This window comes from Sphingobacterium puteale, assembly GCF_050986225.1.
Classification (GTDB): Bacteria; Bacteroidota; Bacteroidia; order Sphingobacteriales; family Sphingobacteriaceae; genus Sphingobacterium; species Sphingobacterium puteale.
On record NZ_CP158959.1, the window covers coordinates 1,730,140 to 1,787,810 of the forward strand.

Here is a 57,671-nt window from a genome sequence, read left to right on the forward strand (position 1 = left end):
GCCGTTATGTGGCGGGTATCGATAATTCAGATCCGAGTTTGTTCCAAAAGGTTATAGACAGTCAGTGTCCTGATTTCAGCAAAGCAAAATTATTTGCGGCATCAGGCTTATTTCAGCACATGTATTATGCCGTAGGTAACAAAATCTATCTATACAATATCGTGGCTAATACCGCCGAGTTATTGCATAGTTTTCCGAATACTCAAACGATTACAGACCTAGAGATAAACCGAAAAACGAGTAGAACGCTCGCCGTTGCGACTGTGGATGGTACTTCTGGTGCCCTTAACCTTTTTGATATAAACGATTTAGGTCAATTTGTTGATGCAAACCCCAATAAGGTTTTTGGCAATCTTGGCCATATTGTCCATATAAATTATAAATAAAACCATGAAAAAAATCAGCGTTATATTAGGCTTGGTAGCTCTGTTATGTACAGCAAAGGCACAGGATAAAAGAGTATCCACCATACAAGAGCGCCTGAGCGCTCTAACGGAGATAAAGGATACAAAAGTACTGCAATCAGCTTTAAAAAAATTGGAACGAAGTAAAGAAGAAACCGATAGAATGTTGGCGTACTGGTATTACTATGGACAGAAAAATGAAGAAAAGATAAACTTGATTCATCGGGCAGTTATACGAGATTTTCCGAACGGTCAACTGGCCATTCAGGAGAAGTTAAAAGAAATCAGTACCATTAAATCGCTCGCCGAACGCGATTTTCAATTTCAAGCGCTTTTGAAAGAACATCCCAATGCTCCCGTAAGTTTTGATATGTACAATATGGCCAATTCATATGCCGCCGAAGGGAATATTGAAAAGATGATCGAGTATGCTACTTCTTATGCGAATAGAGCTTTGGATCGAAACGGCAACCATTTGAATAAAGCATGGGTTTTATCTAATTGTGCCCAAATCTTGAGCAGGAATAACCCAAAGGCCGCACTGCCATTCCTGGAGGGGGGACTTGCCTACCATAGATCCGATCTTTCCAAACCGGAGGGAGGAGATACAGAACAGGTTCGAAAGGAACGACGTCGTCGCGGAGAGCAGGCGTATTATATTTTGCTCAGCAGCTATGCCGATGCTTTAGGAAGAGCAGAAAGAGCGCCCGAAAGCTTGCAGCTGGTTGCAGCGGTTAGACAGGAGTTAATGCAAAAATTGCCTATGGAGCAGGCTAATAAAGAGATTATAGATGGCGCTTATTTAAATGCCCTGCTGGCAAATAAGAAATATGCGGACGCTCTTCCGTATCTCGAAGAGGATTACGTCAAAGGTTCTGCGGGTGTCGTAACTGTTGATCTGCTTCAAAAGGGATACGCCGAGAGCAGAGGATCGTTGGATGGGTATGAGACTTATAAAACGGCACTTGATCAGTCAAAAATAACGCATGATGAGGCCGAAATGAGAAAGAAGCTGGTGTCCAAAGATGCACCGGACTTTGAGTTGAAGGATGTGAATGGTAATACTGTACGACTGGCTGATCTGCGCGGAAAAGTCGTCGTGCTCGATTTTTGGGCTACTTGGTGCGGTCCATGCAAGGCGTCCTTTCCAGCTATGCAGAAAGCGGTAGATCAATACAAAGACGACAAAGGTGTTCGCTTTTTGTTCTTACACACCTGGGAACGAGGAGGGGGAGATGCTACTGCAAATGCCAAGAAGTATGTCACTGACAATAAATACAGTTTCGAGGTGTTGATGGATCTGCGTGATCCATCAACGAAGGAGAGTGGGGTAGCGCAAGCCTACAAAGTAGACGGAATTCCAACAAAAATAATCATCGATCCACAGGGACGTATCCGGTTCGAGACTTCGGGCTTTTCAGGTGATGAGGCGACCGCTGTGAAGGAACTTTCTGCCATGATTGAGTTTGCCCGAAAGAGTTAAATAAATAGAGTCTCCTAAAAATCCTTTAGGGGACTCTGTTTTGGATTAACTATTGACAGTTCTTGCCCTTCCGATTAGGAGAAGAGACTACTTTAGGCACTGGCTATTCGATATAGTATGTTGTCGGCTGGCAATATTTTTTTCGAAAATTGAGCCAGCGACTGAAAATTGGAAGTAAAAATAATAATAGATATCATCAGTAATAATACATATATGAAAATAAAAATAATGTTAATCCAGATCGTACTTTTGCTACCCTTTTGGGGTTTTGCTCAAAAGGAAAAAAAAGATCGTTATGTCATTCATGGACAAATTGATCGTATGCCTCAGGGAAAGCAATATGTTTATCTTTCTTCTGTAGTCAGAGATCAGGAATTGCATACTGATTCAGTACTCATGAATGACGGGAAGTTTACATTCAGAGGCAGGGTAGACGAGCCTTGTATGGTAAATATATTTATCAATGTACCAGGACGTAAATATCCAGCTACCATGAAATTATTTTTAGAGAATGCTAAGATTAACTTGCGTGCAACTTGGGACAAGTCTGCCCGTGAGTATGTGAAAAATTTAAAAATTACAGGTTCTAAGGTACATGAAGAAAATGAGGATCTGTTTGAAGGTGCTATGAAGCGATCCGGAAGAGATCAAATTAGAGAAGCCTATTTAGAAGCCGAAAAACGTCGTGATACCGCTCAGATGCGGGTTTTAACAAGTGCAAATAGGAGTGCGCTGGAACTTTATACAAAAGAGATCAACGATTGGATAGCAGCAAATCCGAATAGTTTTGCGACGTTACGATATAAGAGCATGATTATTCCTCTGGACGAAGCTGGATTGGATAAGTTTGAAGCTGAACTGGACCGAATGGATCCTGTTCTACGTTCATCTTTCCTTGCACAGACCATCTATGACCAAATTAATGAGCAACGTAGCCGGTTGAAAATAGCCCCGGGAACCATGGCCATTGATTTCGTACAGCCTGACAAGGATGGAAAACTAGTACGCCTTTCCGATTACCGGGGAAAGTACGTATTTGTTGATTTTTGGGCAAGTTGGTGTGTACCATGTCGCGCCGAAAATCCACACGTCGTAAAAGCATACAATGATTTTCATAAAAAGGGCCTGGAGGTGTTGTCTGTCTCTGTTGATGATAAGCGAGAAGCCTGGCTAAAAGCGGTAGAACAAGACCAGCTCCCTTGGACGCAAGTTTCGGATTTAAAAGGCTGGGAGAATTCTGCCAGTCGATCGTATTTGATCAAGGCAATACCTGCGAATTTCTTGATCGATCCTTCTGGGAAAATAATAGCATCCGGGCTTCGAGGTGACAATCTTCATAAAGAACTGGAGCGTGTATTCGGAAACATCAAATAATTTTTCTAATTAATTGTTTAGTGGTGACGAAGGCCTTTTGAACTTCGTTACCGGCTTCAAAACTCTGCTCATGCAGAGTTTTGGATAACTTTTATGACAAGATAAACTTGTCATAAATTGCCTAAAAAAATCTCCTTTAGCTGCGCCGGTCATTTCATTTCTCAACATAATTCCAGCGAGACCGATACCGCTGGTAGAAAAAAACAACCGCATCAACCAGATCTTTCTTTTCTCTATGCTTTTAGCACTATGAAACGGCCTACCGGCACCATAAGTGCTAAAGCTATCCCTTGGCAATACGCGCTATGACGAAGGATGTTACGTTTAGATTTAGTCCACAAGCGGTTTAATAAAGTCAAAATCCTATAATACTGCATTGAAAACTTTTTGCCCCGTGGCGGTCGGCAATCCAACCGCTGATTGATGAAAAGCGTCGCCCTCAAGATGTACGAAGTAATCCCAGCACTGAGATATACGACTTTACTCTGAAAATCATGTGCCATTTTGGGTAAGGCTGTTGATACCGCTGTGGTGTCTAGCATCTCCATTGGGCAAGGTGTTATCTACAATGAGCGATATGATGCGTGATTCTTTCTTTTGCTCTTTTTGAATCCTTATTGGAAAGGTTTGCGACAAGAGTAAGCATAGAAACAAAAAGAACAGTCATTTAAAGGCTATTTTTTGTATATAAGGTTTTATATACAAAACTTATTACAACATTTTATACATTTGTTACCTGTCTATCACCGAGCAGCTGTATTAAATTGCTCAAAAAAATAGTAGATTTGAAAGAGAGTTTTATCTACTTAAACTGAAAAGCAAAAAGTCGCATATTTATAAATGAACTCCGATCAACAGATTTGGCAAATGTTTCAAGTTGGACATGAACCGTCGTTTAAAATACTTTTTGAACGATATGATCGACTATTGTTCAATTATGGTTTCAAGTTTACACAGAATGAGGCGATCATTGAGGATAGTATTCAGGAGCTATTTGTCAAGTTATGGTGCAATAGGGATAATATAAGTGCACATGTTGCTGTTAAAAATTATTTGTTAAAAGCCTTTCGACGCACTTTGGTGAAGAAAATCGAACAGTCTGTTCGGCGAACAGATGTTACCAATTCTTCCATAGATTATTTGCCATTTACAATTGAGCTTCCACATGATCTTAGTATGATCCGTCAGGAAAGAGCCACGGAGATCACGAATAAACTCGAGCAGGCACTGCATCAGATGACAGCACGTCAACGAGAAATAATACACCTACGTTTTTTTGAAGAATTGCCTTATACCGAAATAGCCGAGATAATGGGGCTTTCTACCAAAGATACCTATAAACTGTATTACCGTGCGCTCGATCGCTTAAAAAAACACTTTGGTAGATTTGGTCTTTTGGTCTTGTTCTATCTGCTTAACCAGCTACGCTAACATCAGCTCTTGCATCCAACTGCAGATTTTCCTCCATATACAATAATTCGTGATGATACCATCCTTTTGGCCACTTGTGGTAATCGGTATGATTGGACTGATATTCCAGATTTAAAAAAAAAGATAAAATTTATTGGGGTAAAATTTTGTTGAAGGGTGTAATCTATATAAAACAGTATGAATTCTCGGTTATCAAAATATAAAGGTTTTAAAGCGGTAGATTTTTTTGCGGATGATTATTTTATTCGGACAGCACTCCAGCACAATGAAGTAGCAGACAGTTTTTGGTCTGAATTAGGCAATCAATATCCCTCTTTGGTAGCCGAGATGGAACTTGCCCGTATATGGATTCAGTTGATCAGGGGGCAGGCTACTACTGAAAGCAGCATGAGCAGTGCTCAACGTTGGGCAAATATCCAGACCCAGATTCAAGTTTATGAAAAGAAACAAAAACAAAGACTGCTGATTCGGAAAATGTTACGATGGACAGCTTCTGCGGCGGCGCTTTTACTTTTCGGGATGCTAAGTTATGAGATTAGCCAGTTTGGCCCAAAAGCAGCCAACGCGGCATTTGGAGAGAGACGCGAGATAACTCTCCCAGATTCCTCCATCATTACGTTAAATAGCAATTCCAGATTATCCTACCAGCGCAACTGGAAGACGGATAAACCACGGGAGGTTTGGTTTGAAGGGGAAGGCATGTTTGAGGTAAAACACACCGCAATAAAAAATCGTTTGCGCGAGAACGATTTTTTTGTAGTGCATGTAGGCAAACTATCATTGACTGTTTTAGGGACCAAATTTAATATAAAAGATCGCCGTGGACGTATTGAAGTAGCGCTCCTTGAAGGCAGCTTACGTGTGCAGGGCGAGAAGGGAGAAGATCGTGTACTTGCGCCCGGCGAAACGTTTATCTATGATGAATCTGCCGAAACTAACCAAATTGCTAAAAATGATACAGATAAAGTGCTGTCATGGACCCGCGGTGAACTTAGTATTGAACATAGCAGCTTAGCCAATATTATCAGCGTATTGGAAGATAATTATGGCTACCAAGTGGTCGTTCAAGATCCAGCATTACTTAACAAGCGGTTTACAGGGGTAATTCCGGTAAAAGGAATTGATGATATCCTGTTCGTGATCAAACATACCATGAATGTGAACATCGAAGTGAAAAACAAACAAATCGTAATAAAACCTAACTAGAAACAGATTTAATCAATCGAAATTTATGAAAACTAAATTACTTGTGCCTATAGTCTGCCTGATGAGTACCACAGGGAGCTTTGCGCAAAAAAGGGCCAGCCTCAGCCAAGCTCTTAGCGAAGTAACTCGTATCTATGGAACCAAATTTTCTTATGAAGAGGGATTAATACGGGATTCATTCGTCAATAGTGACCTTATCCCAAAAAACAAAAGGCTTCCGGTGGAGACTGTATTGAAAGAACTTCTCTATCCAAACAATTATTTATTTCTGTATGTACAAAACAATTATTTCACGATTATAAGAGATACGCGGGGTAAACTCGATAATGATGGGGATGACAGATTCTGGAAAGTCATCACCGGCAAAGTTAGAGATAATAGTGGAGCAGCACTTGCTGGTGTTACCGTCATTCCTGATGGCTATGCTGTACGTACTGGCGTAACAACAAGTAGTGACGGCAGTTTTATTTTGCGTCTGAAGGATCCGGCAGAGGCGCTGATTTTTTCTTATGTCGGTATGGAACCCACCCGACGAGTCATAGGTAGTGATTTACAGATCAATGTGACCATGGGCGTCGTAAACAACCAATTGGAAGAAGTTGAAGTTGTATCGACGGGATACCAGAAAATCTCTAAAGAGCGAGCGACAGGGGCATTTGGGCAGATTACCGCTAAACAGTTAAAGGAAGTACCTTCCATTAATATCTTGGACCGTATCGCAGGAATGATACCAGGAGTGCAGGTTGACCCGGTGAAGAATTCGATCACCGTTAGAGGAATCAACAGCTTCAATACAGACGGCGATTCCAAACGCCCACTAATTGTTATCGATGGCTTTCCCGCAATCGATCAGGATATGGTGAAAAACACTACGCAATTTGCTAATAATTCTATACTAAGTCGATTTAATCCCGCAGATATTGAAAGTATTACGGTACTTAAAGACGCTGCTGCAGCTTCCATTTGGGGAGCACAGGCTGCAAATGGTGTCATTGTCATAGAGACCAAAAAAGGCCGTATTAGCGAACCGGTCATTTCCTATAACACGAGTCTTAGTATTTCATCACCTGCTGATCTTGGTAAGCTCGACCGGATGACAACTGCACAGTATATTGATTTCGAAAAGGAGATGTTTGATTATGGCTGGATCGCGGATCCGGAAGTATGGGATTCGGGATGGCAACCTTTCAATACCAATAAGCCTACCAGTGAAGCCATACAGTGGTTGTATAAAAATAAAAAAGGGTTGATCAGTAATGACGAATTATCCCGACAGCTCAATCGTTTAGGTCAAATTGACAATACCGCCCAAATCAGGAAGTACCTTCTACAGCATGCAGTGACCCAACAGCACAACCTTTCACTATCAGGGGGCAATGGAAGGACAACCTATGCGGTTTCGGGCAATTACTCAAAGGATGTTCCTGTGTTTAGATCCAATCAGGCGCAGTCCTTTTTTGTAAATACAAATTTATCGACAAATTTTTTAAATCAAAAATTGCGTCTGACAACTGGATTGAATTATACCTATACAAACAGCGTGTCCAACCAAGTCACAGCTAATTCAATTGGAAATACAACAGAAGGCTTAAGGCCATATGAACTCTTAGTGGACGCAGAGGGCAATAGAATACATCGCTCACTACGATTTACAGAACCCGTAGCCTCGAGTTTAAAGGATATTGGATTATATGACTGGACCTATAATCCGATCGATGAGCTCGAATATAACAAGTATACCTTGGCCGACAATAGGGTGCGGATAAATGCAGCGCTCGATGCAAAAGTAAATAGCTGGGCTAATATCAGCCTTTCAGGTATGCTTCAGCGCACATTTGCGGACAATAAAAGTCTCGACGAATTAAAAAGCTATACCATGCGTGACTTTTTGAATTACTATTCGACTGCCGACCTCGAAAATAATACATTTACACGAAATTTTATACAAGGTGGAAAAATGGTTTTGCGCAACCAAAATGCTACGCAGTACAATGTCCGCTTGCAGGGAAACGTTGACAAATCATGGGAAGATATCGTCAATTTGAATATGGTGCTTGGGGCGGAAATTAGTTCGCAGACCGGTATTAACTATGCGCAGACGAGATATGGCTTTAATGAGGATACATACTCATCTTCACCTTATAATCAGCTTGGCAGTTTTATGGGGATTGAAGGCTGGGAACAGTCCCTGTCTATCGCAGATGGCTCTGTCGGTAGACCTAACCTGCGCAAGATGTCTTATTATACCAATGGTGCGCTATCCTTTCTGAGAGGTAAATATGTCGTTTCTGCTAGTGCTCGCTTTGATGACCTTACCCTCGTAGGCTTTTCCAGGTCCAAGCGTGCCAAACCGATCTGGTCAGCCGGTGCTAAATGGAATGTGAAGTCCGAAAGTTTTATGCAAGGGGCTGAATGGCTCAATGCTCTGGATCTTCGTATTACCTATGGTGTCGGTGGTACAGTTCCTCAAGGGGGATCCAATGCAACAATTATTAGCATCGAAGGCCCTGATTATCAAACCGGCGATATACCTGCTTCAATAGCTATGCCCAGAAACCCTGAGGTGGGATGGGAAAAAGTGTACACGCAAAATTATGGTCTCGATGTTAGTTTGCTAAATAATAGATTGAATATTGCGTTCGATCTCTATAAAAAACATACACGTGATATCCTTTATAGTTTTCCTTACAATTCAACTTATGGATGGACAGAGCTCCAATTTAATGGTGGTACCATGGAGGGCAACGGCGTTGATCTGGGTATAAATGGTGTCCTCATCCGCAAGAAGGGCTTTTCGTGGAACTCGATGTTGAATTTTTCTTACAACACCAATAAAGTTACCGATTCGCGATTTGTGAACACAGAGATAAATAACTACATCAACGGTACCTTACAGGAAGGAATGCCGCTAGATTACCTATACGCGTATAAGTGGGCGGGGCTTGACGATAAAGGTCAATCCCAAATAAAAAAAGCAAATGGAGAAATTATAACGAGCTCACAAAGTGGACGTAACCTATTTGCTCGTGAGGACCTGGTCTATATGGGACGTACCACAGCACCTTACTTTGGTGGCTTTATGAATACGCTAACCTACAAAGGGATAAGTCTAGGGGTTCGTATATCGTATGACCTTGGAAATGTTAGGCGTCTGGAGACATTTCGGAATTATCCGCAATACCAAGGCACATTCTACGGAGTGCTTAATACAAACAAGATGCAGGCAGCGCGCTGGCGCAATCCTGGTGATGAAGTAAATACCAATGTTCCGGGCTTAAAAAATATCAATACAAATAGCTTTAACAGGTTTAGGGATTCTGAACCTATGGTGATCGATGCTAGTCATATACGCCTGCAGCAGATTTCTTTAGGATATGTTGTGCCTGCTTCGCATCTCAAACGGACACCATTCAAAACTCTTGGAGTAAATGCTACGGTACGGAATTTAGGTATTCTATGGAAAGCAAACAAACTGGGTATTGATCCGCTCTATTTGCGTACGAATACTTATAATAATCTGCCACCCACAAAGAATTTCTTCTTAACCATTGACGCCACCTTTTAAAAAAATAAACAGCATGAAAGCCAAATACATTTTTTTTGCATCGATTTTTGCTTTAACAGCCGGCACGCAGGGCTGCCGAAAATATGTGGAGGTTGATCAGTATGATCGCCGGGAACTTAAATACACCAACGACTACGCTTACCTCCTAAACAATTCAACCGTATTTACACCCACTTTTGGTCTTCCGGTATTATCGGGTGACGATTTCATTTTTGCTAACCTGGCTTATCAACAACAACAGCCCGAAACAGTGGCCTGGCCATACACTTGGGCGTCTCAAATGGTGCCCGATAATACAGAGGATCTAAATTGGTCTAGACCTTATAAACAAATTTATACCGCCAATGAAGTCATTGCAGGCGTCTTGCAGAGTGAGGATGGTTCCGAACAGCAAAAGCGGGCGCTCCTGGCAGAAGCAAAAATCCAAAGGGCCTATGCTTATTTTGTCTTGGTCAATCTTTATGGTGATATTTATGACCCCAAGACCGCCGAAAGTGCGATGGGTGTACCACTACTTTTACAACCTGACTTATTTGCATCACTGAAACGCGCTCCGCTCGCTAAAGTTTATGCACAGATTCTTCAGGATTTAGAAACGGCACTAGTCGATATTCCAACAACGGTCACCAATAAGAGACATCCAAACAAAGCCGCAGGTGAAGCCTTGCTTGCCATTGTACATCTTCATATGCGAAACTTTGATTTAGCAGCTAACTATGCCGATGCAGCACTTAAAGACAACGCTGAACTGCTGGATCTTCAAAAATATTCGACATCGGCATCGGGATATCCACTTGCATTCAATCATCCCGAAATATACCTATCCAAGCAGGTGGGCCAGCCTTTTGACGAACAATTAAATCCCGAACTTGTTGCACTTTTTGATACCAAGGACCTTCGCCGTACAGTTTATATGCAAGGCGGAACCAGTCAGATGCCTAGCGGTACCCTGCGTTCAAAAAAAGCAAATGTGATGCAGGCTAGACCCGATGCAGGGCCTTCTGTTCCCGAGATGCTGCTCATTAAAGCAGAAGTGGAAGCACGTAATGGAAATGCCGCAGCAGCAATGGAATTTGTCAACAGGCTCCGGTCAAAGCGATTCAAATCACAGGATTTTACACCCTTATCGGCGACCACGGCAGACCAGGCGCTACAGCTTATTGTCGATGAACGTCGACGAGAATTTTTTGCCACAGGACTCCGATGGCTCGATATGCGCCGCTTTAATCTGGATTCAAAATTGGCAAAAGAATTTGAAAGACAGTTTATAAACCAAGATTACACACTTCCTGTAAATAGTCCACGATATATATATCCTGTAGCAAATAAATACTTACAACTTAATCCTGAGATTGGCCAAAACCCAAGATAATTTATATAGCATGAAGAAACAGATCATTTTTTTAGTTCTGTTGTTTTTCCAGGCTGTGTCATATGCACAGCCTCGATTTGACAGCAGCATTTTTAAGCCGCTAAAGCCCAAATTAACAGACCAGTTGCAGGTCATGTATGATGCCAAAGGCAGGGATCTCGAATTTAGCGATGCCATACATGCAGCATTCTTTTTATTCGAAGATTTTGAATGGAAGCAGATAAGCCTTGCCATGAAGAAAAATGCGGCAGGAATATGGACAGTAACGGTACCGGTTAAACCGACGACGGCTTTTATAGCTGTAGAATTCTTCCAGGGAGAGTATGATCATCCGGATGCAATGGACAACAATCAGGACCGGGGGTATGCTGTTGCGCTGAGCGATGCAAAAGGAAAACCGGTACCAGGTGCGTATCTGGGGGAAGCTGCTTTTCAGGTACCGACAGTCGCTGGTGGTGGCATCTTTTCGTATTATACGAATCAGCCTGCTGCGATGCCAATGGACTATCTGAAAGGATTGGCTGAAAAAGAATTTGCTTTGTCAGGTAAACAGTATCTGCGCTATTTTCAGTCGTATATGAACTTGCAAAGATTGGCTTTGGGCGACGCATTTCCCGAATACGCCAAGAAGCTGTTAACAGATGAACTTAAACGGAAGGATATCTCTGATCAAACCCTTAACCAACTTTATAGTTTTGCAAGTGCTCGCCTACAGGACAAAGCCTTGACGCAATTGATCGAGCAACGTGTAAACGCCGATTTTCCAAGTGGTGCGACAGCCCGGTTTATTGCCTATAGCAATACCATGGGAAGCAGTTTGGACAAAGCGGAGGTGATCGCTTCGTATGAGTATTTTTTACGACGTTTTCCTATTCAGCAATGGCGTCAGCATCCCAACGGTCAGGGATTTATCTACTATGCCGTATACCGAGGCCTCGGGTCGGCGTATTTCGAGTCAAAACAACTTGATAAGTTTGCGAAACTGTATGATGAAATCGATTTCCGTACGGGAAATGAATTGATGCGCTGGAATATCATGCGTGCATATATGTTTAAAATGGTCGGTAAAGATAGCCTTTATCAAGTATCAGAAGCAATTCTGCCCAAATTAATCGCGCGTAAGGGAGACAACTCTTATAAGGAAGATTTTGACCGTCAGGCTCAGGCAGATTCCAATGTGGTCAAAAATTTGGATGACCGGTTGTTCACCCACATTTCTTTATTAAATGATCTTAAAAAATATGAGGAAGCCAGAAAATATTTCTTATTGCTATCTGAAGACGGTAAATATAATAATGCCGAACTCAATGAAATTAATCTTCAGGTGCTGGAGGGGTTAGGCGATGACAAACAAATCTTACCCTTACTTGAGATGAGCGCAAGATACAACGCAATGACACCGCGTATGTTTGATAAGCTCAAAGTAATTTACTTAAAAGGACATGCTGGCGATGAGGGTGGTTATCAGGCTTACTTGGCGGGATTAAAATCCAACGAGGAAAAAGCTGCAATGCAGGCCTATGTGGATCACAATTGGGTCAATCATCCTATGCCTGATTTTCGATTGGAAACTGCCGAAGGTCTATTTATTACGCCAGAAGATTGGAAAGATAAAATTGTTGTCGTGGATTTTTGGGCTACCTGGTGTCGTCCATGTATTATGGCCTTTCCAGGCATGCAGCTTTTGGTCGATAAATATGCGCAGGATAAACATGTTGCCATTTATATGCTAGGTACCATGCAGACTGGAAATTATAAAGATAAATCAGTGAACTATGTTCGTAGTGAAGGTTTTCGATTCAATTTGTTGCATGATTCGGTCAATCCAAAGAGCAATGAGCAGGACTTGGTGTTCAAACAATTGGTTCCATTGTTTGGAGATTCGTCTATACCGCGCAAGATTATCGTTAAAAACGGTCGTGTGCGCTATTGTTCAGGAGGTTATTCCGGAAGCCCAAGTAAACTGATGGACGAATTGTCCCTTGCTATAGAAATCTTAAAAAACGAAAAATAACAAGTTAAACCATTTACAGTATATGAATAGGAAAGCAACGGGCTTGCTCGTGGGTATGGTTGGTCTGAGCCTATCCCTACAGGCGCAGATGAATCCAAAGTATAAATTTGAAGAAGCACTAAAACTTATCCAACAAAACTATGTGGATCAAGTAAACGAAGAACATTTGGTGGATGCTGCGATCAAGGCGATGATATCGGATCTAGATCCCCATTCACGCTATACAAGTCGTGAGGAGGCTGAACAGATGCGTGTTGCCATGAGCGGAAGTTTTGCAGGGATAGGCATTCAGTTTCTAAAAAGCGATGATAAAACCTTTATCACCAAGGTCAATCCCGATGGTCCCGCCATGCGTGCGGGAATACGTGTCGGTGATCAGATCCTTAGGATTGATGGCGATAGTATCCTTGGAAGAAAATGGGGTAATCGGGAGATTATGGAAAAATTACGCGGTGAAAAAGACGTACCTGTTGTCCTTACCATTGCGTCGCCTGGAAGTAAGGACAGCAAGAATATCAACATTGTCCGCGAAAATATATTGGAGAAATCCGTTCGGGAAAGTTATATGGTAGATCAGGAGATCGGTTATATTGCGCTTTCAATTTTCAATAGGACCACACGTCAGGAGATGGATGCTGCTTTAAAAAGTCTGAAAGAACAAGGAATGAAAAAGCTGATCCTTGATTTGCAGAGCAATGGTGGAGGCTATGTCGAATCTGCGATTGGTGTTGCCGATGAGTTTTTGCCCAAGGAGAAAATTGTCTTTTATTCAGTGCCCAATGAAGGGGGAAAAGACTATTACTTTACGGGCGGATTTGGTCAGTTCTATGAAGGACAGCTTGTAGTACTTATTGACGAAGCCACAGCTTCATCCAGTGAAATTGTCACTGGAGCGCTTCAAGATTGGGATCGTGCTGTGATTATCGGCCGCCGCAGTTTCGGAAAAGGGTTAATGCAAAAACCTGTACCCCTATCGGATGGCTCAGAAATGCAGCTTACAGGTGCACGTTACTATACCCCATCAGGACGTTCGATCCAAAAGCCCTACAATAAAGGAAAGGATGATTATTTTCAGGATTTTAACCGACGAATGGAATCAAAAGAATTATTGGAAGGAGGACATATTTCCTTTCCGGACTCTTTAAAATACACGACGCTTGGAAATAAAAGGATTGTTTACGGGGGCGGTGGAATTATGCCGGATCGTTTTGTTCCCATCGATACCAATGAATACAGTACGTGGATGGCACAACTGATGAACAGTGGGCTTGTAGCCAAAGGAGGGTTTGAGTTTGTCCAGCAAAATCGTGCGGCTCTCCTCAAAGCTTATCCAGACTTCAAGGCATTCAACCTAAAGTTTAAAGTTCCAAAAGAAGTGCATCAGCAACTGATCACTGCCGCAAAAAAAGTTCTTGTGGCAATTCCACCTGAACAACAGCAGGGCGCACATGCTGCTATTGATGTTGAATTTAAAGCACAGGTAGGTTCATTGTTATATACCGGCGGTGATTATATGGCACGTGTCAGAAATGAGTCGAACAAGAGTTTCAAGGAGGCCTTATTTGTCCTTCGTGATGATAAGCTTTATAAACAACTATTACAGACAAACATCGTTGGGCAAAGCGTAAAAAAAGGCGTGACGAAAGTATCTAAATAGATTTTAAGATAGTACAATAATTATTATATAAATATGAAAAATATGAAATGGGCGCTAGCTTTAGCGTGCATATTGCCAACATTTGGATATGCACAGCAAAATTATACACTTCAAGGAACAGTGGGCAAGTTAGATAAACCTGCGAAAGCATATCTGCGTCTTAATTACGATGGGAAAGAACGTATTGATTCCGTTGACATAAAAAACGGAAAATTTGAATTTAAAGGAAGTATCCCTTCTCCGATGGAAGCGCATTTGCGTATCATCCACGACAATGCTCCTTTTGATCCCGCTAAACCACCGAAACAAGATATACTTCCTTTTTTGATTGAATCAGCGACAATTAAATTTGTGGCAGCAGATTCCATCAAACATGCAAAAATCTCCGGATCCCCTTTAAATGCGGAAAATGAACAGATAAATGCCCGATTAAAACCGATATACGATCAATATGAAGTTTTAAATAACGAGTATAAATCCAAGTCGCTCGCGGATCAGCAAGACCCTAAATATATCAAGACGTTGGAGGATCGTGCGAATGCCATACAGCAACAGACCATCGATGCGAAATTGGACTATGTGGCCAAAAATCCAAAGAGCTATATGGCCCTAATGGCTTTTAATTCTACTTTACCCCCTGAGTTTGATGCCCTCAAAGCCGAAAAGATATTTGCTACGCTAGACCCTAGTCTGCAGAATTCGATCCTTGGTAAGGACTTGGCCAAACGTATAGCCTTAATCAAAAAAACAAGCGAGGGTGTAGAAGCCCAAGAATTCACACAGCCCGATGTTGATGGTAAACCTGTAAAATTAACCGATTACCGCGGCAAGTACGTGCTGATTGACTTTTGGGCGTCCTGGTGTGCACCATGTCGACGTGAAAACCCAAATTTGGTGAAATCCTATGCTAAATACCAAAAACAAGGATTTGAAATTCTAGGCGTATCCATGGACAAAGCCGCCGATAAGGCAAAATGGTTAAAAGCAATTCAGGATGATGGACTGACCTGGAAGCAGGTTGGAGATCTTAAAGGATGGGAAAATGAAGCTGGAGTCATGTATGATGTTAAAGCTATCCCCATGAATTTCTTGGTAGACCCAAATGGTAAAATCATTGCTAAATACTTAAGAGGTGAAGAGTTAGACAAAAAATTGGCTGAAATATTTGCCAAATAGCTTTCACCAGCGTTGGTAACCCCGTACCTGCGCTGGCATATGTTTAGTTAGTGTAGACGGCTGCCGCCTCTGAGCAGCCGTTACTCCTTTATGCAGGTAGGCTATCCATTCCCGCAAAATGTATTTGCATGGACAGATTCGGATTATAAGCTGGGCTGTAGTAGATTATTAAATTCGCACCCAGATTTAACGGGCTGGCTCCCAGTGTTCCGGGAGATCCCCAATGTGCTTTTTATCAGAGCCAAAATATAGGCTGATATTGTTATCTGTTTCATAGAACAAATTTTAATTTTCTTGGCATTATTTGAATTTGTGAAGGTTGTTAAATAATTTTTGAGTTATCCAGTATAATTTCTACGTTGCGATTGGATTCCGATATTTAGCAGTCCTGTGATTAGGTCCTTAAATTCAGGTTGAACATCTAAATTCCAATCATAACTATATCCCTCTTCACTGTTATTCTCCTGCGCCCATACATCTCTTCCATTGCATTCAACACTCAACTTGAGACCATCAAGCATTAGGCTCTTTATACTTTCAAATCGCTTCTGAGGCATAGCAGGTTCTTTTATCTGTACATAATTACAAGCCCTGTTGAAGCTTATGATCAACCAGTTTTTATTATCTAAATTAGTACCGGCCTTCTTGATATTTTCTATGCGAATGGTAAGGTATTTCTTTTCGATTTTTATCTGAAGAGAATTAAAATGTTCTGTCGAAAGCTCCAGTTGATCCTCATTGTATTTTTTTATAAATTCAGCAATAAGGGGCGCTGCGTTATTTTTTGAAAGATCTACCTCAAAAAACGTATCGGTCTTTTGAACTTTCGCTTCAAAGGTCATCCTTTTACTATCTATATTTAAATTTGAAAATGGCACTAGAGATGCGTCAGCCAAAGGAGTTTCGTTTAACATAAAGGCTCCTCCCTTTATAGCTCTGAAATTTTCACCGATGATTGTATCTATACGCGTCCACAGTTTATCGGGATCTAACAAAAAGTAAACTTCATTTGCAACTCGTTTTATTACTTCCATATTTTTTTCTGTGTTTATCCAAGGCTTTTAGAGGTACTTAAAACATCTTCTTTAAAGTTTTGACATCATTAAAAATCTGTATCCAAAAAAACTATATATGTATGCTAGATAAAACTTACCGATAATAAGATGGCAAAAGTTTTGGTCATTATGATAAGTTATATACATATAAATATTACAAAAATTATGGAGAAATACTAGTTTTATCGGACTGAAACAACGCGAAGGTAGCATTCGAAATGACAGCTCCTGTGAAACCAACTTTCCAGCTAAAAAAAAGTGCAACGCAAGATGTAACAAATAAAATAGCGAGTGTCACTGTCACCCAATACGGAGGTCGTAGGATATGAAGTTTAAAGCCCAGATTATCTTCCAGTTTTTCTACCAGAGAACGTCTGTTTTGTTTCGGTAGAAGGTCTATGAGAGAAAAGTCGGTCGAGATTGTTTTATGATCTATTTGAAGTGTCGATGCAATAGCATTACGCAGCTTATAAAATGCCTGTTGGCTTGTGCAGTCATTCGAATGCTCTAGTTGGATTTTATCTGTGATGTGATCACACAGTTCGCCAAAAGTTGAAATGTTTAATAATTCAGTCTTTCCGAACTTAATGTCAAATGACTTTTCGACTTTAACGAGTAACTCGCTAATATCGTCCGGATCTACATTTTTAAGTTCATCGTCTTCCATACAGCATTTAGGGTAACAATTGGTTGGAGTTGCTAACTTAGTCGGCAGATCAAGTTAAGAACAATAAAATATCTTAATTTTGAAATAATGATTAAAGTCCGTAAAAAGTACGATCGCATTTTTAAAGAGCGAGCAGTTGAATTAAGTAAAAACAGGAAAAATCTTTCTGAGCTAGCTCGTGAGTTGGGAATCTCTGCTGCCCAATTATATAAGTGGCGTAAAGAGTCAGAAGAGTTTGGATCAGGAAGTTTCCCCGGGAATGGAAATATGAAGCAAACGCCAGAACAAGAGCGGATTAGTTTCTTGGAAAAAAAACTTAAAGACTCAGAACTGGAACTAGAAATACTAAAAAAGGCCATAGGCATCTTTTCCAAGAGCGATCGGTAATATATAGTTTTATCAAGCAACATCAGGGGCTATATTCGATTGAAAAGATGTGTAAAGTTATGGGCGTTGGATCTAGAAGCTATTATGCTTGGCAAAAACGGTCCCAACAGACAAAAAGCAGGAAATGTAGCAATCTGGAGGACAAGATAAAGGCTATTTATTTCGATAAGAAACAACGGTATGGCAGTCCTAGAATAACTGCGGAGCTGTTGGATGATGGAATTAAAGTTTCTAGAAATACAGTCGCTAAGTATATGAAAAATATGGGGCTACGGAGTAAAATAGGCAAGAAATTTAAAGCTACAACCGATTCAAAACACGCACATAAAATAATGGACAATGTATTAGACCGAAATTTCAAAGCTTCAGAGCCTTCAAAAGTCTGGGTATCTGATATTACTTACATCCATACCAAAGAAGGTTTTTTATATCTAACCACCATTCTGGATTTATATGACCGCAAATGTATTGGTTGGAGTATCAGTGATGGGATGAAAACTGAAGAAACTTCATTGGCAGCTTGGAAAATGGCAATTAAGCACCGTAAACTGTCTCCTGGTCTAATTTTTCATTCGGACCGTGGCGTACAATATGCATGTGAAAAATTTAGTAACACGTTAGATTCCTATAAAATCATAACAAGAAGTATGAGTAGAAAAGGTAATTGCTGGGATAATGCAGTAGCAGAAAGCTTCTTCAAAACGCTAAAATCCGAGCAGATTTACGGTAATAAGTTGATTACCAGGGATCAGATGAAAGCAGAACTATTCGAATACATAGAAATCTGGTATAATCGAGAACGTCGTCACTCCACATTGGGAAATCTTACAATTGAGCAATTTAATAACAAAGAGCAAAAAATTAAAAAAGCTGCTTAACTAGCACTGCCGATTTTATTTGCAAGTCCAGGTTACACTATATTAAATATATCAAAAAAGTTTATACAGGAACAGCCTATACACAAGTAAGCAAGGCAGTAAATTTTAGTCACTTTACTTCTATTTTTTTAGATACTTATTTTTTTGTTGGTCTACTCCTATTGTATAGTTACCCTTAAGCTCTAGCACCCATCCCTCACCTTTAACTAGGTTGTTATCTATGGAGGTTGGCAGAGAGAGCGAAACTTTTTTCCAATCCGGACTTATTAAAGCACCTTTTTCAACGGTCAAAATACCCCATACATCTGTAATTCGAGTAGTGGGATAATATGTGCCAAAGTTTTCGACCGGAATAATGGTTCTTGGGTCAAAGGAATAGTTCATGGCCTCGAAGAAGATCTCAAAATGTGGGGACTCAACAAACTTTATTTTGTGTTCTTTGACAATGCGTTTATTTTCTGAATCTCTTGCATTTTCTTCATCAAAAATAACCTGACCACTGTATTCCAAGGCTAGACGTTTAAAATCTTTTTCTGTTGTCGAGGGGACCGAAATAGCAAACCCCTTCATGAAATAGCTCGTCAAGTCGGTTTTAGCATTGATCTTTTTGTTCCAGTTTTTATCTTGTTTAAAAAGTAGATAGCCATAAGAGGGGATGGTTTGATACGCAAATGATCTTACAAAGGTGCGGTTATGTAGGGATCGGTCCATAGCCTTAGTGAGATAAGATTTTGTTGAATCATCATCACGGCCACTGACAATTATTCCTGTAAATTCAGCAATTCCTTCATTAAGTTCGAGCAAGTTTTCATTGGCAGCCGCTTTTTCGAACTTGGCATACCTATATTTTCTAAAAAATAACGCGCTACTGAGGTGCTTTTTCACCTCTTTTTTATCTGGCGCAGCCAACGCTTTTTTTAACGCTTCAAATTCAAGGCGTAGACTTATTCGTCCATCTTTTTCGTCCAGATGATTGTTATTCGCATTATTTAATTTAAATCCAAGCTCAGGTTGTATGCGATGAAATGATTCATGAGCGAGTAAATTGATACGGTCATCCCTATTTTCAGGAAGCGGCAACATAATCATAGCCCATCTTTTACCATTCCAGCCTAATGCCGTATTAGAAAAATTCACCTCCTGTGGAAGTATACCGACATATATATTCGTTGAATGTTGGAGGCCTCCTTCTAGATCAGGCTCATTTGCATATATCTTCCTTGTTACCGGATCAACTAATAAGGTTGGTCCATATAGGTCTTTATTCCATAATTTAAAGGTGCTTGCTGAGGCTTGCTTTAGCTCTGTAAAAAACGTATTGATCTGTTCCTCATTATAGATTTTTGTCTGCGCCTGCAGCAGACCGACAAAACTTATAGGTAACAAGAAGGCAAAAAGTTTTTTGATCATTCTGATAGGTTATATGTAAATATTATAAAGATTGAGGGAAAATAACACTTTTAAGGCACTAAAACAAGTAATCTAATTGTATATCTTCGATACTGCTTATATACTGGATTTGGCAATTCCATGGCTTTATCAATATTTGCGAAATCTGTTATCCAATGGTTAAACTAATTATTAGAATGACATTAAGGAATTCTCAAGGCTTTTTAAACGTTTTGCCCATATTATACACATTATCACTAGCTGAACCAAAAGTATTAATTCATTGATAATTAATGAGGTAAACTTGTTTGTGTTGAAGCTTAATCCGTCGGTGAAAAAAAGGAGAAGTCCCATGAGATAAATCTGCCTTGAGATAACGAAAATGATTGTAAAGGATACTTATGTCGCAAATTTTTAAAATTTGTCTGCTTGAAAAATCAATGGAGGAGCTTAATCAAATAAAATAGGACAAGCAGATGTTGCTTTGGTATACCCATGATCTCTTTCAATGCTTCCATGGCACGATTATTCAATTTGTACAGGCTTTTGACAGAAATGTTGGTCAGCGTACTGATTTCCTCATAGCTCAGTTCTTCGAAGTACCTAAGAAAAATAACTTCTTTCTGTTTCCCCGTTAATTGTTCGAGCGCCTGAATCAGTCTTAACGCATTTGCCTGTTGTTCTTCGGTTGCGATATAAGCGGATTCGACATCATAGGTGAGCTGGAAATCATCTTTTTCGCCAAATGAAGAGAGTTTGCCGTCTCGCAATTGGGCATTCAATAGGCTATTTTTTAAGGCGACAAGCAGATAATGTTTTGGATTGGAAATACTTCGTAGCTTGCTGCGGTTTTCCCAAAATTTAATAAATACATCCTGAATGGAGTCTCTGACATAATCCTCATCGTTTACCCGGCGCATCCCATATTCATACAGGTTCGGCAATAGTGCACGATAGATCTGTTCGAAAGCCTGTCTGTCGCCCTCAATGAAATTATTCCAGTACCGATCTATGATGTTGTTCATCTTTGAATTTTGCCATTAAATGAAATAGATCACTTGATTTTCCAAAAATAGTAAAGATTTAATAACAATAAGGAAACCCTTATTTTAAATATAGCGGAATAGTACAAATACGTTTCATTTGTCCAAAAATAGGATGTTGAATTTAATTTGCGCTTTAAATGATGAATTTGATAAGTGTCGAAAACGGCTTTTAAATTTTTTTTAAAAAAACTCAAGATCGATGGGATAAAATCTAATTCCTGTTTGTCCTGTATTTAACAAAGGCTTAATCATGGAGAAATATACGGCTTACAACACGCAGGATTTTTTGGACGACCTGGATTTTGTCCGCTTTGCCAAAGAGCCGGATCGGGATGACCTCGGAAATTGGAAGGCATGGCGCGCAGGAAATCCGGACAATGCTGCCGCGTATGATGAAGCGCTCGCTTATCTTCATGCTCTGTATGGTATTATGCGCATAAAGCCTAGTCCAGCATTTGCTGAAAATCTGTTTCGGGATATTGAGCATGGCATAGCCGGAAACAGAAAGAAACGAAAAAATAAGATTATCCGTTTGTGGGCAGCCGCCGCTACAGCGGCGGCGGTAGCACTTTTTGTAACTGCGGCTTGGTATTATCAATCGATGATTGTTATACAGACCGGAAGCGGTGTCTTACAAACCGTGGTATTGCCCGATAGCAGTACTGTACAGTTGAATGCCAATTCTTCTGTCGCTTATCGTCGCGCCTGGAAATGGTTGTCCAAGCGGGAAGTATATACGACCGGTGAGGCCCTATTGGAGGTTAAACATCTCAACAAAGATACGGCAGACATTCGTGAAGGTGAGCGGTTTATGGCTTATACCGGCGACCTAGCCGTGGAGGTGCTGGGTACAAAGTTTAACCTAAAAAATAGGGATAATAAAGTGACGGTATCACTATTGGAAGGGCGCATTGCACTGCACAATCGCAAACATGGTGGCGAAACCAAGATCCTTGTACCAGGAGATGTCGTAGTCGACGGTAGTCAGGGCTTCCGCAATTTGAGCGCTAACAGAAAATCAGCACAAGAATCGGTTTTATGGACGCAGAAGACCTTGACAGGCGAAAACTTAATGGTCGCCGATCTAATCAATGAGTTTCGCTATGTCTACGGTAAAGAAATCATCATTGGTGATACATCACTTCTAAATCGAAAAATCGACGGTCGCGTATCGCTAAATTCGCAGGAAAGCATCATTTATACCATTGCGAATATCCTGCAAGCTAATATCCGGATCGGCAAGGATACGATCTACCTTGATCCAAAATAAGAAAAATACAATCAATCTAATACTACATTAACATCTAACCTAACAAAAAATGAAAATCACAGAAAACAGGTGGCAACCGATTCGGTGCTTATTGATGGTTCCGGTCACTTCGCTGCTATTTACTGCTGGTCAACAAACATTCGCCCAGCAGAAATTGTCGCTTACGCAGGCGATCAAACAGATCGAACAGCGGTTTAATGCCAACTTGAGTTATGAGCATAATCTCTTGAATGGAAAAACTGTAGATCCAGAAATGCTCAAAGGAAATCGCTTGGAAGAAGTCCTTAAAAAAGTCCTTTACCCCAACCAGTTGGTATTTCTGTATGTGGACGAGAGATCCTATTCAATTGTGCGCCGTTCTGCAGAGGACCGTGATGCCAGCACGGTAAGATATGGAACTGATCCGGAAATGATGGATCGCGTAGCCGGAACTGTACTTTCCGCGGGTGGCAAACCGATACCGCTAGCAAGCGTATGGGTAAAAGACACACGCAAAGGTGCTAAAAGCGATGAAAATGGCCGCTTTCTGATTTATGATATCAAACCAACGGATGTAATTATGATCACTGCTGTGGGTTATGAGAGTACGGCCCTAACAGCTGGAAATCGCAGTCAGCTTACATTTACCATGCAAGAGAAAGATCACTTGCTGGAGGAAGCTGTGATTTCTACAGGTTATCAAAAGATTTCAAAAGAAAGGGCGACAGGCTCCGTCTCGCTCATTACGGCCAAAGAGCTGGAAAAAATCCCTTCTGCCAATCTGATCCAGCGATTGGAAGGACAGGTTCCCGGTGTTCAGGTTACGATTGGAACAGGCGACCGTACTTTTACGTATAATAACAACCAGTTGGGAATTTACTCAAGCACACGCACCATCGGCCAGAATGATTATGGACTAACTGTTCGCGGAGTGGGATCTATCGATTCCGATACCGAAAAATCTCCCTTGATCGTTATTGACGGCGCAATTTCCAGTATTGATCTGGCCATGCTTAACCCAAATGATGTCGATAATATCACTGTATTGAAGGATGCGGCTGCAGCATCAATCTATGGCGTGCGGGCTGCCAATGGTGTTATTGTGGTCACAACAAAAAAAGGATCTGTTACGGGTGTCCCAAGAATCAATTTTTCCATGAACACAACTTTTTCTGGGAAACCTGATTTGGGTTATCTGCGTACAATGAACAGCGCACAGATGATCGACTATCAAGAGGAGCTGGTGGCCAAGAATATTCTGAATGGCAATAATATTGCAACCAATCTGTACAGTTATAGTACCTATTATCCGGGTGAGGTTGCCGCAGCAGCCATTCGGCTAAAAAATGGGCAGATGACGCAGGCTGATTATGATGCATTGGTCAATCCGCTCAAGTCGATTGATAATCGTTCGCAGATTCAACAATACCTGTTGCGCCCGATGAGCAGTCAGCAGTACAACCTGTCGATCAGCAATGGAACAGAAAATAATAACTATTTCTATTCGGCATCTTACGCCAATGAAAATCCGTATACCAAGGGGGAAAATGGAAAAAGGCTGACCTTAAACTTAAACAACAATTGGAAGTTATTTAAGATTGCCACCTTGTCAACAAGTATCCGGGGAACTTTCTTCCGCAATAGACAAAATGGGATCGGCCTATCCCAGATTTACGATACCGGCGGGTCAACGTTGTTGCCTTATCAGCTATTGGCGGACGAGCACGGCAATGGCATTGCTTATGATCGTTTAACCCCTGGATTTGTCGATGCCCTCGGGCCGGCCTACAAAGACTGGCGGTACAATTACCTCCAGGAATTGGAACTGATGGATCGTTCATTAAAGAACAATAACTATTCGGCTGTGATCAATTTAGCTATACCAATCTATAAAGGTTTGAAGGGATCGGTGATGTATTCCAACGAGCGGTCTTTTGGCAACAACCGGACGTACAACGGCGAGGACTCCTATGCCAACCGATCCTTGTTGAATCGCTTTACACCGATCGGAGCTTCAACAAATAGTATTGGTATCAACAAAGGGGGGATCTATAATATTATCAATACCGATGTTAACAATTATACCGTCAGGGGCCAATTGAGCTATGATGCCTTGTTGGGACAGAAACACGATATCTCGGCAATTGCCGGCTCAGAAATTCGACAGACTGAAACAGGGCAAGGCAATATCACCTATTATGGCTACAATATGCAGACAGGGTTTAATACGGCGGTGAGCTATTTGCCAAATGCTTATCCGAGCATACAGGGCTTCAACGAAAGCCTTGGCGGTGCACCGCAGCAGGCGGATCGCAGACGCCGTTTCCTTTCTTATTTTTCAAACGCTGCCTACACCTATGATGGCCGATTTACATTCTCAGGTAGCGTCCGTTACGATGACTATAACAACTTTGGCCTCGATAGAAGTTTCCGGGCGACACCGCTATGGTCGAGTGGATTTAAATGGAATGTGCGAAAAGAATCTTTTATGAACAGCCTGCATTGGCTGAATCAATTGGGTTTTAGAGCAACCTACGGCGTAAATGGCAATATCACGCAAGATGTGCGGCCATTCACTTATATATCTTTGGATGATGCTTCGCGCAACCCTACAGCGCAGCCATCGGCAAGTATCATCGCTATTGCCAATCCGCAGTTGCGCTGGGAGAAAACTTACGTAACCAATTTGGGACTTGATTTTGGCTTATTGGACAATCGCTTAAGCGGTACATTGGATTATTATGTTAAAAAAGGCCGTGATCTATTGTATGGTTTTCCGATCGCTGCGCCGTATGTAGGGACAATCAACGCTGGCTCACTCAAACGTAATACGGCAACCATGAGCGGCCGGGGGATTGACCTGGGATTGAATGGTATCTTGTTGCGTAGTGCCGACTGGCAATGGGACATGACGGCCAATTTCTCCTACAATACCAATAAAATAACGGATAACCGTTTTGATCCGGCAGATATCTCAACATTTACGTATTCGTATACACCTATTGGTATTAGCTACCTGGAGGGCTATCCAAGCGACAAGCTTTTTGCATTTCGCCATGCTGGACTGGATGCCAACGGATTGACTCAGATCTACAATAAAGAAGGAGACATCGTTTCGGTCAAAGAGACCTTGAAAAGTGTGGATGACCTCAAATACATGGGCCGTACTGTAGCACCGTATTTTGGAAGCCTCAAAACGAATCTGCGTTATAAGCAATGGTCGTTTTATGCCTTAATGACCTATCAGTTTGGAAGTGTGTTTATGAAGCCTAGTATCGAGTCGTACATGACACCGAGCCGCGGTTTTACTTTGCCCAAATTTGATTTAAGTGCCGATATTGCCGATCGCTGGCGTCAGGCAGGAGACGAGGTTACCACCAATGTCCCTGCTGTAACGGCCGATATTTATGGACAGTATAGCCTGTACCGCTACACCTATTCGGATATCAATGTACTGAAAGGAGATTATATCCGCCTGCGGGAGATTTCCCTGAGCTATGCTTTGCCGAAAGATTTTCTAAGAAGAATAAAAATCGAGCAGGTGAGCCTGACGGGGTCTGTCCGTAATCTGGGACTGATCTGGACCGCAAATAAAGAAGGGATTGACCCGGACTTTGCCAATTATGTGGGCAATACGACCAACCTGCGTCCGGTGCCTTCGTACAACTTTTCTATCAATGTTAACTTCTAATTGCCAAAATCATGAAAATAGCTATAAAACACAGCGGCCGTAAATTGGCAGTAGTGGTAGCCGCGCTAAGCATCGGCTTTACCATGACAGGTTGTGAAAAATATGTCGATATAAAAACCCAGGGACAATTGACACCGGGGACGATTGAAAACTATCGTTATTTGTTAAATAATACAACTGCACTGGAAGCTGCGCCGACCGTATCGGATATGGCTTCGGATGATCTGGAGATCATCGATGGTTCGCCGCAGCAAATCTCACTGGCGAGCAATGATTTTAATGGTTACTACCGTAGAGCGTATCAATGGGCAGATGATATTTACCCTATTGATAACCAGTATCATAAAGATGATAATTGGGGAGCGCTTTACAATGCGATTGCTTATGCGAATACCGTTATCAGTGAGGTTCCCAATGTCTCCGATGGTACGCCTGCTGAAATTAGCCAGCTGGTTGCGGAAGCTAAGATTCACCGCGCCTCGGCCTACTTGATGTTGGCCAATACCTATGCTAAACCTTACCAGCAGGCAAGTGCCAATACGGATCTGGGTGTACCCCTGGTTTTGCAGCCAACGACAGAGCAGTCTCTCGATAGAGGTACGCTGCAGCAGGTATATGATGCCATTTTAGCGGATATTGAGTCAGCACTTCCTGCATTGCCGGTGCAACAACAGTTTACCACCTTACCTTCCAAGGCCTCAGCTTATGGTTTATTGGCGCGTACATACTTGTATATGAACCGCTATGCGGATGCGGCAAAAGCTGCGGAGCAGGCCCTTGCATTGAACGATAAACTGAATGATTTGACCAAGCTGACAGCGGCTACCATGGCCAGCTATCCGCTACGTGTATCCAATCCAGAAATCCTGCTCTCAAAAATACCGGTCAATGGTATTACTGCCTATACTACTACGGCCCTGCGCTTGAGCAAGGATCTTTTGGGACTGTTTGATGCCACAGACCAGCGCTACAATTTATTTACGGTACCGGGGTCGACAATATCGAGCTGGGAGGTGTATGATGGGCGCTACTTTTACCTGGACTATATCAAAAACGAAGGCCGCAATGTAGGCCCTTCAGTACCTGAAATGCTGCTGATCAAAGCGGAGGCTGCCGCACGGGACAATCAGCCTGCCGCGGCAATGGCACTGGTCAATCGTTTACGTGCCAGTAGAATTCTTCCGGGGTCAACGGTCAATCTGAGTGCGACAGATGCCGACGATGCATTGGTAAAAGTCATGCAGGAACGTCGTCGCGAGTTTATGTTCCGCATGCTGCGCTGGTGGGATATGCGTCGTCTCAAAGATGATACGCGCTTCCAGAAAACTTACACGCGTACATTCGGCGGAAGCACCTTCACATTGGCTCCGAATAGCAACCGCTATGTGTTTCGGATCGCCCAATATGAAATCAATTTAAGTCCCGAAATAGCACAAAATCCATAATATCGAATCAGCAGATCCATTATTGAAAAAGGAAGAATGAGAAATATGAAAAATAGGGTGATGAAAACTACATCTATATTGGCTTGGGCACTGATGAGTTGCTCCGTTGCCTTGGCGCAACAACAGAAACAGCCGCAAGTTTTTAAGGTGATTCCCGAGTTTCCAAAGGAACAAGATACTGTACAGCTCATATATGATGCTCGGAATACCGTGCTGAAGGATGCCGAAGATATCTCGGCACAGTTAACAGGCTATACCGATTTTAAATGGACGACGACGGACCTCAAGTTTACTAAAAATGACTCGGTATGGACTGCAAAATATATTCTGCCGGCACATTTGGGGCTGATGAATCTTGTTTTTAAATCGGGTACATTGGTAGATAAGGGTGGGGAGCAAACCTATTCCTATATCCTCTCAGCAAACGACAAACGCCAGATGTCGGGAGGAATGTTAGGCTGGGGCATGTTGCGCGCGCCGCATATAGTTGCAGGTGTACCTTACGTGGTGGATAGCACGTCTTATAAGACGGATGAAATTCTCTTGATGTGGGTGAAATATGAATTGCAGTATCATCCCGAAAACCGTTTTCGCGTGCTTTACGCTGCAGCAAGTGCCCTGAAACATATGAATACACCAGAATCCTTGGCTAAGCTCGATAAGGAGCTGAACACCCTGGAACAGATTCCTGATATCAGAGAAGAAGATCTGCTGGAAATCTATCGTGTCTACAAAAATGTTTTAAAGGAAAGCACAAAAGCGGAGGAAATACGGCAAAAAATTGTCGCGCAGTTTCCAAACGGTCAATATGTCAAGGATCAGCAGCGCCTGGCTGATTTTAATCTGATCCAAAAAGCAAAGACGGACGACGAACGCTTGAAAGCTGCGACGGATTTTATTGACAAACATCCTTATCAGGAAGCTGAAGTTGCTTTTAATGAGGCCAACCGGATCAGTTATATCAGCGCTTACTGGATCATTTCGGTGTATACAAGTATGAAAAAAGATCTTGCCAACTACAGTAAATATATGTCCAAGATAGCACCCTATGAAGCACTTTCTAATGTGATCTATCGTTCTTTGGACGTTCCCTATATTTCGCAAAAAAGTATGGGACCCGTCGAGATATTACCTTATGCACGTGTCATTATGGAACGTTTAAATTACTACAAGGATAATTTTCAAGGCGATAAATATGCGACATTGTATTATTCCAGTGCTCCTTTATTTGCCAAGATATTGGTGGACAATAAACTTTACGATGAAGCCTTTGTGTATGCTGCTGCTGCACAGAGCACGGCAAGCTACAAAAATGCGGACTTGAACGATACCTATGTACGCGTACTGGAAGGGCAGGGGAAGGCAAAAGAATTGCAGATGGCACTGGAGAAAAGTTATGCGATGAATCAGAGCTCGACGTATATGCTGGAACTGATGAAAAAAAGTTATAGCCTAAGACACAAATCGGATAAAGGCTATGATCAGTATCTTGCTGGTCTAAAAAATGCAGACAAAGGCAAAGAACTGAAGGAAAAAGTGCAGAAACTTTTAATCAACAAGGATATCGCAGATTTTGAGCTGTTGGATCAATATGGAAAAAAAGTACGCCTATCGGCCCAAAAAGGGAAAATTGTTGTGCTGGATTTCTGGGCATCTTGGTGCGCACCATGCAAGGGCGCATTTCCAGGTATGAAACTGGCGGTGGACCATTTCAAAAATGATCCGAATGTCGTCTTCTACTTTATTAATACACAAGAGCGCAAGTCGGATATGAAAGAATATGTGACCAATTATATGAAAGAAAATAACTACCCGTTCACGGTATTGCTGGATGCGGATAGTAAGGCTTCGAAGGCAGCTGGCGTGGGGCCAATACCGCACAAAATGGTGGTGGGTCCAAATGGTAAACTTCGCTTTTCGGAGGTTGGCTACATGGGCAGCACCTCAGAGCTTGCCGATGAAATCATTGAAATGGTCAACATTTTAAAAGCAGGGAAATAAGGACATGAAAACAATTAAATCACTGCTGCTGGTCGCACTTTCATTGCTTTTTTATGGCCATATTTCAGCGCAGGCCATCAAGCAAAAGGAGGTTGTCTTTAAATCAAAAGCAGATAGTATTACCATCGGTGCCACCATTTCCTCGCCTGTCAAGGTGGGGAAATATCCGGCTATTATTATTGTGTCAGGTACCGGTCCACAGGACCGTGACGGTTCGATGGCCGGGACAAAGATGTTTGCCCGCATCGCCAATTACCTGACGCCAAAGGGGTATGTGGTTTTGCGTATGGATGACCGCGGTGTGGGGAAAACGACAGGCGGCTACCGCTATGCGACCACAGCAGATTTTGCGCTTGACGTATTGGGCGCGCTGCAGTTTTTGAAAACGGAAAAGAATGTTGACTTGAGACATATCGGCTTACTGGGACATAGCGAAGGGGGCGCTGTGATCTCGATAGCTGCTTCCCAAAGCAAAGATGTTGCTTTTCTAATCAGTTTGTCGGGTCTGGCTTCAAACGGACTGGAATCGCTTTTTGTGCAGAACGAAAACCTGGTCAATACGTCGCCAATGACCGCGGTGGACAAAAAAAGATCCAATGAGATCAATCGGCTGATGTTTGCGACCGCCTTTCAATATGCCAAGTCGGACAGCATGGAGAGCAAGCTCAATGCGGTCTACAGCTATTGGAAGCAAAAGGATGATCTTTATTTTAAATCTTTAGGTATTGAACACGATCATTTCCGTTTTCCGATCTGGTCTTATGTGCAGCAGGCTATCGGACCTTGGTACCGCTATTTTGTCAGTTACGATCCGCGGATCTTTTTAAGTAAAGTAGATGTGCCGATCCTGGCGATCAATGGAAGTAAGGATGTTTTTGTGGATCCGGTTAATTTGGCTTATTGGAAACAGTATAGCAGCGCCGGTCAGCAGGGAAAAGTAACAACAATCCTGTTGCCAAATGTAAACCACTTATTGCAAGCCTGTCAGACCTGCCTGCCTGCGGAGTACACAAAACTTGGTGAAATGCCTGATAGTACTCTGGATGCAGTCGTGAAATGGCTAGACGAAACCGTAAAATAAGATGAAAAAGACCATGTATACGCTACTTGCTTTGTCGCTGATCGGAAATCTGGCTTTAGCACAACAGATTGATAATAGCAGGTCGATTGATCGGATTATTGGGGCAATGAATACGAAAGATGCCACCGCATTGTTGCGTATGATGGCTGATAGCGCAACGATCGGTAATCTGCCCAAAATGAATAACCAAGCTGCTATACCAGAAATTTTGGCTAAATTCTCCGCCATAAGTTCGTTTCACATAGCCGATCAGCAGAAGCTTGGCAATGGGGATGAACGGATTCAGCTTGAAGTTACCTATCAGGATGGTAAACAAGGCAAACCAAGTTTCTTATTTAATCGTGCAGGAAAAATTATAAATCTTGGCATTATTAAAGGGCGTTTGAAAGGTAATCCTGAAAAGGCATTGGCTGATGCGGTGGGGAACGCGGAGCAACCCAAGACAATGGTGATTCCTTTTAGATTAGTTAATGGATTGGTCTATCTGGAGTCTACAGTCAACGGAACGAAGGGTTACTTTCAATTTGATAGCGGTGCCCCCGTTGTTATATTGCGCAAAAAATTTGTTCCAGCAGAACAAATTCGTGCCGATGTTTCGGTAGATTTCGCAGGGATCGGTGGGCAGATACAACAGGTGGTCTGGTCAGCAGGCAATCGAATTCAGATAGGGGGCATTGCACTCCAGGGGCTTGAGGCTCCAGTTGCTGAAATGGACGATATGCAACTGGAAGATGGAAGTCCTGTTTTTGGTTTGCTAGGTATAGGGATATTGAAAAACTACCAGTTTACATTAGATTATGGACGGCAGGAGTTATTGCTCGAGAAATTGGACGAACGTGGTGAGCTGCTTGCAAAGTCAATCGAGAAAGGGCCTCTGCTTGCGCAATATCCTTTACGTTTGAAACGGCATATTCCGATTGTGGATATTGCTATTGGCGGAAAGATGTATCCAATGGGAATAGATTGTGGTGCAAATACCAATGTATTGAAAAAGACATTGGAAACTGAACTAAAACCTTATATTGATTTTGAGGAAGGTGAGGTGGATATCAAAGGGGTGAATGGAATAAGCCAAGGCAATCGTATAGCGTTTCTAACGCATGCGAAAGTAGGTGAGCTAGATTTGCAGGATATGTATACCGTGATTACAGATCAGGCTATCGGTGGCGGAACAGGTCACGATGCCTTACCGATAGAAGGCTTATTGGGAACTCCGTTTTTAAACCAGTACAAGATGACAGTAAACTTTCATAAGAATATGATCAGTTTTTATTGACATACACTGGAATGCCTTTAGGATAGAAAGCTCCATTTTTAATAAGGGAAGAATCCTGTTTGTGGCCTTCTGTACTTTCCTAGTTAAGATAAGCATATTTATAGGCTATCTTTTTGACGAGCTTTCCTTCAATGGTAAAATGATGTTGTTCATAAGAAAGCTGTCCTCTCAAAAGCAGAGCTAACATGAGGAACGGGAATTTGATAAATTTATATGTTTTACGGGTAAAGTTTAAACCGGATCTTAGATTAAACTCTGAACGCAAAGATTTAATTTCTGTACATCTTAAAAAAATTAAATGAACCTTTTAAAGGTACTATCCGAAGAGTTTAGAGGATATCATTATCATCCATTTTTTTGAAAGCGATACGCACGACCACGACACTGATGCCCATCAATAAAGCAGCAAGAAAGAAAGGGGCTCCAGTAAATTTGAACGGTGCGCTATCCTGCGTAAAGTAATAAAACAGATTTGTCATCATTGGGGGACCTACAATTGCGGTGACACTTGCCAAACTGGTCAACGCTCCCTGAAGTTCGCCCTGTGCATTTGCAGGTACATTTTTTGTGATAACCGATTGCAGGGCAGGACCACATATACCGCCGAGACTATAAGGAATCAGGAAAGCAAACATCATCCAGCCTTCACTGGCAAATGCAAATAAAAGCAGGCCTATTGCGTAACATAGTAGGCCATAGTAAATACTTCTTTGCTCACCTAATTTAGGCGACGTCCACCGGATCAGACCTCCCTGTACCAGTCCCAACAGTAATCCGAGCAAACCCAGCGAATAACCCACCATTTGCTCATCCCATCCAAATTTATACATCGTAAAAAAATGCCAGTTGCTCTGCACGGCGTGGATACCGATGTAAGTCAATATTAATGCCGTCACAAGACCGGAGATCTTCGGATATCTCCCTAAAAATTTAAAGGAACCAATTGGATTGGCACGTTTCCAATCAAATGGTCTCCGTTTTTCTTTATCCAAACTTTCAGGCAGAATAAGATAGCCATACATGAAATTCAGAAGACATAGGCCTGCTGCAGCATAAAATGGAACCCTCGCCCCAAATTGACCAAGCAGACCGCCGATTAATGGACCGAGTATAAAACCGAGCCCCAGTGCGGCCCCGATCATCCCAAAGTTTTTACCTCGATCTTCATCTGTTGATATGTCCGCTATATACGCACTGGCGGTCGACATGCTGGCACCCGTAATCCCTGCAATTATCCTTCCCAGAAATAGCCAGCTTATCGTGGGAGCTAGCGCCAGGAGAATATAATCTACGGTAAATCCAAAAAGTGAGATTAAAATAATTGACCGTCTTCCGTATCTGTCGCTGAGGTTACCTACGATAGGCGAAAATAAAAATTGCGTAAAGGCATAGGCAAAACCGAGCCATCCACCGTAGGCGGCCGCTTCGCTGATATCCGCATGTATAAGTTCTTGAATAAGTTTTGGAACCACTGGAAGTATGATTCCCCATCCTGTAATGTCGATCAGCAGGGTCACAAATATAAAACCGATAGCTGCTTTTTTTGTTGCGATTTTCATGCTGTAAAAGTAGGCAGCAATCCATCGCTGATGGTTTACACTTTTATGGTCTGTATGTACAATTTGTAAGATCGGTCAGATTATTACGGTCGGTTTCTGAAAACACCGGGTGAGGTGCCGGAAAGACGTTTAAAGAATCGGCAAAATATGCTTGGCTCATCAAAATTTAGCTGGTTGCTGATCTGTTTGATCGACAGGCTGGTGGTTTTGAGTAAGGTCTTGGCATGCATGAGTGTGATATAATCAATCCATTGTAAGATAGACTTTCCCGTTTTCCGTTTGAGGAAAGTAGAGAGGTATTGTGGTGTGAGATGGAGTTTCTCCGCATAAAAATAAACACTACGCTCTTGGGTGGCATATTTTGAAATCAATAGATAGAAGTTATCAATAATTTCATGCGGACGGCTTTTTACAGGATTATTGTGATCAGCTAAAGCGGTATAAGACTCGGCGATCAGGCTCATCAGTGAAATGACAAGATGCCGTAGCATTTCAATTTTTTTAGGACTTTGATTTTTGTGATATATCTTCTGTATGAGACTTAGCAATTCATCTTTTATGGTCATTTCTTCAGCTTGAATACTTAGTACAGGCTGCCAGCGAATCTGGTTGTTCATAACAAAATCATGCAGCATCGGAAATGCCGTAATAAAATCCAAAGAAAGACCGATGGAAATGATCTCCGCATTTTCAGTCATGGATAACGTCTCTATCATTAATTGAGGTTGCACAATAGCAATCTGGCCTGCACAAAGCTCGTGCTCCAAGAAATGGATACGGGCTTTCATAGAACCATTGACCATGAATGCAAGAATCAATCCATCAAATAGGCGTGGATGTTCTGCGTACGCTTGCCCTTTGACTTGCTTTTGCTGGAGCACAGCAATTCCTGCTATCTTTTTGGAAAGATCAATATTGTATAGTTTATACACATTGTCGGAGGTAAGGGATAGAGCCATATTCAAATATCGTCAAATTCATTTGTATGGCAAATCTCGACTTTTCGTTATCTCCCCTCTATGCAGATGAAAATGCTGGGCTACAAGGATACGTTCCAATTTATTCGTACGTGTAAATTTGTTTCGCTAGCTTTGTCGTTCACCCAACGATTGAAGAAAGCCCTAAATGGATAATATCATCACATCTATACACACGCATTTTGATATAAAAAGCGAGCCTCTAGAAATATTGCTGAGCAATTTAAACTTGCTGCATGTTCCCAAAAAGACAAAGCTGATACAGCCAGAAAGAAGTGATAAGAATATTTATTTTGTCGAAAAAGGTATTGCCCGGGCCTACACCATACGCGATGGAAAAGAGGTCACTTCCTGGTTCAGCAAAGAGGGCGATCTTCTTTATTCAACAAATAGTTTTCATGGACCCGTATCAGGTTATGAGACTGAAACAGTACAGGTGCTTGAAGATTCGGTCTTGTATTATATGGCAATTGATCAGTTGGAAATACTTTGCCGTCACCATATTGATATTGCCAACTGGATGCGGTATGTACATCAGAGAGCCTTTTTGGAGATGGAACGTCGCTTAATCAATCGGTTTTATCTGTCGGCCGAAAAACGTTATGAAGATTTTATGGCAAATCACTCAAAATTGATCCAACGGGTAAATTTAGGGTATATAGCGTCCTATCTTGGAATATCACATGTAACGCTATGCGCTTTGCGAAAGTAATGCTATTTTCTTTAAGTACTTAAAAATTCCTCAGAGAAGGATTGTTTACTTTTGCATCTTAACCAACTGTTTTGAGGATGGAAACTTCTATTTCTAGTGTTGATAAGTCCAGAATCGTCTGGGTCGACGTGTTGCGCTTTATTGCTATATTTATGGTGATTGCCATTCATTGTTCAGATCCATTTAATGTATCGGCTGAAGCCAGGTCTAATCCAGATTTTAACTATTGGGGATCCATCTACGGATCAATGCTCAGAGCCTGTGTGCCGCTTTTTGTAATGATTACGGGATTATTGTTGCTTCCTGTGAAAATGGATATTGGCGAGTTTTATAAAAAGCGTCTTATGCGCATAGCGGTTCCGTTTTTATTGTGGTCGGTATTTTACAATTTGTTTCCCTGGATAACGGGATTATTGGGATTTCCATCAACAGTCATTTCGGATGTATTTGCCTATGCGCCCAAAGACTCCGCGCAGACATTTGAAAATGCACTTGTTCAAATGTCTTTAATTCCAGTCAAATTTAATGTATATACCGTACCGATGTGGTATATCTATATGCTGATCGGTTTATATCTTTACATGCCATTCTTTTCGGCATGGGTGGAAAAATCAACTCCAGGACAGCAAAAAGTATTTTTTGGAATTTGGTTATGTACACTGTTTTTGCCTTATGCCTATTCATTTTTCTCAAAAGAGCTATTCGGTCTTAGTGCATGGAATAGTTTTGGTACATTTTATTATTTTGCTGGATTTAATGGATATCTCTTACTCGGATATGTATTGCCCCGTAGTCTGAAAGTATGGTCTCTTCGCAGAACCCTTTTAGTGAGTATCCCATTATTTATTATCGGTTATGCGATTACATATCGTGGTTTTAAATGGATGGCAACCAACCCAGATTCCAGTGAGGAACAGATCGAACTGTTTTTCTTATACTGCTCTCCTCAGGTATTCATGATGACTTTAGCCATCTTTTTGCTTGTACGAACATTTAAGCTGAGGTCAGAAAAATGGAGAAACGTCTTTTCAAATATTACGAAATGCGGTTTTGGAATTTATCTGGTACATTATTTTATTGTGGGGTTTGGCTATTGGTTGTCTGAAGTACTTTCTGTCCCAATATCGCTGAAGATCCCCATTACTGCGGCCATTGTCTTCTTGATCTCCTGGGGCTTTGTGGCTTCTTTTTATAAAATCATGCCCAGGGCATCGAAATGGATTTTTGGATAATTATATATGATCAGATCTTGCTAGATATCAATGAGGAAATCAAAGATATGGTATGTTTAGTGAATTTAGGTAAGTGTAGCTATTGTGATAGTCATTGAATTCTATAGTCTCGGTACGACATGTTATTCATTCGGTTTAGATCAACAGGCAACAGCATATCTATATTCAGAAAATCTCCCATAATAGTACTGGTGAGAGGTGATGACATCAAATCAGGCAGCAAATGGTGGGCTTTTAGCTCTATCTAAAATGGGAACAGGAATATCATATAGAAGCAGAATTTGTCAGCTATGTTGAAAATACAAAAAGCAATTTTGAACCAAATACCGCCTACGAATACAGTAATACGAATTATGCGCTATTGGGATTTATACATACGTTTGTGTATGACGATGAAGGTACCATCTTAGAATTTATACCATATGAACAGCGACTGATGTTGAAAGAGGGGGATTTGGTTTTTGAGTTCAAGAAAATATAAGTAATATCTGGAATAGCTATGTTCAACATATCAAATGGATCAATATGCAGGAGCAGAGCGCAAATTATAATTAATATATTGTAAACAAAAATAGAATACTTATATGGTCGAAAATACTTTATTAAAAAACATTTCGAAATATATAAATCTTAAGCAAGATGAGATTTCAGCTTTCGAAAGTTTTTGGACTGAGAAAACATTGGAAAAGGGAGACTATCTTTTACGTAACGGCGATACCTGTCGTTACGATAGTTATGTCGTTTCGGGAGCATTGAAAGCATTTTACATCAATGCTGACAATGGCAATGAGGAAATCTTGTTTTTTGCTACCGACGATTGGTGGGCCTCTGACTTAAATAGCTTTTCGAAGCAGAGGCCATCCATATACAACATACAAGCCATAGAAAAAACGACCATTTTACAGATTAGCTATTATTCTTTTCAGCAGCTACTGGCAGAAATCCCCTCTTTGGAACGGTACTTTCGAATAATATTGGAAGGTTATCTGGGGACATTGCAAAAGAGAATTATCTATAATAATGTGTACGATGCCGAGAGCAGATATTTTGCCTTTTTAGAAAATTACCCTAAAATAGCGTCCAAAGTCCCTCAATATCTGATTGCATCCTATTTAGGTGTGTCGGCTGAATTTATAAGTCGCATTAAGAAAAAAAATAAATCGTCTTGACCTAGGTCAATTTTTTCTCCATCAATTACCGTCAACTTTGCTTCATACTATTTAAGAAGCAATGAAACATCATCCTATTTTTCAGAACGCCATTACATGGCGAAGAGAATTGATTAACCGCACTGTAGTTGCGCCCATGTCACGTGTAAGCGCTACTGCTGATGGCTTGGCTACAGACGAAATGATGGACTATTATTCCGCATTTGCAATTGGAGGATTTGCAGTTATCATTACCGAGGGCATCTACACCGATGTATACGGCAGTCAGAGTTATAACAACCAACCTGCACTTGTAAACAATGCACAAAGCACTTCATGGGAAAAGATAACCTGTGCTGTCCATCAATCGCCCTCTCTTATTTTCGCACAGTTAATGCACGGAGGTGCTTTATCGCAATATAGTGAGGACACCTTAGCCCCGTCTGCGCTAAAACCTGTTGGTGTAAAGATGGCTTCCTATGGTGGCGAGGGGGCATTTCCAATCCCAAAAGAAATGGACTTGACGGATATTGAAAGAACGAAACAGGGCTTTATTAACGGAGCTATAAACGCTTATAAGGCAGGATTTGACGGTGTAGAAATTCACGGAGCAAATGGTTACCTCTTAGACCAGTTCCTCACACCGGAACTGAACCACCGTATCGACCATTACGGTGGCACTATGCATAACCGTTTCCGTGTTATTGCTGAAATTATTGCTGGTATAAAGGCAGCAGTACCAGAGGATTTCATTGTAGGTCTACGGGTTTCAGAGGGGAAAGTAAATGACCTTACCTACCGATGGACACAGGGTATTGAAACGGCTAAAGAACTGGCAGATGAAATAAAAGCGAGCCAGCCCGACTTTGTTCACGTAGCGGTGCAGACGGGTGAATGGGAACGGGATAGCTTTCTCGAAGACGGAACATCATTGGCATCGGTTATCCGGCAGGCAACGGGCCTACCTGTAATCGCCAACGGTGGTTTCCATAACCTTGATAAAGCGCAAGTTGCCTTGCAAGATAATCACGCAACACTAATCGCTATCGGAAAAGCAGCTTTGGCAGATCCCTATTGGGTGGTGAAAACGATGAATGAGTTACCGATAATTCCATTCCATCGGGATATGTTATGGCCAGAGGCAACCCTTAGTCACACACAGAAAATTATCAAAGAATTAGGCCTTGAAAAATAACTAATCAGGGAACAACTGAAATGGACAGGCTATTTGTTATGGCACATTGTTTAGATTATGTGCCATAACAGGAAAGTTGTTTACACAGACGAATACGTATCAAACTTTAAATAAAGAAAAAATGAAACCTGCATGTGCCACCATAGAAAAGGGGATATAGAAAAATCAACTCATGCAAGCCTCGTCAACACTAAAAAACAAAATATTATCATGAAAATTTCACAAATTAAAATTACGCCGGATGCATATGAACCTTTCCGTCTGGCACAGGGACATCGTGTAGGTGATTTATTGTTTATTTCGGGGCAGACCGCTATCGGCAAGGATGGAAAGCTAATAGGCATAGGCGATTTCGATGCCCAGGCAGAAATGGCCTTTGAGAACTTGAACAAAGTATTGAAAGCTGGAGGTTCAAGTTTAAAGAACGTGATTAAAGTCACTATCATGCTCCGGGATATGAAAAACTTTGAGAAGATTGTCGAATTGAGAGGCAAATACTTTACTCCTCCTTATCCGGCAGATACTATTTTTGAAGTATCGTCATTGTTTTCGCCGGATGCATTGATTGAGATTGAAGCCATTGCTGTGGCTGATGCGGCGGCAAATTGGGAAAAATAATACAAAATAAAATCCGTCACAAAAAGGAGTGGATAAATAGTATCTCCGTCTTATTTAGTATGGTTATTTATATACAACGATATATAAATAACCATGCGTTTTTAAGTAACAATAATTCTGTATCTTAGTATTTCCTGATATACGAAGTCTGATATGAAAATTAACCTTACATTTCATAATTGTCAATTTTCAATTTGGACGGAGCAGCATTCCCGGGACTATACTAATTTTTATACATCTTCCTTATGAAACACAAACATTCAGATAACTTTGATTTGCTCAGATATTTAAGGTTTCAAAAAAATGAAGGCTATACGGCGCCTTATTATTTGGCATCAAAAACGTGCTTGGAAGAATTGCAAATCACCCGTCCCTTTAAAAACTACTTTTATACTATCGGTCTCTACTACGGTGAAGGGGCTCGCATCAGGATAGGCACTACTGATTATGATTTAACATGTGGAAGCCTGTTAACGATTGGCCCCGGAATGACTTGTCAATGGCTCAATACCAGCTTCCCCCCAAATGACACGCTATTTTTTTATGATGATATTTTTGTAAATAATTTTAGCAGGTCATTTTTCTATTCCCTTGAGTTTTTTTGCCCCGATGAAAAGAGTGTAATCCAACTTTCCGAAAGGCAATTTGAGGAAATGCAACAGCTTTTCAGCACGCTTCGGGCAATTGCTGATAGGCCCGAAGCAGTATCGGGAATACTATATTCAATCCTGATTATTTCACAGAAATATTTCTGGAACCTTTATCGGGGCAATAAAAAGGAACTCAACGGTAAAGAACATACCGTTGTAAAGTTTAGGGAATTGGTTTCAAAAAATTTCTCGCAGTATAAAGATGTTGCTTTTTATGCGGAACAGTTGCATATATCACCAAAATACCTGAGCGAAATTTTAGTTGAATACACCGGGCTTTCGGCAAAAAAATGGATTGAGTTTCATATCATGCAGGAAGCAAAGTACCTGTTGAGCTTTTGGAATATGTCTGTCAAGGAGGTGTCGTTTCAACTTGGCTACACAGACTCTTCTCATTTTTCCCGAGCATTCAGAAGCTATGAAGGTCAGCTCCCCTCCGAATTCAAAAATACGGTTGAAAATCCAAAGTAATCGCGGGTTCTACATCAAAAACAGAAAAAACTACGTTTTTTACCGTGATACTTACTGTGTTGACGGCCAGGTTCCTTCATATCTTTGTATGGTGTGAAAAAATGTACAACAAAGTTTAGCTATCATGTTCTATCGGGATCAAAAACGCTGTCGAAAATGCCCCGTAGCATATCAGTGTTTCTTTAGTTAAGTAAGAAAATTACCCTAAATAAGTTGTCACGTTTTCAGCTTCTAACTTGTCAATAAATTAAACAGTGGCTGACTGTAATCATTTTCCGGCACAGCTGGGCAAACACAAGGAGATCAAAAAGAAACGATGAAAGAAACCACGATAATAAAACACTTGTTGGCCTGCTTGTTTTTCAGCATGTGGTATTTGCATTGCGGAGCGCAAATACCCGTAGAAATCACTGTAGGGCATTCGAGTTACTATTATCAGCATATGTTTTCCGCTAAAATCATTGCGGAAAAGCCGTTTGGATTTTTTAATACGTCTTCTATTTTGCTTCCTTACCACAAAAAACGTGGGATCGAAGTGATGAGCCAATCCTATCTTACATACGAAATAAGTAAACGCTGGTCAACCGGTTTGGGTTCTATTTATGCACCGGGAAATCGGTTTGTGCCTTCGGCTTTTGTTTGGTATTTCAATAAAAAAAATGATATATCGTATCTCATTTTTACGAGGATTGATGTTTGGTCTAAACCCAGTTTTGAGCTGTTTGGTTTTGTGGAATATCAAGGTAGCAAAAATCAGGATTTCAATCTTTATGCGCGTTTGCAGCTTCAATATATTACTTCAATGCATTGGAATGGGCACTTAAAGAGTGTGCAATATGCAAGATTAGGAGTGGACAATAAAGATGTACAATACGGTTTGGGTATAAACTTTGACCAATACGGACCACATACTAAACACTACAGTAACTTTGGACTTTTTGTACGAAGAGTATTCTAAAAGAACTTTTAAAATACAATTAAAGATGACTATCGTTAACAACAAAACAGAAACACCTCACAACAAAAGGAAGAGCGTAACGGTACTTGGATCGGAATCGCAATATTGACAAATGTAAACCGTTGATCCGAGTAGGAGCTAAAACTGCAGAAACCCTTGTTGGAGCAGTTGCTGCCAGCAACACGATTGTGATTTGCCTGTTAGACAATAATCTCTGCGTATGCAAGAAATCAAGAACCTTATGGACCGTAGCATAGCTGACGGGCATGGGACGCTGGGATTTTCGAGTTTATTTGAACTATTAGGGAAACAATAGCAATTTCCTGCATTAACCTCAATAATTGAATGCAAACATGAAATGAACTAGAATAAAAAAGAATAAAATGATGAAACAGAATTTTTTTAGTACACACAATGATTATACAGGTCTGATTATTCGTCTGACAATAGGTATCGTTATGTTTCCACACGGAGCGCAGGCCATGCTGGGCTGGTTTGGTGGCTTTGGGTTTATCCAAACTTTGGAAAATTTGCAACAGATGGGACAGCCATGGCTGGTGGGGCTATTAGTGATTTTAATTGAGTTCTTTGCGCCGGTTTTTATTATAATAGGCTTTGCCTCACGTTTTTGGGCGATCGCAATGGCAGGTCTTTTTACTGGGATAATTTTATTGGCAGGCCATCTTGAGCATGGCTTTTTTATGAACTGGTTTGGTGACAAGGAGGGCGAGGGATTCGAATATCATTTGCTGATGATTGGCTTATGCCTGGCACTATTCATCCAGGGCAGCGGAAAATATTCACTTGACAATTTGATATCCAAAAAATCATAGCTTAAATTTAATCAACGATGATTCCTATTCATGAACTTTTGTGGTTTGCTTTAGCAGCCCTCCTGATGGTTATCAGTCCGGGGCCAAATATGATTTATCTTATTTCCCGAAGTATCACGCAAGGCAAAACAGCCGGGCTTGTTTCCCTGTTAGGTGTTATAAATGGTTTTCTATTTCATATCGTCCTGGCAGGATTTGGGTTGACGGCTATATTATTGGCTGTTCCCTTTGCATACGGGATACTGAAAATTTTGGGCGCTATTTACTTGTTGTACCTAGCATATCAGGCCATTAAACCCAATGACAAGACATTTTTCGAAGTGAATGGACATGTTCCCAAAGATAGGCCTCGAAAACTGTTCCTGATGGGCTTTTTTACCAATGCGTTGAATCCCAAAATGGCTGTATTTTACCTGTCGTTTTTCCCTCAATTTATCAAGGCCGAATATGGTTCCATATTTGGTCAGAGCATGATATTGGGTATTACACAGATTATCATTAGCTTCACTATTAATTTTATTATTGTAATGACCGCCGCAAAAATGGCTTCTTTCCTTACAAAAAATCCACTTTGGGTAAAAGTACAAAAGTGGTTCATGGCCAGTATATTGACTATTTTGGCAATAAAGATGGTGCTTTTAAAAGCTAAATAATCATACACAAGACCAATAAATATGGAAAACAGAATAGACATACAACAGCTGGAGCCGGATGCATTCAAAGCAATGTTCGCTCTGGAAAATTACCTGCAACATTCGGGGCTTTCTAAAACGCATTTCTATCTGATTAAAATTCGCGCATCACAAATCAACGGTTGTGCTTTTTGTATCAATATGCACACTTCAGATGCATTAAAGCATGGCGAAACCGCACAGCGAATTTTTCTGCTCAACGCCTGGAAAGAAACCGGATTATTTACCGAAGAAGAGAAAGCAATTTTAGCCATAACCGAGGAGGTGACCTTAATCAGCCAAGATGGGTTAAGCGATGAAACGTACAGACAGGCCGAACAACTTTTTGATGGAAACCAAATTGCACAAATCATCATGGCAGTTGTTACCATAAATGCTTGGAACAGGATTGTGATCAGTACAAAAAAACGCTAGAATAAACAGAAAACGAACTAAAAAGATACTAAATTATGCAAACAATTTCCAAATCGCTAAAAAGATTATTATCCGCCCTTATACTCTCCAATATCATTTTTATGGCGAGTATCGTCTACTTATACTTAGACAACAAGCAAAACATTAATGCGGAAAGAATAAATATTAATGATGCTTCGGGAAAAAATCGAATCGTTATTGCAAACACGGACCATATTCCACAACCCATCGTTGCTGGAAAAACCTATAAACGAGCTTACGCACCGGCAGGTCTTATATTTTATGACAAGAACGGCGACGAAAGAGGAGGTCTTGCCATAACCGATAACAAGGAGACCAACCTGAACGCGCTCGCATTTGACTATCAGAATGCCGATGCCATCGGTATACTGGCGCAGGACAATAAACACGACAACTATTTCAGGGCCGGTCTATTGATTAACGATAAAGACCTGTCCGGTAAACCCGGCCATAACATCAACCGGATCAACCTGCTTACTGAAAATGGAAATGCGGCTTTGGTGATGAAGGATAACAACGAAATACCGCGGATTATTCTAAAGGTTGATAGTCTAGGCAACCCGTCTATCGAAATGTTTGACAAAAGCGGTAACCTGAACTGGAAACAATAAATACAAGTCCTATGAAAAAAACATTAAAAACCATCATTCTTATTGTGTCTATCCTTATGGCGATGAAAACTTTTGGTCAACATAAAAATCAATTCAAAATGGAACAGAATAACAGAGAAGAGCACACTGTTACAGAACAGGTGGCCGTCATTGATAAAATTAGCATTCCCCAAAAAGCTATCGCGGCGTATTCCGAAAAATCACTTTTCATCAGGAATACACTAAGGCAGCAGCCCGGCTTTGTAAAGTATGAAATCTTTCAACAGAAAAGCGATAGTGGAAATCTTCGAGTCATTACGGTTGCCATCTGGTCAGATCGGCAGTACATGGATGATGCCAGATTGGTCATACGGGAGGAGATGCAAAATGCAGGTATTAATATGCCCGCGTTTTTAGAACAAAATGGCATTTCGATGGAAAGAGATATTTATCAGGCTGTCGAGGAGTAAGGGCAAGGATTTTAAAGCATATTCCGTAATTGACTTGAAATAATTGGATTACGCAAGAAACGGATTTTAATGAATGTCGGATATCGTTAATTTTAAAAAGAACATAAAAGCTCAGTAAAAATCTTAAAAGGTACAATACATGCATATTAAAAGTTATCCCTCCATTTTATACTTCGGCACACCAGTAGTACTTATCAGTACTAAAAATCCCGATGATACAGCTAATCTTGCGCCTATATCTTCGATTTTCTGGTTGGGTTGGAGGTGCATCATTGGGCTTGGGGCTTCATCTCAAACTGCCCAAAACCTTTTGGAAACCAAAGAGGCCGTCTTAAACCTGCCATCGGTAAACGAAGCAAAGGCCGTGAACCTATTGGCCAGAACAACGGGGTCTAATCCTGTTCCTCCGTCTAAAATATTAAAGGGGTATCGTTTCGAAAAAAATAAATTTGAAATAGCCGGATTGACAGGAACCCCGGCCGAAACCATCAACGCCACCCGGGTTAACGAGTGCCCTGTACAAATGGAAGCTGTTGTCATGGCCATTCATAAAATGGCAGAGGATCAACCATTACAGCAAGGGAAGATTATCACATTTGAACTAAAGATAAACACGGTATTTTTGGATAAATCAATTACTATGGATAATCATTCAAATCGGGTTGATCCCGATAAGTGGAAACCTCTTATTATGAGTTTTCAGGAGTTTTATACACTTGGCGATAAAGTACATGAATCGACACTCGCAGAAATTCCAGAAAATTTATACAATACCTACGACAGGCAATCAACTCAAGCAGAAGTTTAATGAATATTAATAATGAATAAGAAATGATAACAAAGGATGAAATTTTAAATCTCGAGAACATACTTTACGGAGCCATCAAAAATAATGATACGGAAATACTCGACAACCTATTGCATACTGATTTACTTTTTGTAGTTCCCAGTGGTCAGACAATAACGAAGGAAATAGATTTGCAAACTTATCGCGAGGGAAATTTAAAAGTCGAGGAAATCATTCCCAAAGTAGAAGAACTGAATATTATAGCGGATTTGGCTGTTATTGTTTTGCAGATGGATTTAAAAGGAGACTATAATAATAAGCCTTTTGAAGCTAAATATAGATATATACGTTTTTGGAAAAAGTTTCCCGACGGCATAAAAGTAGTTGGTGGAAGCGGAATGGCTATTTAATCAAAATCTGGTAAAACAGTAAGTATTTAATAAAGATTTGTGTATGTTTCTATTTGCACTTTAGATGAATAAGATGAAAGAAAAATTCCTTATAGTTTTGATAATGATCCCAATCAGCTGGCAGTTTTGTACAGCCCAGATTAATTCTATCAAGGAGTACAATCGTATCGAATTAAATGGTGTCAGACACGGCGTATTTATTAAAAGTAGTAATTCATTAAATCCTGTTTTGCTAATATTGCATGGTGGTCCCGGCTTTTCCGATTTTTATTTTTGGCAAACACACAATAAGGAATTGGAACAGCGCTTCACGGTGGTTACTTACGACCAAAGGGGAACAGGCTTATCTTACAACGATACACTACCGCCCGGAAGCATAACCATTAAACAACTTGAAGATGATGCGCTAAGTTTAATACTGATCCTTAAAGAGCGTTTTAAGAAAGATAAAATATATTTGGTTGGTTATTCTTTTGGTTCTATTATGGGCATGCATCTGATTCAAAAATATCCATCGCTATTTCAGGCTTATATTGGTGTGGGACAGGTCACCAATATGTATTTGAATGAAAAGGTTTCGCTAGGCTATTCAATTCAACAGGCCACATTGAAAAAAGATAGTGTAGCAATGGCTCAATTGCAAAAGCTCCGTAAGCACTATCCGTCTCGCTCCAAAAATGAATTATCAGACCTGTATTTATCAAGAAAATGGCTCAGACACTTTCATGGTGATTTTTGCGAAGGCAGCAATGTTGGTAAGCTCTATGAAAATATGGATTCCTTTGCCGAGCAATATTATCAAGATAGCCTGATAGCCAAGGGGCAAGCCTTTACAATGAATGCAATTTGGGATGAAGTAATGCAGATAGATTTATTTAAAACGGTTCCGGCAGTAAAAGTTCCCGTTTACTTTATCGCCGGTCGGTGTGACTATAATGCCCCCTCCACACTTGCATATAAATTTTTCAGGAAATTAAAAGCGCCTCAAAAACAATTCATCTGGTTTGAAAACTCAGGGCATTATGCAGCATTTGTAGAACCAGAAAAATTTAATAGAATCATCTTACAGGAAGTGTTGCCAGATTAAGAAATTAAAGATACTAAGCTCGCTTCACATGTTACTCAGTTCAACACTCATCAATTTGAACTCTTTGGTATAAACTTTTCTTTCTCTTGACATAAGTCTGTTAAGTTATTCGATTCTCTTAACTTAATGTGCAGTCAAATGTAGTAAACTCAAACTGCGAAATGTAGGCTCAGGGGAAACAGCAGGCTATGACGCTATCGTTTTCCTAAAAAAAACATGCAACGCATTCCTATTAGGGAAAAGTTACTGTTCATTTGGCGAATGAGAGCAATCACAAGTATCCCTTACGATTGGCCAATATTCCTCGGATAGTTGCCATAACGATATTATTTGGCAATTCGCTATTTCCATAATATATTTTCTACAATTTTTTTCATTTCGTTGCATTGATCTTCATTTGTAAAATACACATAGCCAAACTTCTTGTCAGGATCAATCCTAAATGAAGAAGTGTACCCCAGATTATTTCCTCCGTGCCAATAATTTACTGTATCATTTAATCTCACAACAGCCATGCCCAAAGTCCATGCATCAACTCCGAAGTATTTCCTTACCGGATTGTTTTTGTCCATAGAAATTACAGGTTCAAACATTTCCTTAAAATCAAATTTACGGTTCATTAAATAGATCAAGAATTTTGAATAATTTGTAGTATTTGCAAATAAACCACCTGCAGGATCAAAATAACTTCTGTCTCTTTCGTCTTTTACATACTGCATTTTTTGATAACCATCCGCCAGATTTTGTTCAACCTTTGGTGTGAGTATAAAATGAAAGTTTTTCAACTTTAGTTCTCTTGCGACTATATCTTGGAAAACAGCATCCAGGTTTCTGAACGTATTATTGCTGAGTTTTGCAATCACTCTGGCAAGATAAACATATGCTTCGCCTGAATAGGAGAATTGAGTTCCGGGGTCAAATTGTAATTGCATTTTTTCGTTGGTTTCGCTCCAGTTGGGCAAGCCGGTTGTATGGCTTAAAACCATTCTCGTTGTAATTTTTTTGTAACGCTCGTCTTCGATATTATCAGCTGCCAAATATTCAAATAAAGGTTTGTCAATGTCTAGTTTGCCTTGTTTAGCCAATTTAAGTATGAAGAAGGCAAAAACAGGTTTTGATAAAGATGCTGCTTCAAAAAAGGTCGATCGGGTTACCCTTTTCTTAGAAACGATATTTGTTATTCCAAATCCTTTATTAAATACAACTTTTCCGTTATTGATAATAGCAATGGACATGCCCTGAACCTGTAACGAATCCATTGCAATTTTTATTTTTTTCTCAAAATCAACCACTGTTAATTGAGCACCATTAAATGTTTTAATCTGACTAAAACTAATTTGGTGAATTAAAATACATACCAACAATACATACTTCTTCATAATGTTTCTAATGTCGTAAATGCCTCAGCCATTTGGTGTACCGACGGATAATTATATATCTATTTCAATGTATTTTTTATATCATTCAGAAAATCAACTATCGGGAAGGCATCACCTTGGTTTGTAAGGGCAATTATGGTGTTATTGTTTTTTAAATCTCTCCAAAATAGACTTCTGAAACCCGCCAGCCCGCCTGTATGTTGGGCAATCATCACCCCACTGGATTTTTCAATAAACCAACCTAAGCCATATTTAGAATTGCTGCCATTTTTCAAAATAGGTGTTTGATAGAGTAGCTCCGTACTTTTTTTTGATAATAATTGATCAGCCCTTAATGCTTTGTCTAATTTATACAGGTCATTTGCCGTAGAAAAAATGCCGCCGTCTCCTGTTGTCAGGATGGAATAGTCATCCACTATTTTATTTCTGTTATACCCGATAGCCCTATTGGGAATACTGGCATTTTCCTCATAAACAGTTGTGTGAGACATTTGTAGAGGTTTGAATATATTGGTTGTCAAAAATTGTCCATAGGACATTTTAGAAATATTTTCAATAATTAATGCCAGAATGATGTAGCCGGAATTACTGTATTGAAATTTTGTTCCGGGTTCAAATGCTAAACCATCCTGACTATGAAGCCAATGGATTACATCGCTGTTTGTCAGTCCTTCCTTGATGAGCAGATTTTCGTAATCTCTTATCCCCGATGTATGATTTAGCAATTGCTTTATGGTAATGCCATGAACATAAGCGGGAAGATTATCAATGAGCTTTTCTATTTTATCATCGAACGAAAGAAGGCCTTTTTCTATAATAAGAGTAATGCAAATGGCAGTAATGGCTTTGCTTAATGAAGCAATATATAACGGGGTTTCTTTTGTTAGAACAGCTTTGGTATTAAAATCTCGGTATCCGAAAATTGTATCAATAACGATTTGATTATTTTGAGCGACTAATATGCTGCCGTTGAACTTTCCGTTCCGATAATAGCGATTAATGACATCATCCGGCGTTTGCTTTTTAGCTTGGCATCCCATTAGAACGAAAAATATCAAAAATGAGATAATATGAAAATACTTCATAAAATATTCATTTTTATTGATCACTTAATGGATAAAAGTCTTCTGTCATGACCACGCTTTCAAATTCCCCATCTTTGAAAGTATGTAAAAATGAACCTCCCCAAAGTGTGTTTGGGTACATTAAAATTTGTGCGGTTTCTTTCTTTAGCGCTTCATTACGAATGTTGTTAACAACATCTTTTATGGCAAACCACTTATATTCTCTATCAGGCTGTTTAGGTTGAATAATTTCCCCATTAAGATATTTAGCTGTGTAATGCGTTCTATACGAAACTTCTTTGTGGTCCGGCAGGTTCTTAAATTTATAGGTATAGACCCCCGAAAGTTTTACTATTTTAACCGTAAGACCGATAGCTTTTGCCAGACTGTCCAAACCTTCTTTTAATGACTGATTTTCGTTTGAGCGTAGCGCCGGAGTCATCCAACCGTTCTGTCCTTTTTCCAACAAAATTTGGTTGCCCTTATAGATAATAAGTCGCTGAATGGTGTAATTGTCAGCTTTTTTGATTACCTCTTGTTGTCTGGAGGAAGCCTTTGCCGTTTCCTGAGCGAAAGAGTCAACCTGTGCACTACAGAACGTCGTGGCAAATACCTGGAATACCACTAATACAACTATATTCTTCATCATAATCTTTAGATTTTAAGCAGCCCCTTGATCTAATTTAATGAAATTATTTCTTAAATTAGATAGATGAAGAATAACTTAATAGCCATTTTTAGTCTTTTAACTGTGGTATTATCTTCTTGTTCTGGTACACGCATTGCCACAATGAGAAAATCGAAAATGGAGCAGCTTGAATTGGGGATGTCTAAATTGCAAGTTGTTAATATTCTTGGATCATCCTATTCAATTGCGCAAAAAGAAGCAAACGCTACGGATACTATCGAAGTTATTTCCTACCGGAATGTTCCTTTTGACGAGGAATTCTATTTATTTAGGTTTAAGAATAATAAACTGGAGAAATGGCATCGCGAATTCCAGCCGACATACAAAGAAATAAAGCCGTAGATTTTGATACGCAGCTCTGCCGTCGCTACAAGCGGGCCACTTTTCATCTGGCACTAGTTACCGCAAAGAGGGTGACAGCCTCAAACTATCAACTGCCAGTCAGGCACTTCTTAACTGGCTGACGGTGCACTATTTTTCCGTTTTCATCAATTTATCAAACTACATTGACAAGTGTAACGATTTTTAAGGGAGATTACAACTCTCAGAGAACCACATTTAAAGATGTAGCTATCAGAGGTAGATCCTTTAGTGTCGCAAATTCTGTAGCCGTATAGTTCAAAAGAATGGATGAATACTCAAACTCCGGGGATCCATGGAAAGACGATCTGGAAAACAATATCGATGCGGTTTGTTTACGATGAGTTGTTGTAATTTTGGCCATGAATAAAAAAAATACTACTAATTTAGTAGTATTTTTTGTTAGGATGTTTTATATTTGTGACCAAATCGTATATCAATTGGCGTTGGCAGCGATACAACCTAACAAAAACAAAGTTCAAATGAGACAACAGAGATCAACCTTTTCCGTCATTCACAGCCTGAAAAACATTCGATTTATTCTTATTACATTTCGAATGCGCTATTGCGCATAAGTTTTTTCTTCTAGAGCCTTCTAATGCATAATATGGGATCGCGGTTCTCTTATTATTCATCACACCACAAGTAGCATCATCCTACTTGTTAGTATTCACTTATTAAACTAATTCATCCCTATGAAAAAATACGAGGTATTTTTCCAGTGTTCGCTATTGCTTTTTTTTCTGTGGAGCAGTATTCCTTTTGCTTCTGCCCAGGGGGGCTCAGTTCCCAAAGTTTTTCAAAATGAATCCGGCGGGCAAAACTTGGAAAAAGATTATTATTTTCCGGCTGGAAGCCGTTTTGCAGCAAACATCCCTGCACCAAGTCAATTTTTCAATCATCAAATAGGTCATCGTCATACCCCTTATGACCAGATTGTTGATTATTTTAAAATCCTTGAGCAACGTTCCGACCGGATAAAGATAGATACGATTGGTCGTACCTGGGAAGGTAGACCATTGGTCGTACTGAAAGCCTCTTCACCCGATAATATACGCAATAGCGAACAAATTCGTCAACAGCATATTGAAACGATTAACAATGCAAAAGATAACCGGATAGTGTCCAAGGAGGCACAGCCCGCTTTGGTGTTTTTGGGTTTCAGTGTGCATGGTAACGAAACCTCCGCTGCCGAAGCATCTATTTTAACCGCTTATTATCTGGCAGCGTCCCAAGATCCTATCGTCGCGACGTCACTTGCAAACGGAATATTTTTTATAGATCCGGTCCGTAATCCGGATGGCTATGATCGTTATGTCAATTGGGTCAATGCTAATGCAACATTTCCACCAAACGGAAATGCCTTGGATAGAGAGCACAACGAAGCTTGGCCCGGGGGGCGAACAAATCATTATTGGTTTGACTTAAACCGCGATTGGATCAATCAGGTAAATCCCGAAAGTAAAGCGCGCGTCAGCTATTTTCAACATTGGTTGCCTCATTTTCAGGGCGACTTCCATGAGATGGGTGCAGCATCTTCGTTCTTTTTCGAACCCACAAAGCAAGATGCTCAAGAATCTCCTTTAGTCCCTAAAGGTACCTATCAGCTAAATCAGAAATTTGCCGCTTACTATGCGAAAGCATTGGATGAAATTGGATCTTTTTATTTCACCAAAGAGCAATTTGACAATATCAATCCAACCTATGGATCTACCTACCCTGATCATGTCGGAAGCCTGGGAATTCTCTTTGAGCAGGCAAGTCCAAGGGGGCTCTTTCAGAGGACAAATAATGGCGATCTAACTTATCCCTTTGCTATTCGAAATCATTTCAGAATAGCATTGGCGAGCATTGGTGCATCTATTGATCATCGTACGGAGCTTCTGGAAAACCAATTGAAATTCTTCCAGTCCGCTTTCGAATTGGCCCAAAAAGATCCAATCAAAGGTTATCTGGTGGATCTAAAATACAATAATAACACAGCGGCACATTTCAAAGAACTTCTTACCAGGCATCAAATCCATTACATAACGAACAATCGTGACCGTAAGGTAGATGGTAAAGATTTTGAGAAAGGAACCTCAATCATTATTCCGACGGCACAGGCAAATTATCGGCTGGTCAAAGTCATCTTTGACGAGACAAAGACCTATGTGGATAGCGTTTTTTATGATGGCTCCGGCAATTCTATTGCCTATCTCTATGGTTTCTCTTATGCTGGTCTTAGACAAGCGCTAGACGACGGAGATACTGATCGAAGTGCTGCCACCAATATACCCCCTGTTGCATTGACAAAGAGCAATTATGCCTATCTCGTAGACTGGCGGCAGGAGGGAGCACCTTGGTTATTATCCCAATTGCTACAGCGCGGAATCCTTGTGAAGTCCGCTGGCAGTCCTTTTGAACTGTCTGATCAGGGCAGGACAATTGGGTTTGATTATGGAAGCCTGTTGATTCCAATATATGGCCAGTCCATCTCAGCGGATGAATTATTTGACTTCTTACGGAAATTGAATGCAATGGGAAATGTAACTATTGTATCTGCTTCCACCGGATACAGCGCGAAGGGAATAGATCTTGGAAGTAGTGGATTTAAAAGCCTCGTACCTCAAAATGCATTGCTTTTGACCGGAAATGGGATTAGTGCCTATGAGGCCGGTGAAGTGTGGTATACATTTGAGCGCCAATTGGAACAGCCTATTTTACGGTTAAATATTGATCTGTTTAGTCGTGTAAACCTAGAGGACTATCAGGTACTTGTGTTGGTCAGCGGTGAGTATGCAGGATTGAGTTCGGCAGCTATAGAGCGTATCCGGGCTTGGGTAAAAAATGGAGGAACATTAATTGCTTTTGGACGTACCGGTCAATGGCTTGCAGGACAGAAGATTGCTTCTTTTGAATTTCTTGACGGAAGGAGCGATAGTGTAAAGCGGAAAGAAGAAAAAACAACGAAAACAAAGGAACGGTTTGATTATGCTTCCGCTCAAAGTCGGGAAGGAACAAAGCGTATTGGTGGAACCTATTTTAACACTGAAATTGATAGAACACACCCCATCGGTTATGGTTACACACAGAGGACAAAACCTGTCTATCGCAACCACACTCTTTTTGTTGAGCGGGGTGACCAGGCCTACAATAATGTAGCAATTTATAGCAAGTCTCCCTTATTAAATGGTTACGCATCGGCCGAAAACCAAAAAAACATCGCAGGCACAGCTAGCATCCTCGTAGAAAATAGCGGGAATGGACGCATTGTATACTTTGTTGACGATCCCTTGTTTCGGGGCATTTCCTTTGGCAATGCTCGGAGCTTCTCCAATGCTGTTTTGCTTGGACAGGTTCTCCAATCTGGGGTAAGAAGATAAACGGTTCCATTTATATCAAAGACACTCCTAAATAATTTAAATAGATGAAAAATAAACTCACATTATTTACTGTTTCGATGCTATTTCTTATCACACAGGCATCGGCCCAAAAAGTAGCAGCACTGCGTTTAACAGGAAAAATAGAAGGATTGAAAGAAGGTAAAATATACCTGCAACAATACGACAATAAAGTATTTAAAACGATTGATTCAGCCTTGGTCAACAAAGGTCAATTTAGTTTTGGAACTAAAGTACAGTTACCCGAACTCTATGGTCTGAAGTTGAATGAGGAAAGCTATCCTGTCCAGCTTTTCTTGGAGGACGCTCCAATAGAAGTATTCATCCAGTCTGGAGAAAATGGCGTTCATGCGACCGTGAAAGGATCAAAAGCCCAAGCTTATTTTGAGCATGCAAATAAAGAGCAACGTAAGTATACTGCCAAGCAGTTTATTGAAGCGGATCCCAAATCTATTGTCGCTGCATATGCATTGTTTCGCAATTATTCTTATAATCTGTCACCGGACGAACTCGAAGAGCATATAAAGTTGTTGGATGCTTCATTACAGCAAACACAATATGTGCGCATCTTGAAAGATTTGATCTTAAAACAGCGTGCCGTGTTGCCAGGCAATAAAGCCTTAGACTTTGTATCTACCGGTCCCGAGGGAAATAAAATACGATTCAGTGAGCATCTTGGTAAAGGATATGTGCTACTTGATTTTTGGGCAGCATGGTGTGGTCCTTGCCGTCGGGAAAATCCTAATATCGTTGCGGCTTTTCAGAAATATAAAGGCCGTGGATTTAGCGTATTTGGCGTATCGCTGGATAAGAAAAAAGCAGACTGGTTAAAAGCCATTAAAGACGATGGGTTGGACTGGACTCAGGTTTCTGATCTTTCGTTCTGGGATACGGAAGCGGCAGCTTTGTATGGTGTCCGCTTTATCCCGAGCAACCTTCTTATCGATGAGCATGGCATTATTGTGGCCCGCAACATTAAAGGCGATGCCCTATTGCAGAAATTGAAGGAAATCTACGGCGAGTAAAGAACAAACAAAAAAACATCAAACAGAAAAACAATGAGAAAATCAAGCTTGTTTTATTTGCTTCTTTTGTTAGCTGGGACTGGAGCTGTGGCACCTTCCTTCGCACAGGAGCAAACAAAATCCATTATAAATGCTGTACTCAGTGGTGTTGTACAGGACGCCGCCAGCGGAAAGCCACTTTCTGGTGCAACCTTAAGTCTAAAGGATGTAACCCACCATGTAACCACCGATAAATTCGGGAAATTTCAATTTGTAACCGGACAGAAATTGCCATTCACGGTTACGATTTCTTTTGTGGGGTATACAAGTCAGACCTTGGTTATAAATCACTCTCCAGTGGTTATTGAACTTGAACCTGTGGATCATACACTTGAAGAGACCGTCGTTGTAGGCTATACTACCGCTAAAAAATCAAGTTATACCGGATCTGTCGCTACAGTAAGTGGTAAAGAACTGGATAATCTACAGATTACGACGATCGGGAAAGCATTGCAGGGGACAGTACCCGGACTACAATCCATTGCCGCGGCAGGTCAGCCGGGGAGTGACGCCGAACTATTTGTCAGGGGGGTAGGCTCAGTAAACGCATCCACAGCACCACTTTATGTCGTAGATGGTACACCCGGAGCCAATCCCAATAGTCTCAATCCAAAAGATATCCTCTCCATTTCGGTCTTAAAAGATGCGACAGCAAGCGCACTATATGGCTCCCGGGGTGCAAATGGCGTCATCGTGATCACGACAAAATCCGGTGAACTGAACAGCAAGACTGCTGTTGATTTTTCGGCCAATTACGGTTATACCGGTAGGGCAGTGAAAGATTATGAATACCTATCCCAGCAAGAATACTACGAATTGCAATGGGAAGCAATCCGTAATACACAGCTCGATCAAGGGAAAACCGCTGACGATGCTGCCCAGTATGCTACAGATTATTTAGTGGACGGAGCGCTTAAAGTAAACATCTTTGGGACTAACTATCCGAAGCCCGTGGGGCTCGATGGAAAGCTTGTTGCGGGAGCAACACCACTCTGGAACGATAACTGGGGAAAAGCAATTTCCCGAAAGGGGGTACGCCAGCAATATGACCTTAGTCTGAGTGGCGGCGGGGCTAGCACACGTTATTATCTTTCTGCCGGTTACCTCAATGAGCAGGGGTGGATTCGCACAGCTGATTTCAAGCGGTATAATTTCCGCACAAATATACAGTCAAAGGTCAACAACTGGTTTGAAGTTGGCGGGAATGTTGCCCTGTCGTCCGGTTTCCAACGTGCACCTACACAAAGTGACAGCAATACGGGCAACTTCGCTAACTTTCAGCGTTTGGTGTCTGATCTGTATCCCGTCTATCAGCGCAATCCTGATGGCAGCTATGTGCTGGATGAACAAGGCAATAAAATCTGGGACTATGGGCTATGGCGCCCAACCACAGCCGCGAGTGGTTCAAATATTTTAGGCAGCGCTGAAAATGCAATTTCCGGTACCAACAATGAATCAGTTTTGTTGGGTACCAATATCAAAATATCATTTACAGACAATTTATTTTTGAAGACCTCGGCCAATATCGACTACCGAAACACAAGTTCGCATACCTATTCGCATTCGTACTATAGTACAGGTGTCCTTACAGATGGAGCGGGATCCGCAAGCCGAAGTTCGAGCCGTACACTTAATTATACGGTCAATAGCTTTCTGAATTATGCGACGACCTTTGGTAATAAGCATAGCATTAGTGCTTTGGTCGGTCCCGAAATCTACGTGGAGGGAGCTTCTTCGCTATCGGGTAACCGAACAGGCTTTCAGGTACTTGGTAAAACGGAGCCTTCCGCAGGTACGCTGAGCGGTGTTTTTAATGGGACTTCTTCCGATTACAAGCTTGCAAGCTGGTTGGGGCAGGTAAATTACGATTATCTTGACCGCTATCACTTTTCGACGAGCTATCGAAGAGATGGTTCATCACGATTTAGTAAGCAGTCACGTTGGGGCAATTTCTGGTCTGTCGGTGCGGCCTGGAACGTGAAAAAAGAATCCTTCCTGAAAGAAATCAATACGATTAACAACCTGAATTTAAGGGCGAGTTATGGAGCCCAGGGAAATGATAAAGTCGGTAATTACGCCTACGGCGGATTTTATTCTATTTATAACAGTTTGGACAATCTCGGACTTTTGCCTTCCGATTTGCCTACACCAGACCTAAAATGGGAGACAAATCTCAATCTCAACATCGGTGCTGATATCGCTTTATTCAACAATCGGTTGGTAGCACAGATTGATGTCTATGACCGGCAGTCTAAAGACCTGCTTTTCCAAAAGCCACTTTCACCATCTACTGGCTATAGCGGGATCGATGCCAATATTGGCTCCTTGAGCAACCGCGGAATTGATGCGCAGATTACAGGTGTACCTATTCGAAACAGAGATTTCAGATGGTCTATTACGGCAAATGTTGGGCACTACAAGAATAAAATCACCAAACTGCCACAAAAGGAAATTCTCACTGGGTCCATTGGACAGTATGGCAATACAAAAAAAATGGTTGAAGGTGGTTCCATCTATGACTTTTATATCAAGGAATGGGCCGGAGTAGATCCGGAGACTGGGAAGGCAACCTGGTATAAGGATATAAAAGATGCATCGGGAAATATAAGCGGGCGAACGACGACAACGAATCAAAATGAAGCGTCGTTTTATTTTGAAGGAAGTTCATTGCCAGATCTCTATGGAGGTATTAGTAATAGCTTTAGTTACAAAGGAATAGATTTATCTTTCTTGTTATCCTATAGTCTGGGAGGGAAAATCTTTGATGGTGATCAACCCATGATAATGCATGTGGGGTCAGCACCGGGACGAAGCTGGTCTAAGGAAGCCCTCAATAGATGGACGCCCGAAAATAGAGAGACCGATTTCCCCCGATTGTCATACGTGAGCGATTCCTGGAATACTATCCCCTCCACGCGTTTTCTACGGAGTGCAAGCTATGGACGCCTAAAGAATCTGAGTTTAAGCTATACGTTTCCGCGTAACTTGGTGTCAAATTGGGCTCTTTCCGATGTCCGGATACGTTTTGTAGGAGAAAATTTATTGACGTTCTATGGGACTCA

46 protein-coding genes (2 of these 46 only partly in view) are annotated in these 57,671 nt (G+C 41.0%); 37 read left to right on the plus strand and 9 right to left on the minus strand.

The annotated features are described in order from the left end of the window. From ABTV71_RS07130 to ABTV71_RS07175, 10 genes are all read left to right on the plus strand, one after another. Positions 1-386: the final stretch of a PKD-like family lipoprotein gene (locus ABTV71_RS07130; protein WP_433902673.1), read on the plus strand. The gene continues 1,051 nt to the left of window position 1, outside the view; 386 of the gene's 1,437 nt are visible here — the last part of the coding sequence; its start codon lies off the left edge, out of view; the stop codon is at positions 384-386. A 4-nt stretch (positions 387-390) separates the two neighbouring features. Then, positions 391-1,887: a redoxin domain-containing protein gene (locus tag ABTV71_RS07135; RefSeq protein ID WP_433902674.1), complete on the plus strand. Its 1,497-nt coding sequence runs from the start codon at positions 391-393 to the stop codon at positions 1,885-1,887. Between the two features lie 213 nt (positions 1,888-2,100). After that, positions 2,101-3,261 (plus strand): redoxin domain-containing protein, encoded by a 1,161-nt coding sequence (locus ABTV71_RS07140; protein ID WP_433902675.1) that lies wholly within the window; start codon positions 2,101-2,103, stop codon positions 3,259-3,261. 840 nt (positions 3,262-4,101) lie between these two features. Further along, positions 4,102-4,692, plus strand: coding sequence for an RNA polymerase sigma factor (locus ABTV71_RS07145; protein WP_433902676.1), 591 nt, complete (start codon positions 4,102-4,104; stop codon positions 4,690-4,692). Positions 4,693-4,869: 177 nt separating this feature from the next. Then, the gene (locus ABTV71_RS07150; protein WP_433902677.1) at positions 4,870-5,898 is read left to right on the plus strand and encodes a FecR family protein; all 1,029 of its coding nucleotides are present in this window, start codon (positions 4,870-4,872) and stop codon (positions 5,896-5,898) included. Between the two features lie 25 nt (positions 5,899-5,923). Further along, positions 5,924-9,463 (plus strand): SusC/RagA family TonB-linked outer membrane protein, encoded by a 3,540-nt coding sequence (locus tag ABTV71_RS07155; protein WP_433902678.1) that lies wholly within the window; start codon positions 5,924-5,926, stop codon positions 9,461-9,463. Positions 9,464-9,476: 13 nt separating this feature from the next. Further along, the gene (locus ABTV71_RS07160) at positions 9,477-10,835 is read left to right on the plus strand and encodes a RagB/SusD family nutrient uptake outer membrane protein (RefSeq protein ID WP_433902679.1); all 1,359 of its coding nucleotides are present in this window, start codon (positions 9,477-9,479) and stop codon (positions 10,833-10,835) included. A 10-nt stretch (positions 10,836-10,845) separates the two neighbouring features. Then, entirely contained in the window at positions 10,846-12,849 is a 2,004-nt protein-coding gene (locus tag ABTV71_RS07165; RefSeq protein WP_433902680.1) for a redoxin domain-containing protein, read from the plus strand. A 22-nt stretch (positions 12,850-12,871) separates the two neighbouring features. After that, positions 12,872-14,506 carry a S41 family peptidase gene (locus tag ABTV71_RS07170; protein ID WP_433902681.1) on the plus strand — a complete coding sequence of 545 codons (1,635 nt, stop codon included), beginning with the start codon at positions 12,872-12,874 and terminating at the stop codon, positions 14,504-14,506. A gap of 33 nt (positions 14,507-14,539) precedes the next feature. Continuing rightward, positions 14,540-15,682 (plus strand): redoxin domain-containing protein, encoded by a 1,143-nt coding sequence (locus ABTV71_RS07175; protein WP_433902682.1) that lies wholly within the window; start codon positions 14,540-14,542, stop codon positions 15,680-15,682. 338 nt (positions 15,683-16,020) lie between these two features. Here ABTV71_RS07175 and ABTV71_RS07180 read toward each other — a convergent pair whose 3' ends face one another. Both ABTV71_RS07180 and ABTV71_RS07185 read right to left on the minus strand, forming a co-directional pair. Continuing rightward, a complete protein-coding gene (locus ABTV71_RS07180) occupies positions 16,021-16,716 on the minus strand; it encodes a hypothetical protein (RefSeq protein WP_433902683.1) in 696 nt (231 codons plus the stop codon). 184 nt (positions 16,717-16,900) lie between these two features. Next, complete coding sequence (locus ABTV71_RS07185) at positions 16,901-17,404, minus strand: hypothetical protein (protein ID WP_433902684.1); 504 nt, start codon at positions 17,402-17,404, stop codon at positions 16,901-16,903. 87 nt (positions 17,405-17,491) lie between these two features. Here ABTV71_RS07185 and ABTV71_RS07190 point away from each other — a divergent pair, with 87 nt between their 5' ends. Further along, positions 17,492-17,791, plus strand: coding sequence for a transposase (locus ABTV71_RS07190; RefSeq protein WP_070566721.1), 300 nt, complete (start codon positions 17,492-17,494; stop codon positions 17,789-17,791). An 11-nt stretch (positions 17,792-17,802) separates the two neighbouring features. Beyond that, positions 17,803-18,669 (plus strand): IS3 family transposase, encoded by an 867-nt coding sequence (locus ABTV71_RS07195; RefSeq protein ID WP_433903699.1) that lies wholly within the window; start codon positions 17,803-17,805, stop codon positions 18,667-18,669. Positions 18,670-18,789: 120 nt separating this feature from the next. On the opposite strand, the gene ABTV71_RS07200 is transcribed toward ABTV71_RS07195, so the two are convergent. Together ABTV71_RS07200 and ABTV71_RS07205 are read right to left on the minus strand one after the other, a co-directional pair. Next, complete coding sequence (locus ABTV71_RS07200) at positions 18,790-20,079, minus strand: hypothetical protein (RefSeq protein ID WP_433902685.1); 1,290 nt, start codon at positions 20,077-20,079, stop codon at positions 18,790-18,792. A 416-nt stretch (positions 20,080-20,495) separates the two neighbouring features. Continuing rightward, entirely contained in the window at positions 20,496-21,083 is a 588-nt protein-coding gene (locus ABTV71_RS07205) for an RNA polymerase sigma factor (protein ID WP_121125719.1), read from the minus strand. Positions 21,084-21,354: 271 nt separating this feature from the next. Between ABTV71_RS07205 and ABTV71_RS07210 the strand changes: the two genes are divergently transcribed. The 6 genes from ABTV71_RS07210 to ABTV71_RS07235 are packed head-to-tail and all read left to right on the plus strand — an operon-like array spanning position 21,355 to position 31,847. Continuing rightward, entirely contained in the window at positions 21,355-22,374 is a 1,020-nt protein-coding gene (locus ABTV71_RS07210) for a FecR family protein (protein WP_433902686.1), read from the plus strand. 49 nt (positions 22,375-22,423) lie between these two features. Continuing rightward, positions 22,424-26,044, plus strand: a complete 3,621-nt coding sequence (locus ABTV71_RS07215) for a SusC/RagA family TonB-linked outer membrane protein (protein ID WP_433902687.1) — start codon at positions 22,424-22,426, stop codon at positions 26,042-26,044. 11 nt (positions 26,045-26,055) lie between these two features. Continuing rightward, positions 26,056-27,489, plus strand: a complete 1,434-nt coding sequence (locus tag ABTV71_RS07220; protein WP_121125716.1) for a RagB/SusD family nutrient uptake outer membrane protein — start codon at positions 26,056-26,058, stop codon at positions 27,487-27,489. Positions 27,490-27,549: 60 nt separating this feature from the next. Beyond that, positions 27,550-29,490 carry a peroxiredoxin family protein gene (locus tag ABTV71_RS07225; RefSeq protein ID WP_433902688.1) on the plus strand — a complete coding sequence of 647 codons (1,941 nt, stop codon included), beginning with the start codon at positions 27,550-27,552 and terminating at the stop codon, positions 29,488-29,490. A 4-nt stretch (positions 29,491-29,494) separates the two neighbouring features. Further along, on the plus strand, positions 29,495-30,571 hold the full coding sequence (locus ABTV71_RS07230) for an alpha/beta hydrolase family protein (protein ID WP_433902689.1): 1,077 nt from the start codon (positions 29,495-29,497) through the stop codon (positions 30,569-30,571). A 1-nt stretch (position 30,572) separates the two neighbouring features. After that, on the plus strand, positions 30,573-31,847 hold the full coding sequence (locus ABTV71_RS07235; protein ID WP_433902690.1) for a retroviral-like aspartic protease family protein: 1,275 nt from the start codon (positions 30,573-30,575) through the stop codon (positions 31,845-31,847). 329 nt (positions 31,848-32,176) lie between these two features. Here ABTV71_RS07235 and ABTV71_RS07240 read toward each other — a convergent pair whose 3' ends face one another. Next, positions 32,177-33,406: a TCR/Tet family MFS transporter gene (locus ABTV71_RS07240; RefSeq protein ID WP_433902691.1), complete on the minus strand. Its 1,230-nt coding sequence runs from the start codon at positions 33,404-33,406 to the stop codon at positions 32,177-32,179. Between the two features lie 83 nt (positions 33,407-33,489). After that, on the minus strand, positions 33,490-34,365 hold the full coding sequence (locus ABTV71_RS07245) for a helix-turn-helix domain-containing protein (RefSeq protein WP_433902692.1): 876 nt from the start codon (positions 34,363-34,365) through the stop codon (positions 33,490-33,492). Positions 34,366-34,531: 166 nt separating this feature from the next. On the opposite strand from ABTV71_RS07245, the gene ABTV71_RS07250 reads away from it, so the two are divergent. The 15 genes from ABTV71_RS07250 to ABTV71_RS07320 all read left to right on the plus strand — a co-directional run bounded on the left by ABTV71_RS07250 (position 34,532) and on the right by ABTV71_RS07320 (position 46,671). Then, complete coding sequence (locus ABTV71_RS07250; protein ID WP_433902693.1) at positions 34,532-35,095, plus strand: Crp/Fnr family transcriptional regulator; 564 nt, start codon at positions 34,532-34,534, stop codon at positions 35,093-35,095. Between the two features lie 77 nt (positions 35,096-35,172). Continuing rightward, positions 35,173-36,327 (plus strand): acyltransferase, encoded by a 1,155-nt coding sequence (locus tag ABTV71_RS07255; RefSeq protein WP_433902694.1) that lies wholly within the window; start codon positions 35,173-35,175, stop codon positions 36,325-36,327. A gap of 584 nt (positions 36,328-36,911) precedes the next feature. Then, positions 36,912-37,496, plus strand: coding sequence for a Crp/Fnr family transcriptional regulator (locus ABTV71_RS07260; protein WP_433902695.1), 585 nt, complete (start codon positions 36,912-36,914; stop codon positions 37,494-37,496). A gap of 61 nt (positions 37,497-37,557) precedes the next feature. Then, the gene (locus ABTV71_RS07265) at positions 37,558-38,670 is read left to right on the plus strand and encodes a tRNA-dihydrouridine synthase (protein ID WP_433902696.1); all 1,113 of its coding nucleotides are present in this window, start codon (positions 37,558-37,560) and stop codon (positions 38,668-38,670) included. A gap of 210 nt (positions 38,671-38,880) precedes the next feature. Then, entirely contained in the window at positions 38,881-39,288 is a 408-nt protein-coding gene (locus tag ABTV71_RS07270; protein ID WP_433902697.1) for a RidA family protein, read from the plus strand. A 245-nt stretch (positions 39,289-39,533) separates the two neighbouring features. Further along, positions 39,534-40,409: a helix-turn-helix domain-containing protein gene (locus ABTV71_RS07275; protein ID WP_433902698.1), complete on the plus strand. Its 876-nt coding sequence runs from the start codon at positions 39,534-39,536 to the stop codon at positions 40,407-40,409. Between the two features lie 316 nt (positions 40,410-40,725). After that, positions 40,726-41,367, plus strand: a complete 642-nt coding sequence (locus tag ABTV71_RS07280) for a hypothetical protein (protein WP_433902699.1) — start codon at positions 40,726-40,728, stop codon at positions 41,365-41,367. Between the two features lie 383 nt (positions 41,368-41,750). Continuing rightward, positions 41,751-42,200 carry a DoxX family protein gene (locus tag ABTV71_RS07285; RefSeq protein ID WP_433902700.1) on the plus strand — a complete coding sequence of 150 codons (450 nt, stop codon included), beginning with the start codon at positions 41,751-41,753 and terminating at the stop codon, positions 42,198-42,200. A gap of 17 nt (positions 42,201-42,217) precedes the next feature. Then, positions 42,218-42,853, plus strand: a complete 636-nt coding sequence (locus tag ABTV71_RS07290; protein WP_433902701.1) for a LysE family translocator — start codon at positions 42,218-42,220, stop codon at positions 42,851-42,853. A 21-nt stretch (positions 42,854-42,874) separates the two neighbouring features. Next, positions 42,875-43,306 carry a carboxymuconolactone decarboxylase family protein gene (locus ABTV71_RS07295; protein ID WP_433902702.1) on the plus strand — a complete coding sequence of 144 codons (432 nt, stop codon included), beginning with the start codon at positions 42,875-42,877 and terminating at the stop codon, positions 43,304-43,306. 35 nt (positions 43,307-43,341) lie between these two features. After that, positions 43,342-43,938, plus strand: a complete 597-nt coding sequence (locus tag ABTV71_RS07300) for a hypothetical protein (protein WP_147430480.1) — start codon at positions 43,342-43,344, stop codon at positions 43,936-43,938. Positions 43,939-43,949: 11 nt separating this feature from the next. Next, on the plus strand, positions 43,950-44,387 hold the full coding sequence (locus ABTV71_RS07305) for a hypothetical protein (RefSeq protein WP_147430478.1): 438 nt from the start codon (positions 43,950-43,952) through the stop codon (positions 44,385-44,387). A 139-nt stretch (positions 44,388-44,526) separates the two neighbouring features. Further along, on the plus strand, positions 44,527-45,195 hold the full coding sequence (locus tag ABTV71_RS07310) for a flavin reductase family protein (protein WP_433902703.1): 669 nt from the start codon (positions 44,527-44,529) through the stop codon (positions 45,193-45,195). A 23-nt stretch (positions 45,196-45,218) separates the two neighbouring features. Continuing rightward, on the plus strand, positions 45,219-45,584 hold the full coding sequence (locus ABTV71_RS07315; protein ID WP_433902704.1) for a nuclear transport factor 2 family protein: 366 nt from the start codon (positions 45,219-45,221) through the stop codon (positions 45,582-45,584). A gap of 73 nt (positions 45,585-45,657) precedes the next feature. Beyond that, positions 45,658-46,671 carry an alpha/beta fold hydrolase gene (locus tag ABTV71_RS07320; protein WP_183078755.1) on the plus strand — a complete coding sequence of 338 codons (1,014 nt, stop codon included), beginning with the start codon at positions 45,658-45,660 and terminating at the stop codon, positions 46,669-46,671. 341 nt (positions 46,672-47,012) lie between these two features. Here the strand turns inward: ABTV71_RS07320 and ABTV71_RS07325 are convergent, their stop codons facing one another. From ABTV71_RS07325 to ABTV71_RS07335, 3 genes are read right to left on the minus strand one after another with little or no spacing between them, the layout of a single operon-like run. Continuing rightward, positions 47,013-48,050: a serine hydrolase domain-containing protein gene (locus ABTV71_RS07325; protein ID WP_433902705.1), complete on the minus strand. Its 1,038-nt coding sequence runs from the start codon at positions 48,048-48,050 to the stop codon at positions 47,013-47,015. A 59-nt stretch (positions 48,051-48,109) separates the two neighbouring features. Further along, the gene (locus ABTV71_RS07330) at positions 48,110-49,135 is read right to left on the minus strand and encodes a serine hydrolase domain-containing protein (RefSeq protein WP_433902706.1); all 1,026 of its coding nucleotides are present in this window, start codon (positions 49,133-49,135) and stop codon (positions 48,110-48,112) included. Positions 49,136-49,148: 13 nt separating this feature from the next. Further along, positions 49,149-49,763, minus strand: a complete 615-nt coding sequence (locus ABTV71_RS07335) for a hypothetical protein (RefSeq protein ID WP_433902707.1) — start codon at positions 49,761-49,763, stop codon at positions 49,149-49,151. Between the two features lie 63 nt (positions 49,764-49,826). On the opposite strand from ABTV71_RS07335, the gene ABTV71_RS07340 reads away from it, so the two are divergent. The 4 genes from ABTV71_RS07340 to ABTV71_RS07355 form a co-directional block, all read left to right on the plus strand. After that, a complete protein-coding gene (locus ABTV71_RS07340; protein ID WP_433902708.1) occupies positions 49,827-50,144 on the plus strand; it encodes a hypothetical protein in 318 nt (105 codons plus the stop codon). A 713-nt stretch (positions 50,145-50,857) separates the two neighbouring features. Continuing rightward, entirely contained in the window at positions 50,858-53,527 is a 2,670-nt protein-coding gene (locus tag ABTV71_RS07345) for a M14 family metallopeptidase (protein ID WP_433902709.1), read from the plus strand. Between the two features lie 44 nt (positions 53,528-53,571). Continuing rightward, entirely contained in the window at positions 53,572-54,570 is a 999-nt protein-coding gene (locus tag ABTV71_RS07350) for a DUF4369 domain-containing protein (RefSeq protein ID WP_433902710.1), read from the plus strand. Positions 54,571-54,603: 33 nt separating this feature from the next. After that, positions 54,604-57,671, plus strand: the 5' portion of a protein-coding gene (locus tag ABTV71_RS07355) for a SusC/RagA family TonB-linked outer membrane protein (RefSeq protein ID WP_433902711.1). It continues 94 nt past the right edge of the window; only the first 3,068 of its 3,162 coding nucleotides appear in the window; it begins with the start codon at positions 54,604-54,606; its stop codon lies beyond the right edge, outside the window.

Coding starts and splice junctions, on each gene's coding strand:
- ABTV71_RS07250 (WP_433902693.1), top strand. CDS start 34,532: ATGGATAATATCATCACATCTATACACACGCATTTTGATATAAAAAGC.
- ABTV71_RS07335 (WP_433902707.1), bottom strand. CDS start 49,763: ATGATGAAGAATATAGTTGTATTAGTGGTATTCCAGGTATTTGCCACG.
- ABTV71_RS07345 (WP_433902709.1), top strand. CDS start 50,858: ATGAAAAAATACGAGGTATTTTTCCAGTGTTCGCTATTGCTTTTTTTT.
- ABTV71_RS07200 (WP_433902685.1), bottom strand. CDS start 20,079: ATGATCAAAAAACTTTTTGCCTTCTTGTTACCTATAAGTTTTGTCGGT.
- ABTV71_RS07155 (WP_433902678.1), top strand. CDS start 5,924: ATGAAAACTAAATTACTTGTGCCTATAGTCTGCCTGATGAGTACCACA.
- ABTV71_RS07230 (WP_433902689.1), top strand. CDS start 29,495: ATGAAAACAATTAAATCACTGCTGCTGGTCGCACTTTCATTGCTTTTT.
- ABTV71_RS07260 (WP_433902695.1), top strand. CDS start 36,912: ATGGTCGAAAATACTTTATTAAAAAACATTTCGAAATATATAAATCTT.
- ABTV71_RS07305 (WP_147430478.1), top strand. CDS start 43,950: ATGAAAAAAACATTAAAAACCATCATTCTTATTGTGTCTATCCTTATG.
- ABTV71_RS07280 (WP_433902699.1), top strand. CDS start 40,726: ATGAAAGAAACCACGATAATAAAACACTTGTTGGCCTGCTTGTTTTTC.
- ABTV71_RS07330 (WP_433902706.1), bottom strand. CDS start 49,135: ATGAAGTATTTTCATATTATCTCATTTTTGATATTTTTCGTTCTAATG.
- ABTV71_RS07285 (WP_433902700.1), top strand. CDS start 41,751: ATGATGAAACAGAATTTTTTTAGTACACACAATGATTATACAGGTCTG.
- ABTV71_RS07275 (WP_433902698.1), top strand. CDS start 39,534: ATGAAACACAAACATTCAGATAACTTTGATTTGCTCAGATATTTAAGG.
- ABTV71_RS07145 (WP_433902676.1), top strand. CDS start 4,102: ATGAACTCCGATCAACAGATTTGGCAAATGTTTCAAGTTGGACATGAA.
- ABTV71_RS07190 (WP_070566721.1), top strand. CDS start 17,492: ATGATTAAAGTCCGTAAAAAGTACGATCGCATTTTTAAAGAGCGAGCA.
- ABTV71_RS07165 (WP_433902680.1), top strand. CDS start 10,846: ATGAAGAAACAGATCATTTTTTTAGTTCTGTTGTTTTTCCAGGCTGTG.
- ABTV71_RS07160 (WP_433902679.1), top strand. CDS start 9,477: ATGAAAGCCAAATACATTTTTTTTGCATCGATTTTTGCTTTAACAGCC.
- ABTV71_RS07320 (WP_183078755.1), top strand. CDS start 45,658: ATGAAAGAAAAATTCCTTATAGTTTTGATAATGATCCCAATCAGCTGG.
- ABTV71_RS07325 (WP_433902705.1), bottom strand. CDS start 48,050: ATGAAGAAGTATGTATTGTTGGTATGTATTTTAATTCACCAAATTAGT.
- ABTV71_RS07310 (WP_433902703.1), top strand. CDS start 44,527: ATGCATATTAAAAGTTATCCCTCCATTTTATACTTCGGCACACCAGTA.
- ABTV71_RS07150 (WP_433902677.1), top strand. CDS start 4,870: ATGAATTCTCGGTTATCAAAATATAAAGGTTTTAAAGCGGTAGATTTT.
- ABTV71_RS07205 (WP_121125719.1), bottom strand. CDS start 21,083: ATGAACAACATCATAGATCGGTACTGGAATAATTTCATTGAGGGCGAC.
- ABTV71_RS07315 (WP_433902704.1), top strand. CDS start 45,219: ATGATAACAAAGGATGAAATTTTAAATCTCGAGAACATACTTTACGGA.
- ABTV71_RS07290 (WP_433902701.1), top strand. CDS start 42,218: ATGATTCCTATTCATGAACTTTTGTGGTTTGCTTTAGCAGCCCTCCTG.
- ABTV71_RS07340 (WP_433902708.1), top strand. CDS start 49,827: ATGAAGAATAACTTAATAGCCATTTTTAGTCTTTTAACTGTGGTATTA.
- ABTV71_RS07140 (WP_433902675.1), top strand. CDS start 2,101: ATGAAAATAAAAATAATGTTAATCCAGATCGTACTTTTGCTACCCTTT.
- ABTV71_RS07170 (WP_433902681.1), top strand. CDS start 12,872: ATGAATAGGAAAGCAACGGGCTTGCTCGTGGGTATGGTTGGTCTGAGC.
- ABTV71_RS07300 (WP_147430480.1), top strand. CDS start 43,342: ATGCAAACAATTTCCAAATCGCTAAAAAGATTATTATCCGCCCTTATA.
- ABTV71_RS07215 (WP_433902687.1), top strand. CDS start 22,424: ATGAAAATCACAGAAAACAGGTGGCAACCGATTCGGTGCTTATTGATG.
- ABTV71_RS07240 (WP_433902691.1), bottom strand. CDS start 33,406: ATGAAAATCGCAACAAAAAAAGCAGCTATCGGTTTTATATTTGTGACC.
- ABTV71_RS07210 (WP_433902686.1), top strand. CDS start 21,355: ATGGAGAAATATACGGCTTACAACACGCAGGATTTTTTGGACGACCTG.
- ABTV71_RS07180 (WP_433902683.1), bottom strand. CDS start 16,716: ATGGAAGTAATAAAACGAGTTGCAAATGAAGTTTACTTTTTGTTAGAT.
- ABTV71_RS07235 (WP_433902690.1), top strand. CDS start 30,573: ATGAAAAAGACCATGTATACGCTACTTGCTTTGTCGCTGATCGGAAAT.
- ABTV71_RS07255 (WP_433902694.1), top strand. CDS start 35,173: ATGGAAACTTCTATTTCTAGTGTTGATAAGTCCAGAATCGTCTGGGTC.
- ABTV71_RS07295 (WP_433902702.1), top strand. CDS start 42,875: ATGGAAAACAGAATAGACATACAACAGCTGGAGCCGGATGCATTCAAA.
- ABTV71_RS07135 (WP_433902674.1), top strand. CDS start 391: ATGAAAAAAATCAGCGTTATATTAGGCTTGGTAGCTCTGTTATGTACA.
- ABTV71_RS07220 (WP_121125716.1), top strand. CDS start 26,056: ATGAAAATAGCTATAAAACACAGCGGCCGTAAATTGGCAGTAGTGGTA.
- ABTV71_RS07225 (WP_433902688.1), top strand. CDS start 27,550: ATGAAAACTACATCTATATTGGCTTGGGCACTGATGAGTTGCTCCGTT.
- ABTV71_RS07175 (WP_433902682.1), top strand. CDS start 14,540: ATGAAAAATATGAAATGGGCGCTAGCTTTAGCGTGCATATTGCCAACA.
- ABTV71_RS07185 (WP_433902684.1), bottom strand. CDS start 17,404: ATGGAAGACGATGAACTTAAAAATGTAGATCCGGACGATATTAGCGAG.
- ABTV71_RS07270 (WP_433902697.1), top strand. CDS start 38,881: ATGAAAATTTCACAAATTAAAATTACGCCGGATGCATATGAACCTTTC.
- ABTV71_RS07265 (WP_433902696.1), top strand. CDS start 37,558: ATGAAACATCATCCTATTTTTCAGAACGCCATTACATGGCGAAGAGAA.
- ABTV71_RS07245 (WP_433902692.1), bottom strand. CDS start 34,365: ATGGCTCTATCCCTTACCTCCGACAATGTGTATAAACTATACAATATT.
- ABTV71_RS07350 (WP_433902710.1), top strand. CDS start 53,572: ATGAAAAATAAACTCACATTATTTACTGTTTCGATGCTATTTCTTATC.